Origin of the sequence: Sphingomonas sp. CFBP 13733 (genome assembly GCF_014841795.1) — a bacterium.
GTDB classification, from domain to species: domain Bacteria; phylum Pseudomonadota; class Alphaproteobacteria; order Sphingomonadales; family Sphingomonadaceae; genus Sphingomonas; species Sphingomonas aerolata.
The window spans coordinates 1-57,671 of sequence record NZ_JACYUP010000005.1 but is presented as its reverse complement, the minus strand read 5'-3'; the positions used below and the strand labels follow the sequence as shown (position 1 = coordinate 57,671).

Sequence of the window (57,671 nt, the reverse complement as noted above, 5' to 3'; positions counted from 1 at the left end):
CGAGGGCGCGGTCGCCGTCGATGCGGGCGTTACCGCGTCGGGCGCTCCGGTCGTGTCGCCGGTCTGCGGTGTCGTGGCGGCTGCGGGCAATGGCGGCGCGACCTCCTGCGCGCCCGCCGTCCCGGCCAGCGCCGCGCTCAGGCTTGCGCCCGCGAGCAGAAACCGCAGCGCGCGGCGGCGATGCGACGGAACGGCATATATTGTCTTGGTTGCGCTCATCAGACTTCCCCTTTTCGGCGTGCGGGACGTCCTTGCCCCCTCACGTCTCCCTGCCGATCGCGTGCCTGCCCCCGTATTCGGGTGGGACGTCCGGTTCATCGGATCATCACGGTACGTCGTCTTTGCTTGCCTATTTGCCAATTATAAAAGTAAATTGTCAAATGGATTATGCGGAGCAGATTTATGCCGTTTCGGTCTCAACATTCGCAACATTCGCCGCGGCTCGGAACTTGGCCGAACCGGCACCAAATCTGCTGACCGTTCGACCGACGGCGCGCCGTCTTGCCAAATCGCCCCGCAAACTGAATGCTGTCGTCTTCAACTCGGCCGGTATCAGCACCCGGCCTTGCCGCTCCGGCCCCAGACTCCGGAGCCCCTTCCCCTCCCAGACCGGGTGACCGCCATGCCAATGCTCAAGCGTCTCTGCCTCGCCGGATCGGCGCTCGCCCTGCTCGCCACCGGCCCCGCCCCCGCCCAGACCGCACAGCGACCGAGCGACTCGGTCGATCCGCTGATCGGCACCGGTGGTGAGGGGCATACCTTCCCCGGCGCCGTCGCCCCGTTCGGCATGGTCCAGCTCTCGCCGGACACCGACACCTCCTGCGTCCTCCGCGACTGCTATCCGCACGCCGCGGGCTATCGCTACGACGACCCGACGATCGTCGGCTTCAGCCACACCCATTTCTCCGGCGCCGGCCATTCGGATCTCGGCGACGTGCTGGTCATGCCGGTCGCCGGCGACGACGTGCCGATGGACCCGGGCACGCCCGCCGCCCCCGGCTATCGATCGCGCTTCTCGCACGCCACCGAAACCGCGAAGCCCGGCTATTACGCTGTCACGCTCGCCGATCGCGGAATCCGCGCCGAAATGACGGCCGGCTCGCGGGTCGGCGTGCACCGCTACAGCTTTCCCGCGGGCAAGGCCGCGCATCTCGTTCTCGACCTCCGCTCGTCGCTCTACAATTATCCCGGCAAGATCCTGTGGTCGGGGCTGCACCTGCGCGACGACGGTGTCCTGACCGGCTTTCGCGAAACCCGCGGATGGGCACCCGGGCGCAAGCTCTTCTTCGCGATGCGCTTCTCCTCCCCCCTGACCGGCCACGCGCTCGTCAACCGCGAGACCGCCATTCCCTACAAGGGGTTCCAGGGGCCGGGCCGCGACAGCGATGCGCTCGCCGAAAAGCTCGGTCAGGCGCTCGAGGCCCGTCTCGATTTCGGCGTCCTGACGAAACCGCTCGAGGTGAAGGTCGGGATCTCAGGCGTCGACGAAGCCGGCGCGCTCGCCAATCTCGACGGTGAAGCGGGCGGCTTCGACGATATCCATGCGCAGACCCAGGCTGCCTGGGACACCGCGCTCGGCGCCGTCACGTTCGAGGCCGAGGCACCGATGCGCCGCATCTTCGCCACCGCGCTTTACCACAGCCTGCTCGCGCCGAGCATCTGGAGCGACCGCGACGGCCGCTATCGCGGGCCCGACGACCAGATCCACCAGGCGACCGATTTCACGGTCCGGTCGACCTTCTCGCTCTGGGACACGTTCCGCGCGGAACACCCGCTGCTTACGCTGATCCAGCCGGAAAAGACCAACACCGACATCGTCCGCTCGCTGCTTGCCAGCCAGACGCACAGCCCCGACGGCATCCTCCCGGTCTGGCAGTTTGCCGGGCGCGAGACGTGGACGATGATCGGCTATCACGCCGTCCCCGTCATAGCCGACGCCTATATGAAGGGGATTGGCGGCTTCGATGCCAATGCGGCGCTGGACGCTATGGTCGCGAGTGCCGACCATGCCAGCTACGGGGGTCTCGGCGAGTATATCGCGCGGGGCTATGTGCCGATCGACAAGGAACCCGAAGCCGCCTCCAAGACCGTCGAATATGCCTATGACGACTGGACCATCGCGCGGATGGCGCGCAAACTCGGCCGGTCCGACATCGCCGCGCGCTTCGAAAAACGGGCAGGCAACTGGCGCAACAGCTTCGACGCGTCGTCGGGCTGGCTCCGCGCGCGCAAGACCGACGGCCAGTTCCGCACCCCCTTCGACCCGACCGCGATCAACTACGGCTCCGACTATACGGAGGGCAATGCGTGGCAATATAGCTGGTTCGTGCCGCAGGATCAGGCGGGGCTGTTCCGCCTGCTGGGCGGCGACGCCAGGACGATCCGGAAGCTCGATGCGATGTTCGATTTCGACCTGTCGAAGATCGACTATAGCCATGCCGAGGACATCGCCGGGCTGATCGGCCAGTATATCCACGGCAACGAGCCGAGCCATCACGTCGCCTATCTCTACAGCTATGCCGGGGCGCCCTGGCGGACACAGGAGCGGCTGGGGCAGATCGTCGCCAGCCAATATGCCGACACGCCGGCGGGTTTGAGCGGCAACGACGATCTCGGGCAGATGTCCGCCTGGCTCGTCTTCACCGCGCTAGGCTTCTACCCGGTCGCGCCGGGCGCGAACGAATATGTCATCGGCCGCCCCTTCCTGCCCAAGGCGACGCTGATGCTGCCCGGCGGCAAGCAGTTCGTGATCAGCACGGATAATCTCTCGACCGCCAATCGCTACGTCCAGTCCGTCACCCTGAACGGCCGGCCCCTCACCCGCGCTTATCTCCGCGATGATGAGATCAGGCAGGGCGGCGAATTGCGGTTCGTGATGAGCGCCCGGCCAAACCGGCAATGGGGGAAGAGCGCATCGTCGCGCCCGTTCTCGACCTCGACCGCGGTTTCAAGCCCCCCGACGCGGCGCTAGCGCGAGCGCCGTCGGGAGGTGCGTGCGGTGGCGGCGGTCTCGCCCGCTTCCAGCGCACGCCAGCGCGCAAAGCGTTCGGGCGTCAAAGTGCCCGCGTCGATCCCCGCGCGCACCGCACAGCCCGGCTCTCCGCCATGCGCGCAGTTCGAGAACCGGCAATCCTGCGCGGCAAGGGTAAAGTCGTCGAACACTTCCGCGATGCCCGCGGCCGCGTCGGACAATTGCAATTCGCGCATGCCCGGCAGGTCGAGCAGCCAGCCACCCTGGTCGAGGCGATGCATCTGGCGCACCGTCGTCGTATGCCGCCCCGTCCCGTCATGTTCGCGGATCGCCTGGGTGGCGATACTGGCGGATCCGCGCAACGTGTTGACGAGCGTCGACTTGCCGACGCCCGACGACCCCAGAAAGGCGACGGTCTTGCCGATACCGCACCAGGCGGCGAGCCGCGCCACAGCGTCAGGTTCGCGGCCGTCGACGGTCTCGACGATCAGCCCGGGCTCGATCGCGCGAACCGCGTCCACATAGGTCTCCGACGTGTCCGTCAGGTCGATCTTGGTGAGGATCACGACCGCATCGACCCCGACCTCGCGTGCCAGCACGAGATAGCGCTCCAGCCGTGCGACGCTGAAATCCTGGTTGCACGACGCGACGAGGAACACCGTGTCGACATTCGCGGCGATCATCTGCTCACCGCGCGGATCACCCGGCGCACGGCGCTTGAACAGGTTCTTGCGACCGAGCACACGAAGAGCTTGCGCCCTGTCCGCGCTGGTCAGCAGCCAGTCGCCGACGGTCGGGTGATCGTCCAACGGCGTGGCACCGGCGATATAGGGCGACAGATCGCCGGCCCAGCCCGACCCTGCCACGGCAATCTGGCCGCGGTGGACGGCCATGACCCTGGCGGGATGACAATAGGCGGCTTCGGCGGCCGAGATCTGGTTCTCGAAATGTGCGTCCCAGCCAAGCTGTTCCAGGGTCTGATCAGCAGAATCCATAAGGGTGCAGCAGCATCTTTCCTTGCGGGCCGGTCCCCGGCCCTCCCGTCTACGATCCGGTCGTATACGCCGATAGGAGGCGGTTACCAGTCGCACCCACGATCAAAACGCTGCTAATTGCGCCCTTTCGTCTAAGCCGCCGCGCTCGCATTCAGGCGAGCCGCGGAAATCCGTACCCGGATCGGGGCCAGGTATCAGACCGCGCGACCCACGAGATGCCCGATCGCGGCCGTTGCGGCCATCGCCGCCGCACCCCAGAACAGGACGCGAAGCGCCGGGCGCCACGGGCTTGCGCCACCCGTTCGCGCCCCGACCATGCCCAGCAGCGCAAGGAAGACCAAAGTCGCTGCCGTCACCGCTAGCAGCCGGTGTGGCGCAGGCGTCAGGATGGCCACCAGCAGCGGGGGTATCGCGCCGGCGACGAAGCTGACAGCGGACGCGAATGCCGCCTGGAGCGGGCGGGCCATGACGATTTCGGAGATGCCAAGTTCGTCACGGGCATGCGCGCCGAGCGCATCATGCGCCATCAATTGCCGCGCGACCTCGCTCGCGATCGTCGCATCGAGACCGCGCGCCACGTAGATCTGCGCGAGCTCGTCATGCTCATGCGCCCAGTCGCTGGCGAGTTCGCCGTGCTCGCGCGCCAGATCGGCAGCCTCGTTGTCGGCCTGCGAACTGACCGACACATATTCGCCCGCGGCCATCGACATCGCCCCCGCGACCATAGCCGCCGCGCCGGCCACGAACACGGCGCCGGTCGTTGCGCCCGACGCGGCGACGCCCGCGATCAGGCTCGCGGTCGACACCATCCCGTCATTTGCGCCGAGCACCGCGGCACGAAGCCAGCCGCTCCGCAATACAAGATGACGTTCGCGATGCGCACTCATGGCAGTATCCTGATGGTTTCGCCGAGCGTCGCCACCGTCATGCCGAGCTTGCGGACGATCAGCCGGTTCTGCGCGACCCGGGCATCGGGTGACAGCGTCAGCCACTGATCGACCATCATGCCGCCGCGCATACGAAAGGCCAGATGCAGGCGATTGCCGACCGCCTCCCCCGTCACCGGTCCGGACGCGTCAGTCAACGTGCCCGTGTAGCGCCGATGCCCGAGCGGAACGATCCGCCATTGCCGATCACGCGGCGGCTTGCCCTGTTGCTCGATATGCTGGTCCAGGATCAATGTTCCGTCGGGAGCGACGCGACCGACGCTCGCGACATGCGTCCGGACCGGCGCCCGAAATGCGATCTTGAGCACGCCCGTGCCGTCCAGCCGCCCGGCGAAGAACCGTTCAGCGACAAAGGCCGGTTGCACGGCGATCGACGCGGTGCTCGGCCCACCCGCGCAGGCGCACGGCAGCAGCGCAAGCGGCACTGCAACGAAAGTCGTCAGACGGGGAACCGGGATCATCCTCTGCTTCATCGCCATCCTCGTCGTCGCATGCGCCGCAGGCTCTCAGTCCGCGTTCTAGCTCTCGCGCCAGGACGTTGCGTTCGGCCGTTCTCCCGGAGCTGGCAATATGTATCTACCCACCCCGCCCGCGGTACGCGCTGCTGATCGTCGAACTGCCTGACGAACCCCATAACCAAAGCGGCATTTTAAACTGTGCACATCGCGCGCCTGCCCGTCTATCTAGCATGATGAAGCATAGGCCTCCGGCCGGCGCGATGCCGGCACGCGATCTGTCGGCGGTCATGGAACGCATGCGGCCGGCGCTCATGGCGTTCTTCGTCCGTCGTCTCAGTGATCCCGTGCAGGCGGAAGATCTGATCCAGGATCTTTTCATCCGCATGGCGACGATGAGGGGGCCGGCCACCGACAATCCTGAAGGCTATATTTTCCAAGCAGCCGCCAACCTGTTGCGCGATCAATATCGACGTGATGCGACCAGGTACCGATATCAGCAATCACGAGCGACCGATGCTGACCTCGGCGTCGATCCGATCGACGCCGAGCGGTTGCTGTCCGCGCGGCAGAGCGTCGGGTGCGTCGCGCGCACGCTGGGCGGCCTGCCTGACCGGACCCGCCAGATCTTCATACTCTACCGGTTGGAAGGCATGCAGCGTAAGGCGATCGCCGATGCGTTCGGCATTTCCGTGAGCGCGGTCGAGAAGCATATCGCCAATGCAATGCGTGCGCTGCTTGCCGCCATGGGAGACTCGTAATGACCGCGCCGCAATCCGATGCGGACACCGTCATCGACTGGTGCCTGCGGTTATCCGACGGGCCCTTGTCGCCGAAGGAGCGCACCGACCTGCACGCGTGGTTGGCCGATGACCCCCGCCGGGGCGAGCGCTTGGGCGCAGCGCTTGCCGCCTGGGACGCGGTTGAGGAAAATGCCGACGCTCCCGAGATGCTCGCGCTACGCCGCGAAGCGCTCGGTGCCGTACATCGCGCGGGGCAGCGTCGCTGGATCCGGACGCCGATGGTGTCCCGACCTGTGGCTTGGGCGATCGCGGCTGTGCTCCTGCTTGCGCTGTCGCTGGGCTCGCTGGCGTGGCGCCACGGCGGCCGCGACGAATATCGCACCGCGATCGGTGAGCGACGTGTCATCGCGCTGGCCGATGGCTCGCGTCTGTCACTCGACGCCGACAGCATGGTCACGGTCGCCTTTAGCCCGCAACGCCGCGACATCGTCCTTGAGAAGGGCCGTGCGCGCTTCAAGGTCGCAAAGGATCCGCTGCGCCCGTTCGCCGTACGCAGCGGGCGAAACGTGGTGATCGCAACCGGGACCGAGTTTTCGGTTGAAAGGCTCAGCCGCGAAACGCGGGTCGCGCTGTTCGAGGGTCGGGTCGCGGTGTTGCGTGATACCCCCCAGGGGCAGATGAACGAGGTCGTTCGGCTGGGTGGGCACCAGCTGACCGCAGAGCGCGCGCTGACCCCGGGGCATGAGATCGGCCTGCCGGTATCGGGGTCCGTCGGATCCGTGAACTCATCGATCGGAAACGACGGCTGGGGCGCGGAGCAGGTGAGTTTCACGTCGGAGACACTCGTCGCCGCCGCCGAACGCATGAACCGCTATGCCCAGCGCCGCCGGATCATTGTCGATCCGGGTGCCGCGGACATTCGCGTCAGCGGGGTCTTCAACAATGGCGATGTCGATGCCTTTGCCGACGCAATCGCCACAACCTTCCCGGTCGATGCTGCCGTTAAGGGCGAGGCGATCCGCTTGAGCCGTCGTCGCTAAAATCGAGATAAACCGAAATTATAAGATAATTTTCGTAATGAAGTGAGTATTCGGCACCCTCGCACGTCACAAAAGTATAACAGAGTAAGAGGGGCGATCGATGATGTTAAGGGACCGACGGATTCTTGGCGTAAGCTGCGTGGCAATCGCTACGGTGATGGCGGTCTCTCCGGCACAGGCGCAGCGGGTGGTTCGGGTCGACATCAAGGCGCAGCCACTCGGCCCGGCGCTGCGGTCGCTCGGCCGCCAGATGCACGTGCAGATGGTGTTCGACGAAACCCTCCTCGCCGACCGCGTATCCCCGTCGATCACCGGATCGATGACGCCGGACGTGGCGATCGACCGGCTCCTGCAGGGCAGTGGTCTCGTCACGTCGCGAACGGGACAGGGCGTCTATGTGATCGCACGCCCCGCCGCGCTGACGCGCGTGGCGATGACGGGGTCTCAATCACAGGTTTTGCCGCAACGCCCGGCGAACCAGCCCGACACGGAACAGGACGACACGACGGGCCCGACGCCGCCTGGTGGCGACATCGTCGTGACGGGATCGCGCATCCGGTCGAAAAACCTCGTCGAAACCGCGCCGGTGACCAGCGTCAGCCAGGCGGACATCAAGCTGCAGGCGGCCTTCAGCGTCCAGGAGGTGCTGAACCGCGTTCCGGCGATCAAGAACAATGACACCAATTTATCGAACGGCAACGGGCGCCAGCAGTTCGATTTTCACGGCCTCGGGACGAACCGGACGCTCACGCTGATCGATGGTCAGCGGATCGGTGTCACCGAAGGCATCGATGCGTCCGTCGTACCGGTCGGACTGATCGAGCGCGTCGACCTTCTGACCGGCGGCGCATCTGCCGTCTATGGCTCGGACGCTATCGGCGGCGTGGTGAACTTCATCCTCCGCAAGGATTTCGAGGGCGTTAACGCGAACGTCAATTACGGCTTCTATAACGCCGACAATCGCGACAACATCGCCGCGCAGGCTGCGCGTGCCGCAGGCTTCGCCGTGCCCAGCGGCATGGCCAATGATGGCGGCCGGTTCGACGCCAATATAAGCATGGGCAAGAATTTCGCCGGCGGCCGCGGCAACATCTCGCTCTTCGGGGCCTATAGCCAGGTCGAGCCTGTCCTGGCGTCGTCGCGATCGTTTTCCGTCTGCCCGATCACCTTGTCGGGGCAGTCGGTCGTCTGCGCCTCACCGTCCTCGGCAACGCCGGCGGGCTATTTCCAGGCGCTGTCCGGGCCGGCGCAGAACGGCTCCGGTTTCACGAACGCGGCGGGTGGGGGTCGCGAATTCGTCCCGTTCACGGGGGCCAACGGCTATAACTACAACGACAGCTTCTATTTCCAGCGCGAGAACAAGCGATACAACGGCGCCGTCTTCCTCAACTACGAGGTTTCCCCCGCGCTGCAGCTCTATGCAAACGGGCTCTATCTGAGGTCCGAGTCGCGGAGCCAGTCGGATCCCGCCACGATCCAGCCCGGCTCGATCCCCTATGACATCAACTGCGACAACCCGCTTCTATCGCAGCAGCAGGCAGGGGCTTTGTGCGGTAATGCCGCGGGGACGGCAACGAACGTCCGCACCGATGTCCGCTACCGCTTTACTGACGCGCAGTCGACGCTGTCATCCAACGAGATCTATCGCGCGGTGGCGGGGTTTCGCGGCGATCTGGGCAGCGCATGGCATTATGACGTAGGCGGCGTTTATTCGACCACACTCTACCGCCAGCAACAGCTCGGCCGCATCGACCCCGCCAAGGTCGCCACCGCACTGCAGGTGGTCGACGTCAACGGCACGCCGACCTGCGCCGCGGTGGTCAGCGGATCCGACCCGAGCTGCGTCCCGCTCGACATTTTCTCCACCAACGGGCCCAGCGCCGCGGCCGTCGACTATCTGTCGTTCGCGCAAGGCGGCGGCGTGTTCCGCGAGCGGTATGAGCAATGGGTGGGCAATGCCAACGTCACCGGCGACCTCGGCGAATATGGCATCAGAAGCCCGTTTTCGACCAAGGGGATCAACATCGCGGTTGGCGGGGAATATCGGTCGAGCGGCTATCGTTCGCGCCCCGACGCCGCCTATCAGGCTGCGTTCGGGTCGACGCCTTCGACATTGTCCAACAACGCGGTCGACCTCTACGGTGAGGTCAACGTGCCGCTGGTCAGCGATCGCCCCCTGATCCGCGACCTTAGCATCGGCGGCGCGATCCGTGGATCGAAATATTCCGGCGTCGAGCGGGTGCGGTCGACATACAAGATCGACGGCAGCTGGCGGCCGATCGAGGACCTGCTGTTCCGGGCGAGCTACAACAAGGCAACCCGCGCACCGAGCATCTACGAACTCTCGTCGAACGCCAACGCCAGTTACGGCGTGCTCGACACGAACACGCTGGGCGATCCATGCGCAGGGACGAGCCCCGTTGCGAGCCGCGAGGTCTGCGCGAGCACCGGCGTGACCGCCGCCCAATATGGCGCGATCCAGCAATGTCCGGATTTCCTGTGCACTGTCCGCAACGGTTCCGAAGGTCTGGTGACGCCCGAAGTCGCGCACACCTACACCTACGGCCTCGTCCTGACGCCCCGCATGTTGCGCGGTTTTTCCGCGACCGCCGATTATTACAGCATCGAGATCCAGAACGGCATCGGCTATTACCGCGCGATCGACTTCCTGCAGACCTGCGCGAACACCGGCTATGATTTCTTCTGCGGACAGCTCAAGCGCAACGCCGACGGGACGCTGTTCAGCAACGCCGGAGCAGCAACGGGCTATATCAACCAGGGATACAGCAACCTTGGCCGAACGAATGCCCGCGGGTTCAACTTCTCTGCCAATTACGACACGCGGATGGGCAACTGGGCGCGGTTCTCCACCAGCTATGTCGCGACGCTACAGACCGCCAAGGGCGGTGATCTCGGCCTCCCCGACACCGACTTCAACGTGGTCGGGCTGTTCGGGCCCTATGCCGGGCAGGGCTATCGCCGGTATCAGCACAATTTCCGGTTTACGCTCAGCTCGCCCGAAGCTGCGCAGACCCAGGGGCTGGTCTCGGTCAACTGGAGGCATAATTCGGGGCTGAAGAACTCGCGCCTCGATGGAAATCCGATCTTCGGCGAGGACGATCCGAGCGTGCCGGATGCATATAAGTATCTGCCCGCCTATGACGTGTTCGACTTGAGTGGGAGCGTCACCGTATCGCGGGCGCTGACGCTGAGACTGGTCGTCAACAACGTGCTCAACAGGGCGGCGCCGGTTCGTCCCAGCCCCCCGCTCGAGGCGGCGGAGCGCGTCAACACCTCGCCTTCGGTCTATGATGCGCTCGGCCGGTCTATCAACATCGGGGCGACCCTGGATTTCTAGGGCCGTAGCCAGGCATGGCGGCGCCACCGGACGCGCCGCCATGCGGGAAGGGAAAGCATGACGGGTCAACCACCGGGCGTCGCCGACGCATTCGCCAGCGTATCACGTCGCCGCGTGATGGCAGCAGGGACCGGTTCCATGTTCGCCGGTCTCTTCACGGGGCTGGGCGCCGCCGAAGCCAGCGTCCCCGTTGTGAACGAGCGCCACCGGATCACGGCGACCGAGCCCGCGAGCGAGTGGCTGCTCGGGCATCCCGTCGGTAACGGCCGGCTCGCCGCGATGATGGGCGGCGGGGTCGTACGCGACATGCTATCGCTCAATCACGATACACTGTGGAGCGGCCAGCCCGACGTCAGCCCCGGGCATGCGGTCAGCGATCGAGACAATGCCGATCCTCGGAATCGGGATGCGCTCGCTGCGGTGCGCCGCGCCGTGTTCGCCAATGATCCGGTCAGTGCCGATCAACTGAGCCATGCTCTCCAGGGGCCATTCAGCGCGAGCTATGCACCGATGGCGGATCTCCACCTCAAGATGGATCATCGCGAAGCCCCGCAGGACTATCGCCGGACGCTTGACCTCGATCGCGCGGTTGCATCCGTCACGTATCGCTCTGGCGGGACAGGCTTCGGCCGCGACCTGTTCGCCTCGCACCCCGATGGCGTGATCGTGCTGCGGCTTACCGCGGATCGACGCGGCATGATCAATTGCCGCCTGATGCTGACGAGCAAGCTGCGCGCGACGGCGACGGCTACCGCACAATCAGGCAGCAACCAGATCACCCTGCTCGGCAAGGCGCCCACGCAGAGCGAGCCCGATTACCGCGATGTCCCCGATCCCATTCGATATTCGGATAGCCCTGGTCGGGGCATGGCGTTCGCGACGATCATGTCGGTCGAAACTGATGGCGGCGCAATCACCGCGTCGGAGGGCGCGCTGCACATCCGCGGCGCCACAATCGCGATCGTCCGCATCGCCGCCGCCACAGGGTTTCGCCGCTTCGACCTCGCGCCCGACATACCCGTCGCCGCGGTCCGCGCTTCGGCCGAACGCGACCTCGCGGCTGCCAGACGTCATGACTATACGACACTAGTTAAGCGTCACGTCAGCGATCATCAGGCGCTCTACCGCCGCGCCTCGCTCGAACTCAACGGCACGATCGGGGACGGCGATACACCGCGTGCCGAACGCCTGTTCCAGCTCGGCCGCTATCTCCTCATCGCCAGTTCCCGTGCCGATACCATGCCGGCCAATCTCCAGGGTGTGTGGAACGCCACCGTGCGTCCGCCCTGGAGTTCGAACTACACCACCAACATCAATCTGCAGATGAACTATTGGCTCGCCGAGAGCTGCAATCTCGCAGACTGCCATCTTCCGCTGATCGATCACATCGAGCGGCTCGCCGTCACCGGCGCGCGCACCGCGCGGCAATTCTACGGAATGCCGGGCTGGTGTGTGCATCATAACAGCGATTTGTGGGCGATGAGCAACCCCGTCGGCGCGGGCGTCGGCGATCCGAATTGGGCGAACTGGCCAATGGCGGGCCCATGGCTGGTACAGCACGTCTGGGATCATTATCGCTTCAGCGGCGATCGCGACTTCCTCAAGACGCGTGGCTTTGCATTGATGCGAGGCTGCGCCGAATTCTGTGCAGCCTGGTTGGTTCGCGATCCACGAAGCGGCCATCTCACGACCGCCCCGTCGATCTCGCCTGAGAACCTGTTTCTGACCGCGACCGGCAAGTCCGCCGCGATCTCGGCAGGCTGTACGATGGACCTCGCGCTGATCCGCGAACTGTTCAAGAATTGCATCGCGGCCATGGCGGTCATTGGCGATGTCGACGGGCTCACGGCGCGGCTCGCCGGGTTGCTGAAGCAACTTGAGCCCTATCGCACCGGCCAATATGGCCAACTTCAGGAATGGGCGACCGACTTCGCCGAGCAGGACCCAGGCCACCGACACATCTCGCATCTCTATCCGCTCTATCCCGGCGATGCGATCGACCCCGTCCGGACGCCCGCGCTCGCCCGGGCTGCACGCGCGTCGATCGCGCGCCGCGAGGCGCATGGCGGTGCCAGCACGGGCTGGAGCCGTGCCTGGGCGACCGCGGTCTGGGCCCGGCTGGGTGACGGCGCGCAGGCCGGGCGATCGCTTTCCGCGTTCATCGCCAACAGCGTCGCAGCGAACCTGCTCGACACGCATCCGGCAAAGCCACGGCCCGTGTTTCAGATCGATGGCAATCTGGGCATCACTGCGGCGATCGCGGAGATGCTGCTACAGAGCCGCGAAACCGAGATCGCGCTGCTGCCTGCGGTCCCCCCGCAATGGACCAGCGGTCGCGTCGTCGGGCTCCGCGCGCGGGGCGGTCACGAGGTCGCGATCGCATGGAGCGATGGCCATGTCGACGCGACGGTAATTGCCGCCCACACGCGCCTTTCGGTCCGATTGCCGTCAGGGTTCGAACCGCTCAAGATTGTTCACCGGGGGACGATCGTCAGGTTCGAGCAGGATGCACAGTCTATCACGTTCGAGACTGTGAAGGGCCGACGCTACGACGTCGCGCTACGCAGAACCGCTCCGGGCGTCGCCAGCAGCACGCCACGCGAGAGCGATGCCACATGACCCGAAACGTTCCAGGAGTCCCCATGTCGATCATCACCCGCCGCGCTATGCTTGCCTCGGGGCTCGCCTCCGGCCTGGCATCGACAGCGTCGTCTAGCGGCTCGTCGCGCAAGCCATCGCCCGGAACTTCACCCGCGCCCTGGGGAGCAACCCCCTCCCCGCGCCAGCTGGCCTGGCACGCACGCGAGCAATACGCCTTCGTCCATTTTTCGATCAACACCTTCACCGATCGCGAATGGGGCTATGGCGACGAAGACCCCAAATTGTTCGCACCAACCGACTTCTCGGCGGATCAGATCGTCGGAGCGGCCAAGGCCGGCGGCCTGCGCGGGATCGTGCTTACCGCCAAGCATCATGACGGATTCTGTCTGTGGCCGACGATGCTGACCGAGCATTGCGTCAGGAACAGCCCGTTTCGTGATGGTAAAGGCGATGTGGTCCGCGAATTCGAGCAAGCGGCTAGGCGCGCCGGCCTAGACTTCGGCCTTTATCTGTCACCCTGGGACCGCAATCACGCCGAATATGGCCGCCCCGGCTATCTCGACTATTACCGCAAACAGATCGTCGAACTCTGTACGCGCTACGGCCAGCTGTTTGAATTCTGGTTCGACGGCGCCAACGGCGGCGACGGCTATTATGGCGGCGCCCGCGAGACACGGAAGATCGACTCCGAGACCTATTATGACTGGCCGTCAATCTTCGCCTTGGTGCATCAGCATCAGCCCATGGCCTGCACCTTCGAACCGCTGGGGTCCGACGTGCGGTGGGTCGGCAACGAAGATGGCGTCGCCGGCGATCCGTGCTGGCCGACCATGGCCAACCGCAAGCCAAGCCAGGCGGACGGCAACGCCGGTCTTCGCAACGGCCCCTTATGGTGGCCCGCCGAAACCAACACCTCGATCCGCCCGGGCTGGTTCTACCACGCCGACGAGGATGCGAAGGTCAAGGATCCTGAGCGGATGCTGCAATTGTTCGACGAATCGATTGCGCGTGGCACCAATCTGATCCTGAACCTGCCACCCGACCGGCGCGGGCGTTTGGCCGATCCCGACGTCGCCGTTCTGCAAGCATTCGGTACCGCGCAGCGCGCAACGTTCGCGGACAATCGTGCGACCGGCGCGATCGCGTCGGCCGATCACGTTCGCGGGCCGGGCTTTGCGGCGGCCAATGTGCTCGATCGTAACCCCGCAAATTATTGGTCGACCCCCGACACCGTCCACACGCCGAGCCTTGTCCTCGACCTTCCGCCCGGCCGCAGCTTCGATCTCGTCCGGATCCGGGAGTTCCTGCCGCTTGGCGTCCGCGTCGACCGCTTTGCGATCGACGTCGATCGCGGCAAGGGGTGGTCGGAGATCGCATCGGGCACGTGCATCGCCGCACAGCGCGTCGTCCGCCTGCCCGCGCCCGTCGTCGCACGACGGCTGCGCCTGCGGATCGTCGCCGCACAGGCGTGTCCGGCGATCAGCGAGATCGCGCTGTTCCGCCAGATCGCGCCGATCGCGGTGGCGCTGCCCGCCGCGCGTAGCCGCGATGTGCTGCAGCCCTCCGAGATATCGATCGTCTCGGCATCGGGACAGACTGCCGGCGCCGTGCTCGACAATGAATCGAACACAGTCTGGCAGGTTCCCGTTGCGTCGACTGCGGATCGGCCGACCGTCACATTCAAATTGACCACGCCTCAGCACTTGGCTGGCTTCATCCTGACGCCCTCGCGCGCGGTGATGACGGATACCGCGCCACCGAAGCGATTCCTTTTCGAGACAAGCCTCGACGGGAGGACATGGGTCAAGGCGGCTGCCGACGAGTTCTCGAACATCGCCAACGCGCTCTCGCCGCAACGCATCGTCTTCGACACGAAAATCGACGCCGTCTACGTCCGCATGACCTTCATCGGTCTTGCATCCCCCAGGACGCATATGGCCATCGCCGGCATCGACCTGTTTCGATAGAGGGTTGGCAGGCGCGATACGTATCCCGCCTGCGCCCGTCGCTCATCCGCGGATGAACGCCAGCATGTCAGCGTTGATGACGTCGGCGTGTCATGTGGATAGCCTGGATAGGTCTTGAGCCTGCCGCCCATCGGGTACCAGTTCCGGCAAGGGGTGCGACCCGATCATCTTCGCCACGATCACCAGCACAGGCTGGTCGGCGATGCGCACGACCAGGCGTTGCGAGACTATTGGAAGAGCGAATACGACTTTGTCGATGTCGATTCGACCGCCAGCAGCTTCGATCCGAGGACGGGCGAGCGACGCCTTTCGATGACGGGTAACGCGCGCATGGATTGGACCTCAGGCTGGTATCCAACCGACGGGATGGCGAGCGGCTGTCGTGCTGATTTCGCCCGCGACGCCGGGCGCGACCGTGATGCGCCGTACGCCGTCCCCTATCCACTGCATACACGCACGGTGGAAACGATCCTGTTGCCGCAAGAACGATATCGCCAGGACAGTCGCGGGCATCGAACATCGCCGCCGTGTCACGTTAAAGTTCGGCATGTTCACCGCGAAGCGCACCCGCCGACGAGTTCGCAGCCTATGGCGTATCGCCCTGAGATGGGCCGCATCGCCGGCGCTCATGATCACCCACCCACGCGTAGATCACAGTATCAGGACCGGTAGGACGCTCGACGCTGGAAGTGGCGGTCTTGTTCAGGACAGCAAATCTGTGTCCCCTGCCCTCAACAAGAGGCACAATTCCCGAGCTGGTCGGGGCAGTTTCAGTGCTCGTTGGAACGCCGGTCTTCGGCCGGCGTATAATAGCGCGCGATATCCGCTTCGGTGAGGGCATGACCGCTCGACTCTTCAACAAGCGCGGCGATTTCGCCATTGGTCTTCCCGGCGTTGCGCAGCTGCTCGATCTCGTCGCTTACCATGTTGATGAAGGCGGGGACCGGGAACCGTTCCTCACCCAGGCCCAGTGCATCACGCATGTGTTTTTGCGCACGCAAGGCTTCGGGAAGCGTGAACGCGATATCATCAGCCATCGAACGTGCCTTTCATGGACTAGATATGGTCGGGGGGCATTGGCCCCCCGACACCGAAACGCTTATGCGGTGACCGCTTCCGCTTTGACGTTCACGCTCGACGTTGCCATCGCGGTCAACTTGTCGTCGGTCGCATATTCCTCATCGAGCGTTTCTTTCAGGATCGCAGCGATATCGGCGCGGCCGAGCTGGTTCGCCCAAGCGATCAGCGTGCCATAGCGCGTGATCTCGTAATGCTCGACGGCCTGTGCCGACGCGATCAGCGCGGCATCCAGAACGGCTTTGTCCTCGATCTCGCCGGCGACTTCGTTGGCTTCCTTGATGATGCCGTCGATCGCTGGGCAGGTCACGGCCTTCGCCTTTTCGCCCAGCAGGTCGAAAATCCGCTCGAGGCGCGTGATCTGCCCTTCCGTCTCACGCAGATGGGTTTCGAAACCCTGCTTCAGGGCTGGCGCCGTTGCCTTGGCCACCATCTTCGGCAGCGCCTTGGTGATCTGGTTTTCCGCGTAATACACATCCTGCAACTGGTGCAGGAACAGGTCGTCGAACGTCACGATATCTTTGGAAAACAGGCCCATGATAGTATCCTCGCTAAGCAAATGGCTGCGAAGCAGACTGCTCCGGCACCGCCGCAACGCGCCGGCTCGGGGGTAAGTTTCGTTCGGGTCGGCGCAGCCTTCACGCCAGTCCGATCGGTGGCGGCGTGTTGATCCTCGACGCCGGTCCGGTTGTCGCTCGGCTGATCATGCCGGCAGTCAAGTCGGGCATAGGAACGATCGGAAGAGCCCCCATCTAGCGTCGCATGACCAATAGCATTCTTCATCTCGGGCTCATGGAAGACGGGGAGATCGAGCTCGATCTGGCCGCCCTGGAACTCGCAGCGCTCGATCATCCCGGTATAGATCTCGATGAATATATCGACGAGCTGGCTGGCATAGAATTGGCCCTGCGCGCTGCGGACGGCGACGCAGCAGGCAGCGTCGCTCAGGCCCAGACCCTGCGCAGCGTCATGGTCGAGGATTTCGGATTCTCCGGCGACCGCACGCATTACGACGATCCCCAGAACGCGGACCTGATCGCTGTCGTCGATCGACGGCTCGGTCTGCCGATCAGTCTGTCGATCCTCTATGTGGCAATGGCCCGACGCCTTGGATGGTCGGCGATGCCGCTCAACACCCCCGGTCACGTCCTGGTCCGCCTTGGCGACGCACCGGATGCGCTGATCATCGATCCCTTCAATGACGGTCGCATCGTCGCCCCCGAACAGGTGGAAGCCTTGTTGGAGCAGATGACGGGCCAGACACGGTTTTCCGACGGGATGCTGCCACTGTCGAACCGATCGGCGCTTGTTCGACTGCTGCTCAACCAGGCGACCCGCGCCGAGCAGGCCGGCAATCCCGCGCGCGCGCTAGTCCTGTACGACCGCATGACGATCGTGGCGCCCACGCACGCCCATGGTTGGTGGGAGCGAGCCAGACTTCAGCTTGTCGAAGGAGATGTTGCCGGCGCCCGCAACAGTCTTAGCGCGATGCTCGAGATTTCCCGGGACGACGATTTGCGCCTGCAGGTGTCGGCAGCGCTCGATGCCCTTCCCCGACCAACGCCCTCGTGAACGTCACGGTGGACTGGCTCTACCCCAAGCCCTCCTTGGGAAGGCCTCTGCCCGCAAGAAGATCGTCTAGCTTTAGTATACCTTTAGCTCGCCAGCTTCGTGATCCCTGGTAGCTTCGCCGCGCGGAGCTTGCTTAGCAGATCGCGTGCTTCCACGGGGGCCGACTGTTTGAACAGACTGAACAGCGCGCCATCGTCCAAACCGCTGATGTCAAACCCGATCGACAAGGCAATGGGCTGACGAAGACGAGCACCGGGCTGCGCCTCGAGGACGAGTACGAACCACCGCATTCCGACAGGCGGCTGTCCGATATTTTCGGCGAACTCCCCTGCAACGGCTTGGCGTATCCGGATGCGTCGATCAGGATTATTGTCGAACCAGGCCGCGTCCCCGTGCGTGGCCACCTCTGCGATGCGGTCGTCGATCGAGCGGGGTGTACTGATCATCATGAGGTCCTGACATGCGCCATTGCGGGGCGGCCTGTACCGGGCCTGGTCGCATTGGCAAATGGCGGATGCGCACACGGGTTCAGCTCAGGCACCGCGATGCGCGCCTTCGATGCTGTCCAATGCCGAGAAGGGGCGCGCCCTCAGGAACGCCCCGTCTCTTCGAGCCAGCAAATCAGAGAGGGTTACGCCGACGCGACCTTGGCACGCGTCGATGTGTGACCGCCGGACCGATACAGCACATCGGCTGCATCCTCGGGAGCGACCCCTGCCCCGGCGGTATCGACCGACACGAACACGCCACCTTCGTTGATGCGACCCTCATAATAGCTGGCATCGACCCGACTGACGCCATGATCCGTCATGACTTTCTCCAGCCCCCCGACGGCGCCACCGAGCGCCGCACCGACGACGGCAGCACCGGGGATCGCTGCCGACGCGATCGCGCCGGCTGCAACGAGGGGGCCGACGCCGGGTATTGCGAGCGCCGCGATACCGAGCAGGGTCCCGATACCAGCGCCGGCTGCGACCTTGCCGACAAACTCCTGCGTGTCGCCGTTGCCGTCTGTCGTCGTGTTCTTGCCATCATGCTGCGCCACGATCGAAATCGCGCTGTCGTTTACGCCCGCAGCGCGCAGCTCTGAAACGGCGCGCTCTGCATCGGCGTGATTGTCGAAAACGGCTGATACGAGGGTCGTGCTCATGATGATTCCTGTCGACAGTTCGGTTTGCTCACGGATCTAGAAGCGGTGTCGAAGGATGTTCGTTCCGGATATTGAGGGTTAGCGAAGCGGTAACCATGAAAAGCAGCGTCGCGACACAGGACGCTGTGGGTGGGATAGACCATGCCCGTAGGCAGCTGCGACTCAAGTGTCGCTTTTTCCCTTTCGCCATTGTCGCATCGCGGCGTCATATCGTTGACGCTCGGCTTCGACTGCAGCCTCTGCCGCGCCGACGTCTGCGCGGTGTTGTTCTTCAAGCTCACGTCGCTCGCGGGCCAGTTTGGCCTCCCGGTCCGCCAACCCCTTCATCCTGCCGCCGTAATCGGCCGCCACCGTCTCCAGCGCAGCCTCCGCCGCCTCGAGCTTCGCGCTGCTGGGCTTCGGTTTCGGTGCAGACTTCGGTTTTTGCGGCTGTTCGGACGTTTCGGGGCGCGCCGAAACATCTCCCCGCGCTGTCCGCAGTTCGGGGGCCGGCATGGCCTTGATCTGCTCCGCGGTCGTGCCCCGAGAATGCTTCACGACCACGCCTGGCGACGCCAAAGGCTCTGCGGTCAGCGCGGGGTCTGTGACGAGCTCAGCTATCCCTCGCGCGAACAGGTCTCGCTCGCTGCCCCAGGCCTCGAGGGCAGCCTTCTGAGTCGTTGCAGCGACATAGGCATCATTGAAGCCAGCGACCGTCCTGTAAACCTTCAGCTTTTGCGCACGAGCCATGCGAATTGATACCGCGCTCAGTGCTGAAATAGAAGTTGGCGCCGGTCGCCCTTCCGGTACCGGCGCCAATGTCCACCTCCGGGCTTACCGGACAGGGATCTCGCTCGGCTGTTTGTGGCATCGTCGGACCGGTCACGACCTGCCTAGACACTCCTAAGCGGTAAGCGAAGGCGGCACGTCGATGTGCCTCGTCTTAAGCGTGGTTCTGATGTCAAAGCTTGCATTGCGTTACATTGCTTCAGCGGCATGAGAATCTTATAGGAATTCAAGACAGGCCCCGCCACATCTAAGTATTTCATAGATGATGAAGTGGCGATTAACTGTATAGGCTTGCGTCTATAAGCGGCTGAACTGCGATAAGCACCAATTTTTTGCTAAAGTTCTAGGCGATTTTTGCGATTATCAAGCGTCTTATTGTTGAACCGCAAATCACACTTCCTGCGATGGACGCGAGATGTTCGCCGATCGGCGGAGGATGACATCGGGGCGACAAATCACGATGTCGATCACGCGAGACCGCTAGGAATTCTGAGGCCCCGCTGTACCCGCCCTTGACCTAACGGTGCCCGGCGACCGACAACCGGCGAATGATCAAGCCTCTCGTCGCCACCGTCGCGCTGTTCGCGCTCGCTACTGGAACCGCAGCGCAGACCGTGCCGACGCAGCAGGTCGGCAGCGCCACGCTCTCTGGCGTGCCCAGTATCCCCGTTGAGGTGCGCGAGGCGGTGCAGCGCTATCAGAATAGTCGGGCGGCACAATTCGAGGATTGGCTGCCGGACGGCTCGATGCTGATCGCCACGCGCTTTGGCGCGACGCAGCAATTGCATCACGTCGCTACCCCCGGTGGCGCACGCACACAGATCACGTTCGGTGCCGAGCCGATTGCCGCCGCGACGACGATCCCCCGCAGCGATCGTTTCGTGATGACGCGCGACACGGGCGGTGACGAGTGGTTTCAACTCTATACGCGCGGCCTCACCGGTGTAGCCACGCCGGTGACCGAAGCCGGCACCCGCAACCAGTCGCCGGTTTTCAGCAAGGACGGCGCGCTGATGGCATGGGCGCGGGCGACCAAGGGCAGCGCCGCTTATGCAATCCTGGGGGTCGACCCAAAGGCGGGCGGCAACCCGCGCTCGCTTTACCAGTCCGACGGCGCGGTGGCGCCCGCCGATATCGCGCCCGACGCCGCGCGGTTGATCTTTGTGCGCAGCCTCTCCAACCGTGAGGATCAGCTGTTCGAGCTGGATCTCAAGACCGGCAAGGCGGGCCGCATCGCGCCGAAGGCTGACGCTGCCGTCTATGCCGACCCACGCTATCTGCCGGGCGGACGGAAGCTGATCGCCATCTCCGATTCCGGCAGCGACACGCGCCGACTGGTCGAGATAGATATCGCCAGCGGCGCGCAGACGGTACTGACGCCGAACCTGAAATGGGACGTCGAGAGCTTCGATCTGACGGATGACGGGCGCGTGCTCGCCTATTCCGTGAACGAGGACGGCTTCTCGCGCGTGGTGGTGCAGGATCGGGTCACCCGCCGCGCGCTACCGCAACCGGTGCTGCCGCGCGGCGTCCTGACCGCGCTCAGATTTTCGCTCGACGGCAGAAATCTGGCGATTGGCCTGACCTCGGCCACTTCCGCCGGTGACGTGTGGAGCTGGGGCGTGACCGGAGGCGGCCTGACACGCTGGACCGAGTCGGAGCTGGGCGAACTCGATCCCGCCACGCTTGCCGAGCCCGAGCTCGTACGCTTCAAGTCCTTCGACGGCCTGTCTGTCCCGGCGTTCGTCTATCGGCCCAAGGGCTTGCCGGCAGGCACGCGGACGCCGGTGATCATCGACATCCATGGGGGCCCGGAGGCGCAGACGCGCCCGATCTGGAACTATGGCGCGCAATATTTTGCCGATGTGTTGAAGGCGACGGTGATCCTTCCCAACGTCCGCGGCAGCGACGGCTATGGCAAGCGCTACCTCAACCTCGACAATGGCGTGAAGCGCGAGGACTCGGTCAAGGATATCGGCGCCCTGCTCGACTGGATCGGCACGCAGCCGGGCCTCGATGCAGGCCGTGTCGCGGTTTATGGTCAGTCCTATGGCGGCTATATGAGCCTTGCCGTCATGACGCATTATTCGGACCGGCTGGTCGGCGGGGTCGAGCGCTACGGGATCAGCAACTGGAACACGTTCCTCCAGAACACCGAGGCCTATCGTCGCGACAATCGCCGCGCAGAATATGGCGACGAGCGCGATCCGGCGATGCGCGCGGTACTAACGCGGGTGTCGCCGTTCACGAATGTCGCGCGGATCACCAAGCCAATGTTGGTGATGCAGGGTGCCAACGACCCGCGTGTACCCCAATCGGAATCGGACCAGATCGTGGCGAGCCTGCGCGCAAACGGCAACGACACTTGGTATGTGGTGTTCGCCGACGAAGGGCACGGCTTTCTCAAAAAGCCGAACAACGATCTGCGGCGCGAGGTGGAAACCGTGTTCCTGCGGCGTCTGTTTGAGCGGTAGCGGGGGGGATAGGCTTGGGAGGAATGTGCCCGCGCGCCTTTGCGATGTTGACGCACAGGCAGACTTTGATGCCGCTGCTTCTGCTGCTTGCACTCAGACATCGGTCTAGGTTGGCACGCCGTGCTCCTTCGTCGCTTGCAGTACGAACACCGAGAACGCCAGCGTGACGCCTGCGATCATAAGGATGCCTTGGAACGTCAGGGGCTAGCCGTGCGCTTGCCCTGCCCGGCTCGTCACTGCGCTTGCCGCCGACCCCTGGTCCACGAGCATCTGCTAAATCTGTTGCAGCGCCCCAGCGTGTCCGCGGGCGAGGCTGGCATTGGGCACGGTGCCTAGCACCGCCGCCCCAAGCGTGCTGTCTAGATTTCGGGCAAACAAGCTGGAGGCCGTCGTGGCCCCGCTTTGCCAAACCCACGCTGGCCTGGATCAGCTTGAGGCGCTGAAGATCCGCGGCGGGCGGGTTCTGCGCCGCAATCTTCACATAACGCCGCGTAGGCATCCCCAAGGGCGGGTGCGCAGATCAGACGGCCTGCTCTGTTTCGCATGGCGCCGGCCGAACCTCGCTATCGGCGATGGAGCCAAATTTGGAGCAGGCTTCACAACCGATTGAAAATACACCAGTCCTTATGATCCGTTAACCGTCGCCTCCTACATTTTGCGCATGAACCGAATAGCCCACCGTGTAACCGAGCTCACACGTTTTGCAGCGCTACCGATCGCCACAGGCGTTGGTTACTATCTGGCGGCCTTCGCGTCCCTCTACCTCACCCGCGGTGCTGACGGGATCGCGATGCTGTGGCCGCCCAGCGGCATTCTGTTCGCAGCCTTACTAGTCGAACCTCGGAATCGCATCGTGTGGCACTTAGGCGCCGCAGCAATGGCCAGTCTCGCTGCCAACCTCGGCGGCGGGAATGGCGTCCTGCTTTCGATCGGTTTCACGCTCGCTAACGTGTCCGAGTCCGGATTTGCGGCATGGCTTTTACGAAACCGAACGCGGCGTCGTGATTCATTCACCGATCCAAAGGGCTTGGTCTTGTTCTGCATCGCCGCAGCGGCCGCGGCAGCGCTGAGCGCGACGATCGCCGCCTGCGCAACAACGGCTGTCGGGATCAGCTTCTGGCTTTCGTGGTTCACGACTGATCTGCTGGGGATCTTGATCGTTGCCCCGCTCATCCTGATTGCGGGCCGAGCCTTCTATCGCAAAAGGTTTCGCGATGGCCTGGCAGCAGCCCCGCAAGCCGTCGCGATATTTCTGCTCGTGGCCAGCGTGTCGATAATCGCTTTCTCTCAGGTCAACTACTCGCTGCTTTTCCTGCCGATGCTTGCAGTCCTTCTGGCAGCGTTGCGAATGGGTCCGTTTGGCGCCGCCGGAAGTGTGCTGATCGTTGCCACGGCCAGCTCATTGGCCCATATTTTCGGCTCTGATCCGCAGGCAATCGCTGATGGTCAGGCGTATGCACGTAGCATCTTTCTGCAATTCTATCTGCTGGCCCTGTTCGCGGCTGCCCTGCCGATTGCCGCCTTGCTTGCGACTAGACAACAGCTGATCGATAGCAACGCGAACAAGCTGCGGTTGCTCGAGCTTGCCGAAGGTGCGGCGCACGTGGGTCATTGGCACCTGGATTTGTTGACCCAGCTTATAACATGGTCGGACGAAGTCTTTCGCATTCACGGTGTGGAGAACCGCGTTCCGCCGTCACTCGACACCGCGATAGACGCCTATCACCCTGACGATAGGGATGCGGTTTCGGCACATATCGGGCGCTCCCTCGAACACTGCGTGGGTTTTGAATTCACCGCTCGCATCGTCCGCCCCGACGGGGAGGTACGCCATGTGTTTTCGAAGGGTGAGATTGACCGAAACGGCGTCAATGAGTCGATTGGCCTGTTCGGCATTATCCAGGACATAACGACCCAGGTTGCGCATGAAGCCGAGATCGAACGGGCCCGCACTCGTGCTGAGACCGCCGCCCGCAACGCGATAATTCTTGCCGAAACAGACCAGCTTACCGGAATTGCAAACCGGCGCCGTACCAGCTTTGTGCTTGAGCAGACGTTGCTGCTCGCCCGCGAAACCGGGCACCCAATGTCCGTCGCGATGTTCGATATTGATCACTTCAAGCGCATCAACGACACCTACGGGCACCGCACAGGCGACGAGGTGCTCAAGAGGGTGGCAGCAGGCGCTGCCGCGGAACTGCGCAGCGGCGATACGCTCGGTCGCTTCGGCGGTGAAGAATTCGTGATCGTGTTACCGGATGCCGCAGCGGATGCGGCAAGCAAGGTCGCCGAACGGGTGCGTCATGCGATCGGCACGGACAACTGTACGCCGGGCGTCACGGTGAGCATTGGCGTGGCTGAAATGGCGCCTGGGGAGACTTGCGACGCGCTGCTGAGGCGAGCCGATGATGCGCTGTATGGTGCAAAGAACGAGGGTCGCAACAGGATGCGGCTGGCCGCCTAGCGAAGTCGTCCGTAGACGCAGCCGTACTTCCAATGCCTGTCCCAATTGCGCATTCGCGAATGGCCTGTCGGCGACAAGAAGCGGGAGAGATGGCGCTTAACGAATGGCCGTTATGGGTTGCCCGTATAGCCACTCTGAACGTCCGGCATTGGGCGCTAGCTACCGGTCCGCTTTGCAGCTGGTAAGACCCAATAGATGACACTTAGATCAGCCTACCCGCTTCCCACAAGTCGCTGCTAATTCATGTTCTAAGTTTGATCGCTGCTCGGTTTTCATGGCGCATGCTGGTAGGTGACTGCTCACCCTCGTCGCGAGCAGCCGGACCAGTTCCGGCTGCATAAAACCAAAACTGTTTATTACGTCAAACAAATCGCGTGCTTGCCTGCCAGAGCCGCCCGGATATGAAGCTGGAGCTTGCTCCGCTGCGCCTTCGACCCGGCTGACCATTTCAGCCGTGAGCGAGTTCTCAGCGCCATGGTTAGGACGCGCGTCGGGTCCAAACGCGGTGGCGGTTCTCCCACCGATCGGTCCAGCGACTTCTAGAAACGGCTTAAGCTTGCGTCTCTCCCCGATCGGAACGCCCGACCCGTCCGTCGGAAGCGCAGCCAGGCACCCTCACGGTAAGTTTGCGCGGCGTCATCCAGCGCCTAGTCGATGAGTTCGGTCCTGTCCTGATCGAGGCAGAGATCGGCGGTCTGATCGGATCTCGCAATCATGCTGATGAAGGTAGCTAAGACCTCTATCTTGGTCGACCTCGCGACGACTACGACAGCGGTGCCCCAGACCCGGACATTCGCAGTCGTTCCGGCTTACCAGCACCGGTCGTTCGTTCATCTCGGACGCAAGCGCTCGGAGCCGTCGCCATTCGTCACGCGAGTGCGCGGATCAACTGGCCATCAATGCCCTTCGCGATGTCTGCCCGCGTGATCGGGATTGGTATGTCCGGCGTAACACCCCGGTCGGGTTGCGGTGTCGTCGGAAACCGGCCGATCAGCGGCAGGTCGGCTTCCAGCCCGGTCGCAGGCAGTCGCACGAAGTAGAAGCAGCCACCGTTGATCCCGCGCCGGTTGCCGCCGGTCGTCTCACCAATCAGCGTTGCCAGGCGATTGCGGCGGACGAAATCGGCGAACTGGAACGTCGCCGAACTGTTCTGCGGCCCGATCAGAACGCGCACGTCGCCCTCATAGCGCGTACCGCGCGGTCTGATCGGGTCGATCCGGTCGCCTCGCGTATCGAGCCGGAGGAACCGGTCGTTGATCCTGGTCGCATTCTCTCCCAGATGGTCGAAACTGCGGTCCCACGTGTCGAGCACGGGCCGCAGGTCCTCGGGCACGGTGCGGTAGCGGATGAGCCTGTCGACCTCCTCGAACGGCGTCTCGCGGTTCACCAGCCGTTCGGCGAGCGCGTTACCGCAGTCGAGCCCCCCCTCGTTCGCGCGCAGATCGACGACCAATCGCGGCACCCGCTCGGCGACCAGCCGGTCGACCGCCTGATCGAGCCAGCCGCGCCAATCCCACTTGCTATCGTAGAGCCCCCAGCTCGGCATCGACAGAAGCGCGGCGTCGCCACGCCGCTCGATCGTCCAGACCGGCGTGTCGCCGCTCGTATCGACGCCAGCATGCGCGGTGGTGCGGCGCTGCGCCAGCGAGACGCCGCCAACTGTCGCGCCACGTCGCCGTCCGGAGGGGGCCTCCACCATCAGCCGATAGCGGTCCTGCCCGAACAGCATCGAGAAGAAGATGTCGAAGGTCTCGTATCGGTCATCGCCCTGGACCGAGAGAAGCCGGCGACGCTTGGCATCGTTGTGCCCATCCGCACGCGCGAGCGGCATGAGCGCGGCGAGGATCGCGCTCGCGGATCGGCCATTGACCGCCAGGATGCGGCTTCCCGGCGAGATCCCCGTGGCGAATGGATCAGCCGTGACGACCATCGCGTCGCCGATCCAGAGGAAGTCGAACGGCAACCGATCCGGTGCTTCAAATAACGCGGCGGCGACCTCGCGTCGCTGATTGTAGAAATTCGCATAGCTATGGCCGCAGCGCACGGTCGCGAGAAAGCGCGACAGCGTGAGGTAGAACGCCCGTAGCGTCATGGGGATGGCCGCCGCCTGGTCCAGCGCTGCGAAGCGGGCATCGATCTCCCGGGGCGTATTGTAACGGTGGATGCCGGGGTGGAGCTCGGCATATGCCCTGCGCAGTAACGCGACGTCCTCGCGCATCGCCGAGGCGCGGAGAAACGTCGGACTGGATGAGGTCCGGGCAAGCAGCGGCGAGGTTGCAAAGGTGGCGCCGAGGCCGCCGAGTACGGTGCGGCGGGACGGTGGCGATGCGGTCATGTCAGCTCCGACGTTATGGATACCCCCTTCAAGCATGGCCGAGCGCGTACGCGTCGCCTCATTATCGCCCATGCCATGCGGTTTATCGTTTGTGAGACGCCCGATACGCACTCGGAGAGCGACCATAGCGCCGCTGGAAGGCGCGGTTGAAGCTCGCCTTCGACGCGAACCCGGCGTCGAGCGCGATCACCAAGACTGGCCGGGAGTCATCTGCCGCCAGTGCCGCTGCCACATCCTCGCAGCGAAGACCGTTGACGAAGTCCGAAAAGCCGACGCCCAGCCCCTCATTGAGTGCGCGCGACACATAGGTCTCGTTGGTCGCGAGCAGGCTCGCCAGCCGCCGCAGCGTCAGCGCGTCGTCGCGATACCACCCGTTATCGCGGATCCGCGTCGCCCATTCCTCCCCTTGCGCCTGCCAGTTTCGAACGGCGGGTGATCGCACCTCCGGATGCTCCAGTGTGTCGAGCGCCGGAAACGGCAACGCGAGATACCGCCATCCTGCGATCCCGAGATACAATGCGAACCCCGCGATCGCGGCGTAGAGCGGCATCAGCCCCCTATAGCCGAGCGGCTTCACCGCATCGACCAGCAGCCAGCCCGCCCAGACGATCGCCAGCAACGGATAGGCGACGGCGGTGCGGCTGAGCCACGCCGTCGCGAACCGCGCGTCGTCGCTGCGCTTTTGCGACAGAGCGTCGCGGTAGCCGTGCAACAGCCGGATCGTCCACGCGCCATAGACGACGAAGCTGATCGCGAGCAGCGATGCGACGATCGCATTGCCGGTCGTGAAAGCAAGATCCGCCCAGTAATGCTTCAGCGGCGTCGGCAGGAGGAAGGCGGCAGCCTGATAGGCGAACTGGATCGCGCCCGGCAGCAGGTGTCGCCATGCCGCGGGCGACCAGCGGCCGGTGACGAGAGCATAAGCGTGAAGATAGAGGAGCGGCGGGACCAGCAGCGCGTTCGAGAAAGGCGCGAAGGTCAGCCACCACCAGCGATCGTAAAAGCCGGCAAACCCGATCAGCCAGGGCACGAAGACGCCGGTCATGACGATCAGCAGCGCGGCGAGCGCGCGCGCCGCCAGCCGGTTGTGGAACGACGCCGACAAGCCGACCGCCAGCGGAAGCAGAATTGCCGCTGCCACCGTGAGGACAGCTGTGCGCCAGCCAAAGACCAGATCCATGACGGTCAGCGTAGCTTCGTCGACACCCAAAGCTAGAGATCCCATTTCGGAAGGAGGCCAGTCGCCTCACCTGCGCACATTCGAGCCCCCCTCAGCGCGTGCACAGCTGGAAACTTGCGGCTGACGGCCGCTCGAAAGACGGGATGGCAAAGACCCACAGCCTCTCATGCAGCAGCCTCTTTGAGCTGCCCGGAAGCGGACGTTTGTTTACCTATGCCGCGCGTGCGCGAACATCAGGGCGCAGTGCGCGTGGCGACGACTCCCGCGGGGCCTACTCCGGAGGAAAGGTAGCGCGGACAGCTTTACCGTATTCGGGTTGGTGTTGGCGCGCACGGACGTCGATGCCATGTCTCGCTTGGCGGCAGTGCGCTCCTACTCGTCGCCCGTTGCAAGACGGGGTGGGTCATGAGCACCCCCCGCCGCATCCCCCGCCGCACCCGCCATCGCCGCTATCGCATCCGTCCGACCCGCAAGCGCCACCGTCGATATTCAGATCGAAACGACGACCAGCTGTGCCGGCCTTTAGTCGCGCACCTTGGATCCAAGTGACGATCGTGACGGCAAGGAGGAAAAACGCAACCAGCGCCACCATATCTTGAACGATCAGGACAACCAGGCCGGCGCAAGTAAACCCGACCAACGTCGTCTCTTCCGCACTCAGAGGTATCGTTCTAGTCCGGTCGATCCGCTGGAAATTCCCCGAGAACCGTTCGGAGGGATCGGGCCAAACATCGTCGGGCGGCGCAGCACCGAAGGTGTCCCGGTATAAATTGAGCGTATGCGCGTAACGGTTACGATAGTGCTCGCATTGCTCGGGGCCACCCGATGTCGGCTCGTGATGAATATCGCGCGCGACGATATCGCGGCAGAGGCCGTGCCAATAATCGCGGGTATAGGCCAGATGCAGATGCCACGCCTGATCAACTGCGTCCGACGGCGTAAGCTGCTCATCGCTGATCGCGACCAGCGCGAGGAAGCGACGATATTCCGTCGCGACCCGGTCTGCAAACGACCCGGTCCATCCGTTCTCTGCGGCCAGCCTCCCTTCGAAGCTGAGGGCTGCACCGGGCTGGCCGATGCTCAGGGTTTCGATCCTCCCAATGAGGATCCTTCGCCCCATATGCGCGGGGCTGTTCGGTTCCATACCCCATTAGATTAGTATGATATTGTTGCAGGATTGTGACGCCGATGGCGACCAAGCGATCCGGAGTCCGCCGCCCGCACCTCGATCATTGCGTGATGCTCTGAGGTAGACAATGTCCGACCGCCACTCGGTCTTGACACTGCCGTCGAAGACTGACCGATCGCAAGCGCGGGGCCGATATCGTGCACCAACATGGTTCATTTCAGCCTGTGGTCGGCGATGCTCGGGTCGCTCGCCGGGGCCGCCCGCCTGTTTCGAGCGGGCGATCCATTGTTCCTGCACGGCCCCTTACACCGTGCAGGTCAGCCGACCGGGCCGCCAACGACTCGTTCGACGCTTCCCTGAAGACACGCAACCCGCTCTGGGGCTTACGCGACCTCGAGACGGTGATCGTGGCAGCTGGCGGGTCCACGCTGGCTCGTGTTGTCCAAATGCCGGCCAATAACCCTTGGGTCGTTCTGCAACGCAATTCGCTACAGACCTGGCCCATGGCAGTCCGAGGGACTGCCGCCACGCACGACCTTCTTTCACCTACGACCCACAAGCAGACGTTGCAGGGCCTTCCCCCGCCGAGCTGCGGACACTCATTCAATGAGGTTTCCGGCTAAGCCACTGCATGCCGCCGTTTAGGCGTTGTCGGCACTCGTGTACATGGAGTGGGGGCGACCTTGTCGGTGCGCGCTGTGCGCCGAGGCCTTCAAATTACGGAACGCGTGTCCGAGACTTCACGCCTCCGTGTGACGGACAATGGCCTCGCATATTTCATGCGTTGCGAGAATAGCGGCTGCATCGACCGGCCTTCGCTCACGCGCCGCAAGCAGGAAGGCGTCGCACATCGCCGCAAAGCCGCGCTGCTGTCCGACCGAGACCCAATCGCCTCGTCGATGTAAGCGCTGTGTACCGCTCGTCTCGACGCGATCAGCGAGGTTCAGCACGGTATGACGTGCCCCACCGCCAATGAGGTCGAGGCGTTCCTCGTCGAGCCCACTGTTACGATGCATTGTGCCGATGGCGGTAAACCCGTCGCCTGCCATCGTGAGGGTGATCGTGTGGAGCATGCCGTCTACTACATGGGTTTCGATGTTGCGTCGGCAGACCGGTCCTGGGGCCAGGAACAGCAGCGTATCGACGACATGGATGAAGTCATCGAAGACGACCTTCCGCGGCTCGTCGGGTTGCCGGTAGCGGTGCTTTTCGAGGATGATGAGGTTCGCGTCGATGCCTCGCAATGCGACATAGTCTGGCGCAAACCGCCGGTTAAAGCCGACCATGAGCGGAACGTCACGGTCCGTGGCCAAGGCGACGAGCGCTTCGACATCGCCGAGATTATCGGCGAGCGGCTTGTCGACGAAGGTCGGGACGCCTCTCTCAACAAGGTGCCTGACAAGTTCGCCGTGTGCCTGCGTCGACGCGTGAACGAAGGCGGCGTCGAACGACATGGTGGAAAGCGCATCTGCAGCGCTGGTGTGCCGATGCGCGATACGAAACGAGCGGCCGAGCTCGTCGAGGACGCTCGCATCGCGCGTCGCCAGGTGAATGTCGAGATCAGCTCGCGTCGACAGAACCGGAAGATATGCTTTGCGCGCGATGTCACCCAGCCCGATGAGAAGCACGCGCATATCTATTCCCCGGTCCGGCACGATCGCCGCGTCTGCCGGGCCGCAATAGCTTCACGATTGCGCTCCCCGCAACCAATCGTCGGGGATGACTGCGGCGCCAACTGGGGCAAAGATGTCGCGGTGCGCCGCAAAAATGCTTCGCCGCCGATCGTGTCTCTTGCCGCACGTTGCAGTGATGTTACCGGTCGGGGACGGATCCGGGTCACACGGATCGACGCAGGAGGATGTTCGAAGCCCAAGGGGGACCATCCATGATTCGCTTGCCCGTTCGTACGTCTGCCATCGCCCGGCTGCTGGCCGCCAGCGCGCCGCTATTCGTCTGTGCCACACCCGCCGTCGCGCAGGACCAGGCGCCGTCGGGGCAAGCCGTCGGCGATCCGGCCGGCGAACAGGGCGTCGGCGACATCGTCGTCACGGCGACCCGCCGTCGGGAATCGTCGAAGGACGTGCCGCTCGCGGTCACCGCGATCAGCGGTGAGAAACTCGACGTGCTCAACTCGAGCGGCCTCGATATCCGGTTCCTCGCCGGTCGCACGCCGAGCCTTCAGGTGGAATCCTCGTTCGGCCGCACCTTCCCGCGTTTCTACATCCGCGGGCTCGGCAATACCGATTTCGATCCGAACGCCGCACAGCCGGTGTCGGTGGTGTATGACGACGTCGCACTCGAAAATCCGATGCTGAAATCCTTCCCGGTGTTCGACCTGCAAAGCGTCGAAGTGCTGCGCGGGCCGCAGGGCACGCTGTTCGGGCGCAACACGCCAGCGGGCGTCGTGAAGATCAATTCCGCCAAGCCGGATCCGGACAAGGCCTCGGGCTATGCGACCGGATCCTGGGCGACCTACAACACGATCAACGGCGAGGCGGCGCTGAACCTGCCGATCGGCAACGGCTTCGCATTCCGTGCATCGGGCCTGATCCAGTCGCGCGACGATTGGGTCACCAACGATTCCACGACGGGCAATGCCGATCGCAAGCTCGAAGGGTACCGCGATGTCGCCGGCCGCTTCCAGCTCGGCTATACCAGCAGCGACTTCAACGCCTTGCTGAACGTCCACGTCCGCGACCTCACGGGCTCGCCGCGCATCTTCCGCGCCGGGCTGTTCAAACCCGGCACCAACGACTTCAACACCGGCTTCGACCCCAAGCATGTCACGCTCGACGGCTATACCAGCCAGAGCCTGACGCAATGGGGCACCAACCTGCGGCTCGACTATCACCTCGACGGCATCGGCACCTTCTATTCGGTCACCGGCTATGAACAGGCCAAGGTCGAGAGCACCGGCGACGTCGACGGCGGCAACAGCTACCCGTTCACGGGCGGCACGATCGGCGCGATCGGCGTCGGGCTGTTCCCGTCGAACACCGGTGGCCTAACCAAGCCCAAGGAGTTCAGCCAGGAACTGCGCTACGCCAGCGAGGACATGAACGGCATCCGCTTGCAGGGCGGGCTGTATTATTTCTACCAGACGCTGCGCTATCATCAATATGACTATGCGTTCGGCGGTACCGGATCGCGTGCGACCGACCTGACGCAGGACATCTTCCACGACAATCGCAACGAGAATTACGGTGCGTTTGCATCGATCGAGGCGAAGCCGACCGAGCTGCTGACCTTGCGCGCGGGCGTCCGCTATTCGCACGACTATCGCAACGACCTCGTGACCGCACCGATCCCCGGGACCGGGATCAGCGACACACTGCCCGCGCGTGCGGTCGTCCGTGGCTCGAACGTGACCTGGGACGCAAGCGCAACCTATGAGCTGACGTCCGCGATCAACGTGTATTCGCGGCTTGCGACCGGCTATCAGGGGCCGGCGATCCAGGACCGCGTGACGTTCGGCAGCGTCCAGAGCACCGCTCCGAAACAGACGACCTTTTCGGGCGAGAGCGGCTTCAAGGGGACGCTGCTCGACCGGAAAGTGAACTTCTCGCTCGACGCCTATTGGTACAGCACCAAGGACCTGCAGATCACTGCGGTCGGCGGCAGCAGCAACTCGGCCCGGCTGATCAGCGCGGACAAGGCGATCGGCTATGGCGTCGAGGGCGAGTTCGAGGCGCGGCCGGTACCCGAATTGTCGCTGACCGCGAGCGGCAGCTACAATTTCACCGAGATCCGCGATCGCTCGATCGGCGTGGGGGTCTGCGCGACCTGCACCGTGCTCGATCCGATCGTGAACGGGTTTGCGATGATCGACGGCAACGATCTCCCCCAGGCGCCACGCTGGATCGCAAACTGGACCGCGCGCTACGGGATCCCGCTCGCCAATGGCGGCGAGGTCTATGCCTATACCGACTGGGTCTATCGCAGCCGCATCAACTTCTTCCTGTACGAAGCGGTAGAGTTCACCGGCAAGTCGTCGCTCGAAGGCGGGCTCAAGGTCGGCTATAAATCGCCGCAGGGGTATGAGGTCGGCGCGTTCGTGCGCAACATCACGAACCAGTATCGCAGCATCAGCGCGATCGATTTCAACAATCTGACGGGCATGATCAACGAGCCGCGGATCATCGGCGGCCAGTTCAAGGTCGCGTTTTAAGATAAGACGCCGAACTGGGCACCTTGCGCGCAGTCCTGGTGTGAAAGTGAGCGTCGCGACCTCGAACTCCTCGAAAAGGGCTGTGGCAAGCGCGACGGCCTGATTTAGCGCTGCGGTCGAACCACGAGCAACGGCCGCCAGCCGGACGGAGATGGCTTCGAGCACGTCATCATTGCCAGCACGGTCGGTGCCGGCGTGGTCGAGGAGCGCCTATGCAAGCGCGGCTTCGTCAAAAAGGATATCATTCTCATCGACCAAGCCACCATGCATCAGATCATCATTCATTCCCGTTAGATCAGTGCATGACACTGACGATCAAAGGCTACGAATTGGGGCGGCGATGCCTCACCGTACTAGTCTCCAGTAGGCCCGGAACGTACGAAGATCCGTTGCGTTCGCAGGTTTATGTAGACGGGCCCTCGGCACGAAATGTTCCCTTTGAAGACCGCCATCAGGACACTCATAGGGCTCGCCCCCTTCCCGACGTCGGACACCCATTCATCGACACGCCATAACTACTTTTCGCGCCTCGGTTTTAGTTTGCGGCCGTGGGGACTTGGTGGCCGGCTGACCGCCCGCTTGCGGGTGCCCAACTGCCATCGAAAAGGTTGAGCACTGCTCTATCATTCGGATCGTTATTTCGACGATGCGTGACGCTCTTGGTCATGGCCGACCGAACGCTGCTCTTCGTCTGGATGACCCTGCTCAGGAGCTGGAACTGCGTTTTGCGGCGCACTCCCTTTGCGTCTGTAGTCTTGCGAAGGCGCGGTTGGGCGCTACCAATGCCGTCAGGACAGATTGGGGAGGACCAACATGACCACCAGCTTCGACCGCCGCGCCCTCTTGGTTGGCGGCCTTGCAGCCTCAGCTGCTACCGTGGTGCCGCTTGGCCAGGCGTTTGCCCAGCGCCGCGGCCGGGTGTCGGCGAACGACAAGGTCCAGGTGGGTCTGATAGGTTGCAAGGGCATGGGCTGGTCGGATCTTTCTGCCATGTGCAAGCGCGCCGACGTGGCGCCCGTAGCCCTTTGCGACGTCGACGCTACGGTCCTTGCGGCACGCGGTGCCGAATTGAAGAAGGTCTCAGGCCGCACGCCGAAGCTCTACGACGACTATCGTCGTATGCTGGACGACAAGTCGATAGACGCGGTGATCATCGCCACGCCCGACCATTGGCACGCGCTTCAGCTGGTCGATGCCATGTCCGCGGGCAAGGACGTTTATTGCGAAAAGCCGCTCGGAAACTCCATTGCCGAATGCCGTGCCATGGTCGCCGCCAAACAGCGTCACAATCGTGTGGTCCAGGTTGGTCAGTGGCAACGCAGCAACCAGCACTGGGCAGACGCGATCGCGCATGTTCAGTCCGGCGGCATCGGTCGGGTCCGAAAGGTCAAGGCTTGGGCGTACATGGGATGGATGAAGCGCGTCGTTCCCCAACCGGATCAGGCCCCACCCGCCGGCGTCGATTATGATCGCTGGCTGGGCCCCGCACCGCTGCGCCCCTTCAATCCCAATCGCTTCCACTTCAGCTGGCGCTGGTACTGGGACTATGCGGGTGGCCTGATGACCGACTGGGGCGTCCATCTGATGGACATCGCGCTGTTGGGCATGAAGGCCGAGGCACCTCGTTCGGTCAGTTCGCTTGGCGGCGCCTATGGCTACCCGGACTCGGCGATGGAAACCCCCGACACGCAGACCGCCATCTACGACTTTGGCGACTATTCCGTGGAATGGGAGCATGCGGTCGGCATCAGTCAGGGCCCCTATGGCGGCCGCGACCACGGCGTCGCCTTCGTCGGCGAGACCGGCACCCTTGTCGTCGATCGTGGCCAGTGGCGCGTCACTCCAGAGACAAGCGATGGCAAAGCCATGACTCGGGAGATCCCGGTCACGAAAGCCAAGGACGAGGGGCTCGACCGGCACACAGCCGACTTCATTGCCTGCGTTAAAGATCGCGCGCGCACGCCAGCGTGTACGATTGAGGCGGCGTCCAACACCGCGATCGTCTGCCAAATGGGAAACATCGCGTTGCGCACAGGCCGCAAGGTGAATTGGGATGCTGCATCAGGTCAGTTCAGGGATGACGCAGAAGCGAACGGACTAATCACGCCCCATTATCGTACACCCTATCGGCTGCCAGCTGCATAAGCCGGCTGGCCGCCTATGCCGACGGGGGGACCGCTGCGCCGCGCGCTCGACAGCGGCTCTTGCCAATCGCCGCCATGGACTGACCAAGTGTCGGCCGTTCGGTTGCCAGTCTCAGGTCCTCAACTCTGATCGCACTTACACATTAGCTGAACAGCTTCCTTCGGTGATTAGGCGCTGTCAGCATTTATCCAGATAACATAGCGCTGAATCAGTTAACGCCACCCAGCTGGCACATTTGACGCAGGAATGCCGCGAAGTCGGCGCAGGTCAATCATCAGCGGGCAGACATCGCGGATTGACGACGGTTGCGGCTTGCGCTCGACTGGCCCGGACGGCTTTGCGAGGGCATCATGGCATATCCAATTGATCGACGTTCGTTGCTCGCAGGTGCCGCTATGGGCGGCGTGGCGCTTGCAACTGGCGAGGCTGAGGCTCAGCCTCGCGACGCGGCAGCAACTCTGGAGATCTACGAGCTGCGGACCTATCGGCTGGTAAACGGCCCCATGAAGGACCGTCTGGACGCTTATCTGAGCAACGCCTTTATCCCGGCGGCACGACGCGCAGGTTGCGGGCCGGTGGGTATATTTACGGTGGCGATCGGGTCCGAAAGTCCAACCGTCCATGTTCTCGTCCCCTATCCCTCGATCGAGGATTTCGTGGCTTTGCCCGGCAGGCTCACCGCCGATCCGAGCTACACCACGGCTGCCGGCCCGTTTTTAAAGGTGACGCCAGACGCGCCGCCATACACGTCCCTCGAGGTGAAGCTGATGCGCGCCTTCCCTCACTTTCCTCGTCTCGAGTTGACCGACGCCTCGAGCAGCAACAAGACTCGCATATTCGAACTCAGGACGTATTTCAGCCACAGCGAAGCGGCCGGAATGACCAAGATCGGGATGTTCGACACGGGCGGTGAAATCGAGATATTCCGTCGGACTGGCCTAACGCCGGTCTTTTTCGCCCAGGACCTCACCGGAGCTCGCCTGCCGAGCCTGACCTACCTGCTGACCTTTCCCGACCTTGCGACCCGTGAACGAAACTGGCGTGCCTTCGGGTCGGATCCCGCTTGGCGCCGGCTCATCTCAACGCCGGGGCTTACCGACCGCGAAATCACCACCGGGATAGACAACCAGATCCTAAGTCCGGCGTCGTTCTCGCAGATTTGATCCACGAGCGGGCGTTCGCGCCCTATGTGCTCCCAGAACTTCGGTCGTCCGTTCGTTTAGATCCCCGGCCGCTTTTCGGGCGGCATTGCAGCAGAGCTGTTCATCTCGGCAATGCCACCCTGAACCGACCACCGCCTGTCTCGGCTGCGATGCAGCGCACCTCACCACCGTGTTGCCGTGCAATCTGACGGACAAGGCTGAGACCGAGGCCATATCCGCCATCACCCTCGTTCGCGCCGCGTGCTCTGTAGAACGGCGCGAAGATGGCCTCACACTCGCTCGGAAGGACGCCTGCGCCACCATCGTGGACCTCAAGCGCGATCTCATTTGCACAGGCTGTCAGCGTGACGAGGATCTGTGTCCCGCCGCCATGGCGTTGCGCGTTTTCGAGGAGATTGCGGATCATCCGCCGCAGAAGGACTGCGTCGCCGGACATCTTCACGCGCACGCCCGCGAACCGCGCGGTCGCGCGCGCACATTCTTCGGCAACGAGCGCGGTCAGATCCACGACCGTTCGCGAACTCGCATGCACTGACGTCCCGTCGAGGCGGCTCGCCAACAGCACTTCCTCGACCAGCTGGTCGAGCTCCATCACATTGCGCGCTAACTCCGCGCGTACTGCGGCGGACGGTGCCTCGGACAGCAACTCGGTCGCCATGCGGATACGCGCGAGCGGCGATCGCAGTTCGTGGGAGGCATTGGCTAGCAGGATCCGCTGCGCGCTCATCAACGCTTCGATACGCCCGGCCGATTGGTTGAAGCTCATTGCCAGCCGCGCAATTTCGTCGCGCCCCTCGACGGCAACCCGGCTCGACAGATTGCCCGTCCCCCAGGCATCGACGCTGGCCTGGAGCCGCTCGAGCCGGCGGGTAAGCCGGCGAACGACGGGGAATGCAGCGACCGCCACGACCACCGCAATCGCCAACAGCAGCGCCAGCATGGCGAGATGGCCACGGAAGCCCTGCATGGCCGCTGGAGCCGCGCCGTAGCGCAGATGCGCCAGTCCAAAGAGAGTTGCCGCCGCGGTTAGGCTCGCCAGCAATGCGAGATAGATCCGCCAATACAGGCGCTGCATCAGGCGGGGTCGGCCGCTGTCACCGTCCAGCACGTCAGGCTCAGCCATCCTGCACCCGTGCGAACACGTAGCCCGATCCGCGTACTGTGATGATGCGCCGAGGCTGCCTGGGATCGTCTTCGATTGCGGCACGCAGGCGTCCGATATGAACGTCAATCGATCGGTCGAATGGCACGTGGCTTCCGCCATTCAACGCGTCGATCAGCTGGTCGCGCGACAGCACGCGACCGGCGCGTTCGGCGAGCACCACGAGCAGATCGAACTGATAGGCGGTCAGCGGGCAACCCTGCCCGTCCAGCTGTGCCACGCGCGCATCGCGGTCGATCTCCAGCCGCCCGAACCGCAACCGCGGCAGGCTGTCCGCTGCGGCTAACGCCGGTCGACGCAGCACGGCACGCAACCTGGCCAGCAGCTCGCGGGGCTCGAACGGTTTGGGAAGATAGTCGTCAGCGCCCAACTCCAGGCCGATTACGCGGTCGAACGGGTCACCCTTTGCCGTGAGCATCACGATCGGCACCGCACCTGCGGGCGACGGCAGTGCGCGGATGCGCCGGCAGATGCCGAGCCCGTCGCTGTCGGGAAGCATCAGGTCGAGCAGCACGGCCGCGAACCCCGCATGCTCGTGGTCGCGCAACGCGGCCAGGCCCTCCTCGCCGGTCGTGACGTGCGCGATGAGATAGCCGTGCTGGGCCAGATAGGTCTTCACCATCGCCGCCAGGCGGCAATCGTCTTCGATCATCAGGATATGCTGAATGATGGCGTTAGCCTTCGGAAGATGATGCAGGGATGTCCAGCAGACCATACAGGCTTCGCGCACTGCGCAAAGCCTGTAGGTCAGGTCCGACGATCGCGTGCCGTCAGCGACCTGTGTCGACCGCGAGTGCTGCGATCTCGACCGCCTCTGCCGCATGGACGGCAGCAATCTGGTCAAGTTGAGCCGAAGCACGGGCTATGGCAGTTCGAGTACAGCGCATCTCGCTCAGGTTCATCGCCAATGGCAAAACACCCTGGGTGGCGCATACCCGACGCGCTGCTCCATGGATGCGCCTCTGAAGGGTCGCCCGGCCGGCTTCGCCGCGTAGATCGAGATCGGCAACGCTGACGCGTTCTATCAGGGTCTGGCTTGACGGCGACGTCAGCGGCACGGCGTCGCCTGAGACGGTCAGTATGCATATGCCAACCAAAAAGGGGCTCACAGCCCTGCTCCCTTGTGATGAACCGCTTTGAGATGAGCAGCCAATCGGACGCGCTGTGATGGTGTCAGCACCTCGGCCGCGTCGGCCAGCCCTTGGACGATCCGCCGCGAGGCACGGTCCGCCTGCTGCACCTGCCCGACACGCAATGCCTCCAACCCGGCGCGATCGATCGACGGCTGCAACAGCAGGACGTATGTACGTTGGTGCGCGGTCCGGAACCGTGCGTGAAAGGCATTCAGATCGGTATGGGCCGAATTGGCGATTAGCTTCAGCTCGGCCCTTTGCTTGGGTGTTCCGTCAGGCAGAAGTTGCGTTAGCATTTTGTTGAAGTCCGGGTCGTTGATCGCAGGATCCGCTGGCGCCGAATGGCCAGGCAGCCCGTGCAGGGGCGGTACCGCCGAGGCTAGGCCAGCACCGGCGATCGCTGCGGTCCCGGCCACGACGGCCAGCAGCCCGGCAACCGTCCAGCGTCGTTGAAAATATCGGTTCATTGCACAGCGCTCCATCCAATTCAGCCGACGAACTATTCGTTGGCCGGTCTGCAATGGCAGCGCGCTTTGGCTTCAAGATGTGCGCCGGGTAAAGTTTTGCAAACGTCAGCCAATTGGTGGCGATACACCTGTATTTGAGTCACCGACCGCCATGTAGCTCTTCTGTGGGCTCGACCCATATGCGACGATATCGTCGCGGCATTCCTTGCAGGGGATGAGGTGGAGACGCAGCCCGTGGAGACCGAGCCGGTCAGCATCCGCCCGGATCGTGAAGTCGGACTCGCGAATCTCGACCGGCAGATCGGCCTTGCGAAGATGGAGAAGATGGTCCGCTTCACGGTCGTGCTCCGCCCTCACGCGGCCCAGCTCGTTGCCTGGTATTCGGAACGGAAGGATCCCGACGTGCCGATCGATCCGACAATCGATCTGTCGAGCATCGCTACGGCGTCGCATCGACCACGGTGAACGAATGCCAAATGTGGGCAGGCACGTTCCAGCGCTCCGGCTTTGACCAGACCTGATTCCACCATCTTAGCTATGGGGCGAGTTGGTCTTAATATTCGCACTACGCGCTGGCATAATAACGACGACAACCCCAAAGCTTTGGCTTCGGGGTTGTCGTAGGATTTGGTTGCGGGTACGTGCAGCCACTTTGATTTGTTAACCTACGGTCGTTGCTGACGCCATTTTCGGCTCAATTTATACTGTACGCCATCATTACTTTAGGCCGACTCATAATACTGGCATAGTTAGCAGCTTCGCCGGTGACGTAGCATAACGTGGGACTTTGAGTCAGCGCGTGGATCATCCGCTGGTACTGAATCGATTGGACTAGGTGCTGCGCATCTTCCGCAAGCCTGCTCCCGCAGCAGCATTTAGAAGCGCGTTCACCGCGACAGGCATCACCAGCGTACCGCCGCTGGTGCATCGACTACGTATCTCGTGATTGCCCTCCAAATGTATAGGCTGAGCAAGCGATTCACGCGGGTACGGCAGACACATCCCTAATGTGTTCAATCTCGCGGTTGCCGACCCTACTTGAACGGGATTTGTGTTCCAAACCACGTGCTCAATCAGGGTACATCCGGATTGACGATAGGCGTGACTTCCCGCCCTTTTGGTAGGTGACGGAAAACCTCAAGATTTTGGTTTCCGCACAGTCGAACGAAGCGACAGGGTTTGTCGCATGTGCCACGCGTAGGCATGGGCAATCCTGGGCGCCTGACCTACCGCCTGACGACAATCATATGTTTTACGACAGGGCGTGGGGTAAAAGCTGCCCGGCCGCTCACGCCCACTTGCAGTCATTCAATCGTTACGAGACAGTGGTGCATGCGATGGACCGACCTGCCTACTGCCCTAGTAATTTCGTTATGGGGCTACCTATTGTATGCGGGCATCGGCGGCTTGTGCGATATTAAAGCGCAGCATGTTCCCGGCTATCCAGCTTCCGGTCAAATGATCTTATATGCTGGCGTGCCGGTGCTGGCGCTCCTTTTGTTAATGGGAGCAGTCGTCCTTTCCCGTAAGGCACGCTGGTTTTATGATCTCTATCCATTTACAGTGGGTTTAGTCGCGTTCCTGATTTTTCCTGTTTTAATGTTTTGGGGTGGTGGCGTCTAAGCGGCAGAGGGTGTGGACGGCAGCTTTCCACCAATCGCGGACATCGGTTTGATCGTCCACCTTTATGCAGATGCTGCTACGAAGCGATCAGACATAAGCTACCAGACCGACCGTCGAAGCCGAACACGAGCCATCGCCGTATACGGGATCGGTTTTGGCTAAGGGCGAAATGACACCCTAAGCGGTGGTGCTCTTGGGCCAGAGGTATTCGCCGGTGAACAGAATGTGCGTCCAACCCGCTGTTGGACTGCGTGTCGGTAGTCGCGATGTGCGGCATGACCTTCGAGGTCGATACGCCGCACGGCCGGATGATGGCAACGATGCTGGCTGGCATCGCGCAGTTCGAGCGCGACATGCTGAGCGAGCGAGTTCGCTCCGGACTCGCCGCGGCACGGGCGCGGGGCCGGAAGCTTGGGCGGCAGGTTGGCTACCGCCCTAAGTCCGACCGCTTGGCACCCAAAGTGCTCGCGCTCATTCCCGAGAGCCGCGGTTATCGCTGGATCGCCCGCGATCTCAGTCTCAGCAAGAACGCCGTCGCTGCGATCGTCGGGCGGGCGCGGATGGAGACGGCTCCCGATATCGAAACGGCGGAATAAGCGGTACCCTCCGGATATCATTGAGAGCGGCATTAAGACACTTCTTGCCCTTTGAACTGACCCGAAGCTTGGCCAAAGGAGTCCTTTGATTGACCTATCAGCAGGGGCTTCGAGCAGGGGCCGGTCGAGACAAACTGATGCCGACTAGACGTGCGTTGGAAGACGATCCATCTTCGGCATCGGGATTATGAGGAGCAGCCGAATGAGAGTGGCTATAGGGCTGGCAATCGTCTTTGCTACGCCGCTTTGGGCGCAAGTGCCCCAGCCCGGTGGCCCGGTGGTTACTGCAATGGCTGCGTACGACAATGGTCGCTATTTAGAAGCAACCGACAAACTCGCCGCTGCCGCGTTCGATACGCACGGTAAAGCCACTGACGAATACGCGTTCCAGATGTGGGAGCAGGTCAGCTCGGCGGTCACCAACGAGCTTGATCTGGTAACGCTCGACAAGTCTCGGCCGCCTAGACCCGCTGACACCGATTGGGACAAGGCAATCGCGGGTTCAGTCGGGCGTGACGCGATCGCGGAGATTGTTCGCCGCGCGCGAGACACGGGCATCGTGATCCTCAATGAAGCGCATAGCCACCCGCGCGATCGTGCCTTTGCCTGGCGGGTCGCGCAGGCGCTGCGCCCGTTGGGCTATTCGGTGCTTGCGGCGGAGACGTTCGACAACGAACCCCCTTATGCTGGTCAGCCGACCCTTGTGGAACGGCTCGCCCGCGATCGCTTCGTCCGGATCAGCACCGGCTTCTATACCCGTGACCCGGTATATGCCGCGTTTCTGCGCAACGCACTCGCTATCGGTTACGAGCCGGTGTCATATGAACAGAACAGCCTACAGCGGCCCAAGGGACGTCTCCCACGACGCCAAAGCATCGAAGCGCGAGAACAGGCCGAGGCGGATAATCTAACCGCAATCCATCGGCGCCTGCCTACAGCCAAGCTTCTGATCTATGTAGGCCACAGCCACGTTGCCGAGGCAGCGCTTGATGAAGATAACGGTGGCAAGATCGAGTGGATGGCCGCACGGCTAAAGCGAATGACCGGCATTAACCCGCTGACAATCGACCAGACCACCGTGACCGAGGTGCCCGCCTCTACTCGCCAGTCTTATTATATGGCGGCCGCGCGCGTGAAAAATAGCTACGGTATCCTGTTCGAGGGCGACCGGCCGTTGGTGCTCGGGCAATATGCCGGGGCGGTTGACCTGCAAGTCGTCCACCCTCGACGCACCTATCGCTATGGCCGTCCTGCGTGGTTAGGCGATCTTGGTGGCGAACCGTTGTCCATTCCCAAGACGCTTATTCCAACCGATGGACACCGGCTCGTCCAAGTTTTTGCTGCAACCGCACCTACCGATGCGGTTCCGCTAGATCAGTTTGTCGTCCGCGCCGGATCGCCCCCCGCCATGCTAATTGCCCCCCGGGGGCCGGTCCGTTTCGTCACCCAACCATGACAGTGACGGATCCATTCACGTGTCTAGACGGGCTCGACCGGCCTACCATTCGGCTTAGGGTGTCATTTCGCCCTTAGCCGGGACCGACCCCTATACGTGGCCCTTCTTTGCGTTGGCGCGGCGCTAGGCTTCCCTGTCAGGCTCGACGTGATTACTGACCATATCCTCTGGTAGCAGCGGCCGACGGCCGTTCGAAGGTCCGCAATCCACCAAGTCGTGCCGTTCTGAGGCTCCTGGGCCGACCCACTCACTCCGAAGTCGACCGACTGCGATCCGACGTCTGACAAGCATGCTCGGCAGCCTCAGCCGCTAGCACGAACAACGCGTCGCCAAGACGTCCTCAAGCGTGAGCCCCTGCCAAGGTTATCGGTTTCAGAGCGCCTTAACTTGATAGAACAATGCTTGACGCAAATCCCCATGCATCCGATGGTGATTGAAATTGCAGGGAGAGCGCACCGATGAAGCTGCTTGTTACGGGCATTGCCCTGATCGTGCTCGCCGGATGCAGCCGCGCCCCGGAGGGCAGCGCAGGTGAGCCCGACGTCGCCGGCAACGCGATCGCTGGCGTGGCATTCGACTACAGCTATTCCTTGGTCTTGCCCTCGACGCGCATAGGGGATCTGCAGGAGGACCATGCCCGCGCGTGCGAAAGCCTCGGTACCGCGCGCTGTCGCATAACAGGGTTACGTTATAGCGTTGACCGCCAAGGCGACGTGAACGCCAGCTTGGCGGTCAAGGTCGCGGCGTCGATCGCCCGGACCTTTGGCCGCGACGGCGTCAAGCGTGCCGAGAGCATGGGCGCGACACTAACCGGCGCCGACATCAGCGGTACCGACGTTGCCTCCGAGGCGGCCGTCACGACCCTTCAACAGGCCGATCTGGACAGCGACCGTGCGCGCATCATGCGGGAACTCGCCCGCCTTGACCTCTCGCCACGCGAGCGCACCGAACTTCTCCGTCAGCAGGCGGCGCTTGCAGAACCCGTTCGTGCCGCCGCGGCCCAAGCGGCGACGCAGCGCGAGAGCCTGGCCAACACGCCGATGACCTTCGCGTATCGGACCGGCCGGGGAACGGGATTGATCGACCGGTTCCGCGATGCCGGCGATACCGCGCTGGGCTCGATCGGCCTGACGCTCGCCGCTCTGCTCTGGGTCGTAGCCGGACTTGGGCCGCCATTCCTCGTGCTAGCGCTTGTATTCCTGTTGTGGCGTCGATGGGGCCGTCGTAGGTGGGGTGCGCTAGTCGAGCGCGCCGACCCTTCATAACGGTCTTGACCGTCAGGTTGCTCCCCTAACGTCTCGGTCCTTCTGCAAGGGGCCGGGCCGCTTCCCGCCGATTCCGGGCATTCGACTTTCGCCCAAACCCGGACGTTCAGGCTGGCGATCCGGGCGCCCAATAATAACGGCCATTCGTTCAGCGCGATCTTTCCCGTTTCTCCGTCTCCGATTGGCTATTTCGGGAAAGAGAAATTGGGAACAGATTTTGGGAAAGCGAAACCCGCAGGCGTTCGTCAGCGCGATCGAGGCGGCGAGACTCCCCGATCTACGTTCGCTTTCGGGAAAGCCGGCTCGACCGCTATCGCTAAAACCGGCCGATCAATAGATCGTCGATCGTCAGAATCGCTGGCACAGAAGCTTCAAACCAATCAGGATACACCCAACCACAACAAAAAGGCTGGTGGATGCTCCTTCCTATTCTTGCGATGATGTTAGCTTCTACGAGCCCTTCGGAGCCATCTTCGTCGTTGCCAATCTGCAACGGAGTTGAACCGACTGCTGGAACTCAACCTCCCTCAATTGTTTCCGCGCTACGGATGTCTGAAGCTTGGTTCCAAGCTTCTAAAACGGCGAATGACGCCGATTACATCGCCTTAATCAATGATCGAGGACCAAAGATTCCTGGCGGCCCGGCCGAGTGGTTGGAAATGAGGAGTTTTCTCGGCAACCTTCAACTCTGCGGTGTAAAGTCCGTTGATAGCAACAACCTATACATTTGGGTCTTTGATAAGAACGCAGATTCATTCGCAGTTACACAGTTCAGAATAAATGCAACTATCTCGGAAAACCCTGAATTCGTCGGCGTATTTCTAACTGACGAAGCACCACTTGGCTACGTGAGACCAGAACCGCTCACGTCTCGTATGCTTGTCAAAGCTGTGGAAGAGCGTGTGGGCGGCAAAGCGGCTAAAGACCATTTTTCGGGCGCAGTGCTGATTTCGCATTTGGGACGCATACTTTTTCAAATGGCGTATGGTTTAGCGGATAAAACGAACCACAAACCAAACACTCTCGATACGCAGTTCCGCTTCGGTTCGATGGGTAAGATGTTCACGGCCGTAGCCATAATGCAACTGGTTCAAGACAATAAGATTGACTTGGATGCTCCCATTGGCCGCTACTTGACCGGTTATCAATCCGGAACGTTGCCACGAAGGTCACTGTTGCTCACCTCCTTACACACACGGGCGGAACCGGTGACATCTTTGGGCCGGAATTTGATAGACGAAAAGGTTCACTGCGCAATCTGAAGGATTACGTCGCGCTGTATGGTTCGCGTGCGTTAGAGTTCGATCCCGGCAGCCGCTCCTCGTATAGCAACTATGGCTTCATCCTGCTGGGCCGAATCGTTGAGACCGTTTCTGGGCTGAGCTACGATGACTACACCCGACGATATGTATTCGCGCCAGCCGGAATGACGTCGACGGGTAATGATCCTGAGCGTTCAATCTTACCTCGTCGGGCCATGAGTTATATGGGGTCTGGTACTAAAATCTCGCGAGCGGATGATACCCTTCCGTTCAGTGGTACGTCCGCTGGAGGAGGCTATTCGACAGTAGGTGATTTCAATAGGTTTGTTAACGGTCTGACTTCCTACCAGCTACTGCGACGTGAAACGTTTCAGAGTTTAAAAGACGGTGGATTGAAAACTAGCGGCGGGCATTTTACCCATTTTGATTTCGGTGGATCAATGGCAGGGATCGGCCCGTATATTGGTCACGGTGGCGGAGCACCCGGCATGAGCGGTTCGTTATTCCACTTCTTGCAGAACGGCTACACGATCGTCGTACTGGCCAACCGCGATCCCGGCACTGCCGAAAGCATCTCTAATTTTACGGCGCACCGCTTGCCCGCTAATTAAGCCGCCGAACCGCAAGGAGCGTCTGATTCCAGTCAACCCGGACATTCCCGAAATCCGCCCCTTTTTGGGAAGGGCGGCAGCTGCCTAAGGTCGGCTATCGCTACCCGCCCTCCCGAAAGCAGCCGGTCCGTTGACCACCATTTATCGTCATTCATCGTTTGGGTGTGCGGAAAACCCGGTCGTAATCACGACTATGCGACAAACAGGTGATTTCGGACAGCGTACCAAGCACTCCGACCATTCCGGAGTGCCGCAAACTTACCGTTTTCCGACACCCTGCAGATCACCAGAGTTCTTGCTTTACCCCGAGGTCCCTGCCGCTGCTCAGTAGCTTTGTCGGAAAGGTTGTGTTTTTCGACAGGGTGCAGGCCAAAAGCTGTCCGGCCGCTCACGCCTATTCCTTGCCATTCCCGGCCGCCAGCGCGCTTACTTATTGCGGACGTTCGTTCAGCAAGACACGATGATATTGCCGACCCTTCTAGCCGAAGGCGTCATCGGTCATCTCACGGCAGCGCTACGGATCGCGATACGAAGGCAACGGAGCGATGCGGACGGTAGTTCGATCACGCCCAGCACAGCCGGCTGGTCGACCAACAAACGCGCACGCGATTTTAAGCCCCAGGGCACAATGCCCACCCGATCTCGCCGTAGCTCGGGCTGCTACCCGAACGCTGTATTCGTTCAATAATGTAGGTCAGTGGCTTGATACGCTGGAGTGTAGATGGTGACAGGCCAACATGTCCCCTCATCGATAAGGTAGACCCGCGGCTCCCTCGGGAATGTAGGGGAATATGACAATAATTCTAGTCTATACTGAACGAGGCGAGTACATTCGCTAGAGTCTGCTCCCCGCTAATTAGAAAGTTTTGGTAGCTAAACTTTTCAGCCACAAAATGATGCGCAGCGCTTCCTATCCGTGCGGCCTTTTCCGGATTGTTAAATATTTCGAATATGCGCTCAGCAAGCGAGCTATGATTATTTTGCTCGGCTATCCAACCCGTCTTATCGGGGATAACACTATTTTTTAGTTCACCGACGGGCGTAGTAAGGACCGGCAGTCCAGCGTGCATCGCTTCGTGGGCAGCTATGCAAAGTCCCTCGTTTCGCGAGGGCTGAATGTAGCCGTGCAACTGTGCAAGGAATTCATATGGGTCGCTACGATACCCGGAGAATTTTATGTTGGCGACGCCACGGTCCTTCGCCAGCTTTTCTAGCGAAGCTCGCTGTTTTCCATTGCCGGCAATTTCGAATGAGACTCGCGATGCCACCTCGGGATAGCGCTCAGACAATATCGCCAACGCTTCGATTAATACGTCGTACCTCTTATTCTTATGGAGCCGTCCCAGGCTCCCAAAACGGAATATACCGTTCCCGTCCCACATTCTAGCGCGAGGTTGCTCAGGATCAGCGTAGAACAGTGGCCATATGTCAACGTCTCTTGGCTCCAGGCTCAGCGACGATACCGCAAAGTCAGCCGCTGCCGTTGAGTCCGCGACCCACCGCTTCGTAAACCGTTTTGTAACATGTAGAATACGTCGATTAGACGGTTTCAAAAAATCGTTGTGCTGCCATGCGACAACTGGTGTTCCCGCGATTACGCCAGCAATTTGCCCGTAAACAGTAGCTTGGATCATAGAAGTCCAGATCACGTCAGGCTTTTCCTGCCGGCACAGACTGAGCAGTCCACGCATTGGCTTAGCATGCTGATGTAACCGGTCACCGATGAAACGGTAACGGATGCCAGCTTCGCTAAGCCGATTGCAAGCCGCACTGCCTTTACCAATGACCGCTACCACCTCGACAATATTACCTAGGTCTTTCATTGCCTTTACAACCTCCGCAATTGGCAGAGCAGCTCCAAATCCATCAAGCATTGTAACTAAGTATATAATTTTCATAAGCGAGAGCCCTGACGAATTCTGATCTGAACTGCGTTTCCAAGCACAGTCCAAGGCGAGGGGCTCGCATCACTCAGTGTAGGGACCTGCGGCTATGGCATCGACCCAGGAGGGCGCAGCATAGCCCGGCACGTACCGCTCGCCGAAATCGCGGATAAAGGTGTCGTAAGTGGTTTCCGGTTTGGTTTCTGCCAGATGCAGCGCGCAAGCGGCAAAGGCGCGTTTCATGTCGAGCCGTGGGACCGCCAAGACGACCGCGGCGATCTCGGTCGGGCCAAGTATCGCGTAATCGGCGGTGCCGAAATCGACGCCGATCCCGCGCGACGACAGCGCAACCTCGGTCTCCTTGAACAGGCTGATCGAGTGGGTGGCGTGCAGCGCGATGCCGTCCCACACCAATTGCGCACGGCGATCGTCGAACCCCAGGTCGCGGACGAAGGCGCGAGCGAGGTTGGCGCCATTGACCTCGAAGCGATGCGGGCCCTCGCCGTGCGGCGTGAAACCCATGTCGTGCAGCAGGGTCGTGACCGCCACGATCTCCGCATCGAAGGGTTCGGCGCGCCGCGCACCGATCTTGGCCGCGAAGATCCAGGAACGTGTGACGTGGTTGAACAGGACCGGGGACATGCGCGCGCGGGCAAAGTCGAACGCCTTGAGGATGGCCGGGGTCTCGGCAAGCTCGGCGAAGCGCTCGCGCAATTGCCCGTGCGACAGGGTGATGACGGTGGACATGACGGGTCTCCCGCGCGCGCAAGAGGCGGCGCCGTGGTGGAAAGGACGGTCGTCGGAAAGCGGGCGGGATACGACTCCCGCCCGCCGCCAAAGCTCACTGCCGGATGAACGCCAGAATATCGGCGTTGATGACGTCGGCGTGCGTCGTCGCCATGCCATGCGGATAGCCCGGATAGGTCTTAAGCGTGCCACGGCGCAGCAGTTTGACCGCGCCTGCCGCAGTGCCGGCGATCGGCGCGATCTGGTCGTCCTCGCCGTGCAGCACCAGCACAGGCTGCTCGATCGCTTTCAGGTCGGCGGTGAAGTCGGTTTCCGAGAAAGCGGTGATGCAGTCATACTGCGCCTTGATGTCGCCTGTCATTCCCTGGCGGAACCAGTTGTCGATCACCGCCTGCGACGGCACCGCGCCAGGCCGGTTGTAGCCATAGAAAGGGCCGCTCGGAAAATCGCGGTAGAATTGCGCGCGATTGCCCGCGACCGCGGCACGGATGCCGTCGATCACCGCGGCCGGGACGCCGTCGGGATTGGCCGCGGTCTTCATCAGCACCGGCGGGATCGCGCCGATCAGCACCGCCTTCGCCACGCGACCGTTGCCGCCGTACCGCGCAACATAGCGCGCCACTTCGCCGCCACCGGTCGAATGGCCGACATGGACCGCGTTCTGCAGGCCTAGCTGCGCGGCGACCGCGGCGACATCGGCAGCATAGCTGTCCATGTCGTTGCCGGTCGCGCTGGGGCTCGACCGACCGTGGCCACGACGGTCGTGCGCGACGACGCGGAAGCCCTCAGCCGCGAAGAACATCATCTGCGTGTCCCAATCGTCGCCGCTCAGCGGCCAGCCGTGGTGGAACATAATCGGCTGCCCCTCGCCCCAGCTCTTGTAGAAGATCTGCGTGCCGTCCTTGACCGTGATCGTGCCCATCGTCTTTTCTCCGTCAGTGTTTAGGGTTGCGCGGCGAACGGCGCCGTCACTCGAAGCGGCGAGCGCCACGCCGGCGGCAACCGCGCCACCGACGAGAAGCGCGCGCCGCGTCGGCACCGTAAAGGTCAGGCCGTTCGTGTTGGCTTCAGAGATTGTCATGGGTGTCCCCCCCCCCCCCTTGGTCGAGCGCGCGCTAGCGCGGTTTGGTCACGGCTATTCGACCTGACCGGTCTTGTTGACGACTTCGATGTCGTGGCCGTCCGGATCGAGGATCCAGGTGGCGAAATAGCCGGGGAAATATTGGAGCTGCGGGCCCGGCGCCGTCCTCACCCCAGCACCCGCCGCGACGGCGGCAGCATGGAATGCGCGGACTTTGTCCTGACTGGAGGCGACCAGGCCGACGTGCACCGCGTCCGGCTGTGCCGCGCCTTCCTTCAGCCACAGGAACCACGATCCGTTGGTGCCGAAACCCTTCAGCTGCGGGTGGCCTTCCTGGGCTGGGAAGTCGGTCACATCGGTGAGGCCGAGCGGCTTCAGTGCTGCCTCGTAGAACGGCACGGACCGTTCGAAACTGGAAACGGTCAGGATCACATGGTCAATCATCGCGGGTCACTCCGGAAGCGGTATCGGGTGACGTCCAGATAGTCGCACCCCCTGACAGATTGTGTCAGGAGCGACGTGCGCGGGGCGCTGCTTACCAAGAATTCAGCTATCAGTGACTATCATCGCCACCGTCGGCGAATTGGCGTGCAGCATCGTCATCGATCTGGCTTCGCCACCTGCGCAGCAGGGCATTGCGGCGTTCCGGATAGCGTTCCTGCAACGGCTCGGCCGCGGAGATGCGATCGGTGCGGAAGGTGCGAAAGGCTTGGCGTGTTTCGCACCAGGCCACGACGACGCGCGCTTCCTGCATGAACCCCAGCGCGATCGGCCAGACGATCCGATTGCTCTCCGCACCCTGTGCGTCGCGATAGGCGATGCGCAGTTTCAGCCGCTTGTCGATGCTCGACCGGAGCACGGCATAATCCACGAGATTCTCGGGAAATGCCGGACCAACCGGCCCTGGCAGCGAAATGGGCTCTTGCAGCGTCTCCCGCGCAGCGACCGAGAGCACGGACGCGATCTTGGCCGCTGCATCGCGCGCCGCCGCCTTCAGCACTTCGTCGCCGAATTGATTCACATATTTCAGGCCGAGCACCACCGCCTCGGTCTCTTCGTTGCTGAACATGAGCGGCGGTAGAAACATCCCTTCTCGCAGGACATATCCGACGCCCGCCTCGCCAAATATTGGGGCCCCTTGAGCGGTAAGCTCTGCAAGATCACGGTAGAGAGTACGTTCCGATACCCCCATTTCCTGCGAAAGAGACAGCGCGGTGACGGGCTGTTTCTTGCTACGAAGAATTTGCAACAGTTCGAAGAGTCGGCCGGTTCTCGCCAAGATCGCAGCCCCCTTCATTGTGCTCGAGAATGCCGAGACAATCATGATGGATAAAGACGGCTCGTGACAGAATGCGGCAGGAGCGTCGAGCCGCGGATACTGCCTTTACATTCTAGGTGCTCAATGTGGTTCGAAGCTAAGGTTGACCGGCGCCACCTAACGGCGCTCGAAAGTGTCGACTCTGGTCACTGCATGGCTTTGAACAGTTGACCGCTTTCGGGGTCGCTCCTGGTTAGCATGAACGTCATGAAGCGAGCACGTCGCCGATGGCCTCCTGCGTGCAACCTGATTGGCAGTCTTCGGCACGGACGGACGTCAGCCCATACTAACGTGTACGACCGGTTCTGTTCGCTAGCCACCACCCCGTCTCCGTTGATGAACGGCAGTTATCGCTTCTGCCTAACCGAAGGAGGTCAGGCAGAAGTCCACCAATGTCCGACATTCAGCGAGCCGGATCAACGAATGACCGCTAACGACCAAAGTCGGTCATTCGAGGCTTGTCCCGCCGATCCCGAAAGCCGCCGTTCGTGATGCGAAAATCAAAAGTTTTGCATCAGCCGGCTTGGGTAAAGATCAATCATTTTCAATCTCAGCTGCACCAGCGAGCGGCATAGGTTGAGGGCCGGGTGGAGGTGAGACGAGCAATAACCCGTCATCATCGGGACGACGTGGGCGTCGACGCAGCAAATTCCGTAGACGTTGAGCGATCTCTTTCCCGAGCGCCCTTTGAGTCGTCGCACGTGTAGCGGGCCCATTAAGATCTTTGAACGGCATCACTGTCCTCGTTCAGGTTCGTGTTCTATAAATTAAGTCCCACCAATCCCTACTTGGCCAAGCAGCGCGAGCGAGTGGGTGGGGGCAACGCAGCATTTGTATTAGCGACCTCAAAGCCCATACCGGTCCCGTAGCGTCGCAATAGGTCTGCATGGCCCGCCCCGAACACCGCAACTGTGCGATCGCCCGGTTCACCTGCGATGCGCCGTAGGTTACCAGCGATCCGGAGATTACGCGCATGCCACGCACCGACCCACGCTGCGCCGGGATTGTTCACAGCGTCGCCAAAATTCGCAATACGAAAGTAAAGGCTGTCGTCCCATGCGACATATGCCGGCGAATTTAGGTCGCGCAGCCAGTCTGCGATCGGTCGGCAGCGGTTCAGCGCGTCCCGCGCATCTGTGCGTTGCTGTCCGTCGGCGGTGAGCTTGGCTAACTCGTCGGACCGGCCGTGCGCGGTAAGCCATTTGCCGAAATCATAGTCGTCGTCCGTGCCTGGTGCCTCTTCCAGCCAGTTGACTGCATCAACCCGAGGTAGGTTCAACATCGCGGCAAGTCGCAATCCTATCTGGTCTACCTCGTCGGAACTGAGGACGTATCGGCCAGCGCGATAGGCGGCGTAGCGCTCGTCGAGGGAAGCTTGTTTGGTGGTGGACCACTCAACCGCGACATGGTTCGGTCGTGTTGCCGCCAGTGCGGTAACCAGTCGCTCTATCTCGCGCTGCCGCGCGGGCGTGAGCACGTCCTCTACATTGGCGTTCACAATATCGCGGTGATGGTTCGCGAAATGCGGGACTCCTAACACTAGTAGGTACGGCTGGGCCGATGTCGCAGTTGCCGAAGATAGCATGGTGGTAAGAAGCCAGCGGACCAACATGGCAAGTCTCCTCGTGCATCGCTGTGCTATATCAGCAATACACAAGGTGCAACGGGGATTGATGCAAAACTCATGGATTGCGCATCAGCCGAAGAACTGCAGCAAACCGCGGGATCCGGCGATGCAAAACACTGATGCATCCGGGATACCCGTTCGGCCGGTTTCCTGGGGTCCGGCTTCCAAAACGGAAGGTCCGCTTTCTACCAGAAACGGCCATTCCGCTTGCGCCCAATCTTTGACATACGGCTTGATTTCCCGACTTCCTGGAAGCCGCCATTCGTGTTGCCTAAGCGCTCATCATATTATGTTGAGTACATGAAGTTCATCACTCTCAATCGCGCGTGCGCCTTCCCGCTCATTTAAGCGGGCCGGTTTCGGCTCACTTGGCGGCTTTCGCTGCCCGATGACCCACGCCTTTTTGTGAGAAGTTATGTGAAAACATTCAGATCCTGTGCTTAGCGCAGATGATATCACCTCTTTCATGCGCGACGGCTTGGTCCGTATCGATGAGGCCTTTAGCGAGCATATCGCAGAGCAGGCCCGCGCGATCCTGTGGGAAGCCACCGGTTGCGACCCAGATGATCGTTCATCATGGACCCGACCGGTCGTGCGCCTAAACCAGTTCAGTCAAGCTCCGTTCCAGGAGGCAGCGAATACGCCAAAGCTGCGCACGGCGTTCGATCAGCTTGTCGGCACTGGCCGCTGGTTTCCTCGTGACCGCCTTGGAACCTTTCCGGTCCGCTTCCCCTCCGAGGGCTCACCCGGCGACGATGGCTGGCACATTGACGTCAGTTTCGGGGACGAACACCCCGACTTTATGGAGTGGCGCGCCAATATAAGCAGCAAGGGACGAACTCTGCTGAGGCTGTTCCTATTTTCGGACGTTGGTGTCGATGATGCCCCAACCCGTATTCGTCTCGGCTCGCATGCCGACGTTGCAAGGCAACTCGCGCCGGCAGGCGAGGCTGGCCTGACCCTTCGCGAGCTTGCCGCCGATGGGTTTGCCGGGTCGGCGAATCGGCGGGAAGCATTAGCTGTGGGCAAGGCTGGCACGGTATATCTGGGCCACCCGTTTCTCGTGCACGCCGCGCAACAGCATCGTGGAACAGAACCGCGATTCATGGCTCAACCGCCCCTGATGCCGCGTGAGCCCATCTCCCTATGTCGGCTCGACGGAAACTATTCTCCAGTGGAACAGGCAATCCTGAACGCGATCTCGCCCCGATAGGAGATTTGAGCGGCCCGTCTGCTTCAAGCTCGCGAGGGGGAGAAGCGGACAGTCTGCTAACCACCACCTATTGCCGTTCAGACCCTTCGTGGGCGTCCATCGTGCCTAAAAGCCGACCGGCAGCTATCGGGCGGGAAAGCTGCCAGTCCGCAAGCGCCCAATAGCGGTCATCGAACGGCTCGTATCAAGTCTTCAGAACTTTGGCTGCGTCTGGGCTGCGGTCTTGTGCGGCTGAGGGCATCAGAGACATGGCTTGGGCGATGAAATTTCGCTCGTGCTCGCGAGTAGCGAAGAAGCGACGCGGCAGCACCATCGCGCTGCTCTGAACTAGGAACACCCAATATTTCCGCGTCAGATAGAGGTCCGTGACGCAGGACCAGCGCGCAATCGTTGTAAGGTCTGCCAAATCATAGACTATGGCTTCGGGCGTGAGCCGGAGGGTGAGTTGCTGTTCGTAGGTCTGACCCCGCTCGGTGAGCGCTCTGCGCATTAAAGGCGCCGACGCGAGGCGGACTATGAGCCCTCCTACCATGAGACCGACGATGGCGAATTCCACCGGCAACACGGCGACCAGCCATGAACCGGACGTCCATGCCCCCACCGAGACGCCTAAGGCGCACATGCAGATTACGAGGATTAACATGGTCTGTCGTGGCGACAAGCCTCGCCGAGCCTTGATATAGGCCATTGCGGCGGAGCTTTCCCCGGCAGCCAAAACGCCCGTAGTTTCCACCCTGCTCTCCCCAACGCGGCTCTGCAGCGAACGCGATAAGCCGTTTGCCACGTCGACCTAAATTTGCATCAAAGTCGCTTCATGACAACGTCCGCTTGCCACCAGGTCGCGACAATCGCGATCAGCAAGGCGGACCCTGAAAGCGGCTGGTCCGCAGTCGCCCAATAGCGGACGTTCCAGCCAGGTCCTGACCCGCACGCTAGCGCCCATCCGGATCGGCGCGTAAACTGCGGCCATGGAAACCGCTTATGTCTTGCACCACGTCCGCTCTGACGATGAGCACGGCGACGACGCCAAGCTGATCGGCGTTTATAGTTCGCCGTCCCGAGCGGAGGCGGCGGCGAAAAGGCTGCGGCAAGCGCCGGGGTATTGTGACCACCCCGCTGGCTTCACAATCGATCCCTATCCGATAGACGAGGATCACTGGCGCGACGGCTTTGTCTGCTGACGCCCAATTTAGGACGTTCGCGATGATCCCCGTAACCGGCACGGAAGCTGCTTATTGTGCTGCCCGAGCGTAGATGATGGCACCGCTGTCGCTATCCTCGACCGTGCCAATTTCGGTTGAAAAGAAGGAGTATTTTCCGGCGTCAGCGCTCAAGCCAACGCCTCCGACTGTCGCGTAGTGATCCCACTCAACCGCAGAGGGAAGATCGGCGATCTCAACCCGCCGCACCCTCATGGGCTCGCCATCAACGGTAGTGATACACGTTCTGCTGCCGTTGCGAGAAAGCAGCATGCGAACGAGATCTGCCTCGGCCGTGGAATGATCAATAAGCCTCATAAGGCATCATAAGCCTGTCCGCTTGCGGCTGTATGTCCGTTTTCCACCAATATGAGCAGCGACAGACCGGCCAATACCAGCTTTAGCGATGCGGCCTGGCAACCATGTGGGAAGGTCGGAGTCGGAGTGACGCCGCGCGCCCCAGATGGCGTGGATGCCGTCGCAGCCGCCCTCCCCGCTCCACGATCTCGCGCTGGACCTCGCGCGTCTGCTGGCGCGGCAGCAGACGTCACCGAAAAAACAGGTCGCCCTGAAATCGGGTAAGCGACCATCATGACGACCTTCCTTGCGAATGCAGGAAGCACGAATGGAGGAAAGATGAAGCGGTGTGCGATATATGCGCGGTATTCGACGGACAAACAGGACGTGCAGTCGATCGAGACGCAGCTGATGATGTGTCGGCGTGAGGTCGCGCGTGCGGGCTGGCATGAGGTGTTGTGCTTCACAGACGCAGCGGAGTCGGCGGCTACGATGCACCGCCCCGGTATGAAGGCGCTGCTGGCGGCCGTTGCCGCAGGCGGCGTCGACATCGTCTACGCCGACGCCATGGACCGGCTGTCGCGCAGTCAGGCCGATATCGCGACGCTGTTCGACCTTCTCAACTTTCGCGGCATAGTCCTGGCGACGCGCAAGGAAGGCATAGTCACGCCGCTGCACATCGGCATGATCGGTACGATCAACGCCGAGCAGCTGAGCGCCACCAGCGACAAGACCCGCGATGCGCTGGTGCGTCGTCACGCGATGGGAAAGAACCCCGGTGGTTCTGCGTACGGCTATGAGAAGCGCATCGAGCACGACGGCAATGGCGAACGCATCCGCGGCCTGCAGCAGATCGTGCCCGCCGAGGCCGCGGTGGTGGTCCGGATCTTCGAGGACTATGCGGCCGGCCTGTCGCCCATCGCCATCACGCGGCGCCTCAATGCCGACGGCGTACCTCCCCCGCGTAGCGGCAAAGCCAGCAGACATCCGCTCGGCAAGGCCGCGGCCTGGACGCCGAACACGCTGACCGGCAATGCCGCACGCGGCACCGGCATCCTCAACAACCCGCTGTATGTCGGCCGACGGCCGTACGGCAAACAGACGTATCGCAAGAACCCGGAAACGGGCAAACGCCATGCCTTTGTCAACACGGAGGACAAACGATCCGATGACGTCGAGTCCCCGGCCCTCGGCATCGTGCCCATCGAGCTATGGGATCGGGTCAAATTCCGCCAGGCTACGCTATCGCGCGGGCCGAAACAGCGTACCGAGATGGCTGGCCTGCCCTTCTTCGCGCAACAGCGCCCGCGATATCTGCTGACCGGCAAGATGACCTGCGGCAGCTGCGGCGCGAGCTATGCTAAATCGGGCAAGACCCGGTTCGGCTGTCAGGGCGCCGCCAAAAAGGGCCCCACCTGGTGCAACAACCGGCTGACGATCCGCCAGGACGAACTCGACGCACGCGTGCTGGCGGGCTTGTCGAGCGAGATGCTACGTGACGACGTGGTTGCAGCGTTCCTCTTGGAATATGAGGCAGAGACCCGTCGACTGACGGCGGAAACGGTCAGCGCCCGCCCCGAGCGGGAAGCCGAACTGGCCAATCTCGATCACCAGCTCGGGTACGCCAAGGCGGCTATCCTCAAAGGCGTGGCCGCGACGGTGTTCGTCGACGAGATGAAGATCTGGACCGAGCGACGCAAGGCCCTGCTCGCCGAACTGGAACTTACCGAACAGATGGTTTCCCCGGAGCCCGAGCTGCTTAACCCGGACCTGGGCCGCGTGTACCGCGAGAAGGTCGAACAGCTCACCGCTGCCTTCGAGGACGACGCGCTGAAGGCGCAGGCGTTCGAACGGTTGCGCGCGCTCATCGAGGCTGAGGTGCTGACTCCGAAAGACGGAGATCTCGCCATCGACTTACGCGGCGAGCTGGCGTCAATGCTCGAGCTGTGCGCTGAGCCAGAAACGCAAAAAGCCTCCGCGGGGATTCCCTCGGAGGCGTTGCGAATGAATTTGGTTGCGGGGACAGGAT

At 62.4% G+C, this 57,671-nt stretch carries 46 protein-coding genes and 2 pseudogenes (1 of these 48 running past the window's edge); 23 read left to right on the top strand and 25 right to left on the bottom strand.

The genetic code is table 11. The features are described from left to right. Nucleotides 1-219, bottom strand: partial view of a TonB-dependent receptor gene (locus IFT71_RS16355; protein ID WP_192142207.1) — the 5' portion only. Its footprint begins 2,865 nt before the window's first position; only the first 219 of its 3,084 coding nucleotides appear in the window; the start codon lies at nucleotides 217-219; the stop codon falls past the left edge of the window. Nucleotides 220-622: 403 nt separating this feature from the next. On the opposite strand from IFT71_RS16355, the gene IFT71_RS16350 reads away from it, so the two are divergent. After that, nucleotides 623-2,971 (top strand): GH92 family glycosyl hydrolase, encoded by a 2,349-nt coding sequence (locus IFT71_RS16350; protein ID WP_244655001.1) that lies wholly within the window; start codon nucleotides 623-625, stop codon nucleotides 2,969-2,971. On the opposite strand, the gene rsgA is transcribed toward IFT71_RS16350, so the two are convergent. The 3 genes from rsgA to IFT71_RS16335 all read right to left on the bottom strand — a co-directional run bounded on the left by rsgA (nucleotide 2,968) and on the right by IFT71_RS16335 (nucleotide 5,386). Continuing rightward, the gene (gene rsgA / locus IFT71_RS16345) at nucleotides 2,968-3,966 is read right to left on the bottom strand and encodes a ribosome small subunit-dependent GTPase A (RefSeq protein ID WP_192142205.1); all 999 of its coding nucleotides are present in this window, start codon (nucleotides 3,964-3,966) and stop codon (nucleotides 2,968-2,970) included. The genes IFT71_RS16350 and rsgA overlap by 4 nt on opposite strands. A gap of 194 nt (nucleotides 3,967-4,160) precedes the next feature. After that, a complete protein-coding gene (locus IFT71_RS16340) occupies nucleotides 4,161-4,853 on the bottom strand; it encodes a VIT1/CCC1 transporter family protein (RefSeq protein WP_192142196.1) in 693 nt (230 codons plus the stop codon). Further along, the gene (locus IFT71_RS16335) at nucleotides 4,850-5,386 is read right to left on the bottom strand and encodes a DUF3833 family protein (RefSeq protein WP_192142194.1); all 537 of its coding nucleotides are present in this window, start codon (nucleotides 5,384-5,386) and stop codon (nucleotides 4,850-4,852) included. The genes IFT71_RS16340 and IFT71_RS16335 overlap by 4 nt, the downstream gene beginning before the upstream one ends. Before the next feature lie 245 nt (nucleotides 5,387-5,631). Here IFT71_RS16335 and IFT71_RS16330 point away from each other — a divergent pair, with 245 nt between their 5' ends. The 6 genes from IFT71_RS16330 (at nucleotide 5,632) to IFT71_RS16305 (ending at nucleotide 15,749) form a co-directional block, all read left to right on the top strand. Next, complete coding sequence (locus IFT71_RS16330) at nucleotides 5,632-6,129, top strand: RNA polymerase sigma factor (RefSeq protein ID WP_107934410.1); 498 nt, start codon at nucleotides 5,632-5,634, stop codon at nucleotides 6,127-6,129. Continuing rightward, the gene (locus tag IFT71_RS16325) at nucleotides 6,129-7,151 is read left to right on the top strand and encodes a FecR family protein (protein ID WP_192142192.1); all 1,023 of its coding nucleotides are present in this window, start codon (nucleotides 6,129-6,131) and stop codon (nucleotides 7,149-7,151) included. The genes IFT71_RS16330 and IFT71_RS16325 overlap by 1 nt, the downstream gene beginning before the upstream one ends. Before the next feature lie 139 nt (nucleotides 7,152-7,290). Further along, entirely contained in the window at nucleotides 7,291-10,509 is a 3,219-nt protein-coding gene (locus IFT71_RS16320; RefSeq protein WP_192142190.1) for a TonB-dependent receptor domain-containing protein, read from the top strand. A gap of 138 nt (nucleotides 10,510-10,647) precedes the next feature. Beyond that, on the top strand, nucleotides 10,648-13,128 hold the full coding sequence (locus IFT71_RS16315; RefSeq protein ID WP_244655000.1) for a glycoside hydrolase family 95 protein: 2,481 nt from the start codon (nucleotides 10,648-10,650) through the stop codon (nucleotides 13,126-13,128). Between the two features lie 23 nt (nucleotides 13,129-13,151). Next, on the top strand, nucleotides 13,152-15,077 hold the full coding sequence (locus IFT71_RS16310) for an alpha-L-fucosidase (protein WP_197976199.1): 1,926 nt from the start codon (nucleotides 13,152-13,154) through the stop codon (nucleotides 15,075-15,077). Between the two features lie 114 nt (nucleotides 15,078-15,191). After that, nucleotides 15,192-15,749: a hypothetical protein gene (locus IFT71_RS16305; protein ID WP_192142186.1), complete on the top strand. Its 558-nt coding sequence runs from the start codon at nucleotides 15,192-15,194 to the stop codon at nucleotides 15,747-15,749. Nucleotides 15,750-15,847: 98 nt separating this feature from the next. Here IFT71_RS16305 and IFT71_RS16300 read toward each other — a convergent pair whose 3' ends face one another. Next, entirely contained in the window at nucleotides 15,848-16,114 is a 267-nt protein-coding gene (locus IFT71_RS16300; protein ID WP_031439200.1) for a hypothetical protein, read from the bottom strand. A gap of 62 nt (nucleotides 16,115-16,176) precedes the next feature. After that, complete coding sequence (locus IFT71_RS16295) at nucleotides 16,177-16,692, bottom strand: YciE/YciF ferroxidase family protein (RefSeq protein WP_031393879.1); 516 nt, start codon at nucleotides 16,690-16,692, stop codon at nucleotides 16,177-16,179. Nucleotides 16,693-16,916: 224 nt separating this feature from the next. Here IFT71_RS16295 and IFT71_RS16290 point away from each other — a divergent pair, with 224 nt between their 5' ends. After that, nucleotides 16,917-17,726 carry a SirB1 family protein gene (locus IFT71_RS16290; protein WP_192142184.1) on the top strand — a complete coding sequence of 270 codons (810 nt, stop codon included), beginning with the start codon at nucleotides 16,917-16,919 and terminating at the stop codon, nucleotides 17,724-17,726. 83 nt (nucleotides 17,727-17,809) lie between these two features. Here the strand turns inward: IFT71_RS16290 and IFT71_RS16285 are convergent, their stop codons facing one another. The 3 genes from IFT71_RS16285 to IFT71_RS16275 all read right to left on the bottom strand — a co-directional run bounded on the left by IFT71_RS16285 (nucleotide 17,810) and on the right by IFT71_RS16275 (nucleotide 19,605). Beyond that, nucleotides 17,810-18,172: a hypothetical protein gene (locus IFT71_RS16285; RefSeq protein ID WP_192142182.1), complete on the bottom strand. Its 363-nt coding sequence runs from the start codon at nucleotides 18,170-18,172 to the stop codon at nucleotides 17,810-17,812. Nucleotides 18,173-18,357: 185 nt separating this feature from the next. Next, the gene (locus IFT71_RS16280) at nucleotides 18,358-18,876 is read right to left on the bottom strand and encodes a general stress protein (RefSeq protein ID WP_051916334.1); all 519 of its coding nucleotides are present in this window, start codon (nucleotides 18,874-18,876) and stop codon (nucleotides 18,358-18,360) included. A 162-nt stretch (nucleotides 18,877-19,038) separates the two neighbouring features. Next, entirely contained in the window at nucleotides 19,039-19,605 is a 567-nt protein-coding gene (locus IFT71_RS16275) for a hypothetical protein (RefSeq protein ID WP_192142180.1), read from the bottom strand. Nucleotides 19,606-20,192: 587 nt separating this feature from the next. Here IFT71_RS16275 and IFT71_RS16270 point away from each other — a divergent pair. After that, nucleotides 20,193-22,118: a S9 family peptidase gene (locus IFT71_RS16270; protein WP_192142178.1), complete on the top strand. Its 1,926-nt coding sequence runs from the start codon at nucleotides 20,193-20,195 to the stop codon at nucleotides 22,116-22,118. Between the two features lie 661 nt (nucleotides 22,119-22,779). After that, nucleotides 22,780-24,582 carry a GGDEF domain-containing protein gene (locus IFT71_RS16265; protein ID WP_192142176.1) on the top strand — a complete coding sequence of 601 codons (1,803 nt, stop codon included), beginning with the start codon at nucleotides 22,780-22,782 and terminating at the stop codon, nucleotides 24,580-24,582. A gap of 868 nt (nucleotides 24,583-25,450) precedes the next feature. On the opposite strand, the gene IFT71_RS16260 is transcribed toward IFT71_RS16265, so the two are convergent. The 3 genes from IFT71_RS16260 to IFT71_RS16250 form a co-directional block, all read right to left on the bottom strand. Continuing rightward, on the bottom strand, nucleotides 25,451-26,917 hold the full coding sequence (locus tag IFT71_RS16260; RefSeq protein WP_192142169.1) for a S41 family peptidase: 1,467 nt from the start codon (nucleotides 26,915-26,917) through the stop codon (nucleotides 25,451-25,453). A gap of 82 nt (nucleotides 26,918-26,999) precedes the next feature. After that, nucleotides 27,000-28,127: a helix-turn-helix domain-containing protein gene (locus IFT71_RS16255; protein WP_244654999.1), complete on the bottom strand. Its 1,128-nt coding sequence runs from the start codon at nucleotides 28,125-28,127 to the stop codon at nucleotides 27,000-27,002. Between the two features lie 373 nt (nucleotides 28,128-28,500). Beyond that, the gene (locus IFT71_RS16250; protein WP_192142167.1) at nucleotides 28,501-29,241 is read right to left on the bottom strand and encodes a glycine-rich domain-containing protein; all 741 of its coding nucleotides are present in this window, start codon (nucleotides 29,239-29,241) and stop codon (nucleotides 28,501-28,503) included. A gap of 159 nt (nucleotides 29,242-29,400) precedes the next feature. On the opposite strand from IFT71_RS16250, the pseudogene IFT71_RS22010 reads away from it, so the two are divergent. After that, a pseudogene (locus IFT71_RS22010) lies at nucleotides 29,401-29,849 on the top strand (DUF938 domain-containing protein). A 117-nt stretch (nucleotides 29,850-29,966) separates the two neighbouring features. Here IFT71_RS22010 and IFT71_RS16240 read toward each other — a convergent pair. Continuing rightward, nucleotides 29,967-30,860: a Gfo/Idh/MocA family protein gene (locus tag IFT71_RS16240; RefSeq protein WP_192142163.1), complete on the bottom strand. Its 894-nt coding sequence runs from the start codon at nucleotides 30,858-30,860 to the stop codon at nucleotides 29,967-29,969. A 251-nt stretch (nucleotides 30,861-31,111) separates the two neighbouring features. Between IFT71_RS16240 and IFT71_RS16235 the strand changes: the two genes are divergently transcribed. The 3 genes from IFT71_RS16235 (at nucleotide 31,112) to IFT71_RS16225 (ending at nucleotide 36,702) form a co-directional block, all read left to right on the top strand. After that, entirely contained in the window at nucleotides 31,112-33,394 is a 2,283-nt protein-coding gene (locus IFT71_RS16235) for a TonB-dependent receptor (protein WP_197976197.1), read from the top strand. 813 nt (nucleotides 33,395-34,207) lie between these two features. Continuing rightward, nucleotides 34,208-35,539, top strand: coding sequence for a Gfo/Idh/MocA family protein (locus IFT71_RS16230; RefSeq protein ID WP_192142161.1), 1,332 nt, complete (start codon nucleotides 34,208-34,210; stop codon nucleotides 35,537-35,539). A gap of 350 nt (nucleotides 35,540-35,889) precedes the next feature. Further along, nucleotides 35,890-36,702, top strand: coding sequence for an NIPSNAP family protein (locus IFT71_RS16225; protein ID WP_192142159.1), 813 nt, complete (start codon nucleotides 35,890-35,892; stop codon nucleotides 36,700-36,702). A 100-nt stretch (nucleotides 36,703-36,802) separates the two neighbouring features. Here IFT71_RS16225 and IFT71_RS16220 read toward each other — a convergent pair whose 3' ends face one another. The 4 genes from IFT71_RS16220 to IFT71_RS16205 are packed head-to-tail and all read right to left on the bottom strand — an operon-like array spanning nucleotide 36,803 to nucleotide 39,479. After that, nucleotides 36,803-37,825, bottom strand: a complete 1,023-nt coding sequence (locus IFT71_RS16220; protein ID WP_192142157.1) for a sensor histidine kinase — start codon at nucleotides 37,823-37,825, stop codon at nucleotides 36,803-36,805. Continuing rightward, nucleotides 37,818-38,708: a winged helix-turn-helix domain-containing protein gene (locus IFT71_RS16215; protein ID WP_244654998.1), complete on the bottom strand. Its 891-nt coding sequence runs from the start codon at nucleotides 38,706-38,708 to the stop codon at nucleotides 37,818-37,820. The genes IFT71_RS16220 and IFT71_RS16215 overlap by 8 nt, the downstream gene beginning before the upstream one ends. Beyond that, nucleotides 38,635-38,922, bottom strand: coding sequence for a UrcA family protein (locus IFT71_RS22005; protein WP_192142153.1), 288 nt, complete (start codon nucleotides 38,920-38,922; stop codon nucleotides 38,635-38,637). Before IFT71_RS22005 ends, IFT71_RS16215 begins: the two co-directional genes overlap by 74 nt. A gap of 47 nt (nucleotides 38,923-38,969) precedes the next feature. Further along, nucleotides 38,970-39,479, bottom strand: coding sequence for a periplasmic heavy metal sensor (locus tag IFT71_RS16205; RefSeq protein WP_192142151.1), 510 nt, complete (start codon nucleotides 39,477-39,479; stop codon nucleotides 38,970-38,972). Between the two features lie 204 nt (nucleotides 39,480-39,683). On the opposite strand from IFT71_RS16205, the gene IFT71_RS16200 reads away from it, so the two are divergent. From IFT71_RS16200 to IFT71_RS22000, 6 genes and pseudogenes are all read left to right on the top strand, one after another. Further along, nucleotides 39,684-39,929, top strand: a complete 246-nt coding sequence (locus IFT71_RS16200) for a hypothetical protein (RefSeq protein ID WP_192142149.1) — start codon at nucleotides 39,684-39,686, stop codon at nucleotides 39,927-39,929. Nucleotides 39,930-40,796: 867 nt separating this feature from the next. Next, nucleotides 40,797-41,087 carry a hypothetical protein gene (locus IFT71_RS16195; protein WP_192142147.1) on the top strand — a complete coding sequence of 97 codons (291 nt, stop codon included), beginning with the start codon at nucleotides 40,797-40,799 and terminating at the stop codon, nucleotides 41,085-41,087. 266 nt (nucleotides 41,088-41,353) lie between these two features. Further along, nucleotides 41,354-41,683, top strand: coding sequence for a recombinase family protein (locus IFT71_RS16190; protein WP_446740769.1), 330 nt, complete (start codon nucleotides 41,354-41,356; stop codon nucleotides 41,681-41,683). A gap of 289 nt (nucleotides 41,684-41,972) precedes the next feature. Then, nucleotides 41,973-43,139 carry a hypothetical protein gene (locus IFT71_RS16185; RefSeq protein WP_192142145.1) on the top strand — a complete coding sequence of 389 codons (1,167 nt, stop codon included), beginning with the start codon at nucleotides 41,973-41,975 and terminating at the stop codon, nucleotides 43,137-43,139. Nucleotides 43,140-43,597: 458 nt separating this feature from the next. Next, nucleotides 43,598-44,404: a hypothetical protein gene (locus IFT71_RS16180; RefSeq protein ID WP_192142143.1), complete on the top strand. Its 807-nt coding sequence runs from the start codon at nucleotides 43,598-43,600 to the stop codon at nucleotides 44,402-44,404. Nucleotides 44,405-44,820: 416 nt separating this feature from the next. Further along, nucleotides 44,821-46,277: pseudogene (locus IFT71_RS22000) on the top strand (serine hydrolase domain-containing protein). 803 nt (nucleotides 46,278-47,080) lie between these two features. Here IFT71_RS22000 and IFT71_RS16165 read toward each other — a convergent pair. From IFT71_RS16165 to IFT71_RS16140, 6 genes are all read right to left on the bottom strand, one after another. After that, a complete protein-coding gene (locus IFT71_RS16165; RefSeq protein ID WP_192142139.1) occupies nucleotides 47,081-48,175 on the bottom strand; it encodes a glycosyltransferase family 4 protein in 1,095 nt (364 codons plus the stop codon). 69 nt (nucleotides 48,176-48,244) lie between these two features. After that, the gene (locus IFT71_RS16160) at nucleotides 48,245-48,907 is read right to left on the bottom strand and encodes an HD domain-containing protein (protein ID WP_192142137.1); all 663 of its coding nucleotides are present in this window, start codon (nucleotides 48,905-48,907) and stop codon (nucleotides 48,245-48,247) included. Nucleotides 48,908-49,001: 94 nt separating this feature from the next. Further along, a complete protein-coding gene (locus tag IFT71_RS16155; protein ID WP_197976204.1) occupies nucleotides 49,002-49,829 on the bottom strand; it encodes an alpha/beta fold hydrolase in 828 nt (275 codons plus the stop codon). A gap of 213 nt (nucleotides 49,830-50,042) precedes the next feature. Continuing rightward, on the bottom strand, nucleotides 50,043-50,432 hold the full coding sequence (locus IFT71_RS16150; protein WP_166748246.1) for a VOC family protein: 390 nt from the start codon (nucleotides 50,430-50,432) through the stop codon (nucleotides 50,043-50,045). A 109-nt stretch (nucleotides 50,433-50,541) separates the two neighbouring features. Beyond that, nucleotides 50,542-51,267 (bottom strand): helix-turn-helix transcriptional regulator, encoded by a 726-nt coding sequence (locus tag IFT71_RS16145; RefSeq protein WP_192142133.1) that lies wholly within the window; start codon nucleotides 51,265-51,267, stop codon nucleotides 50,542-50,544. Between the two features lie 823 nt (nucleotides 51,268-52,090). Beyond that, nucleotides 52,091-52,918: a DUF5694 domain-containing protein gene (locus IFT71_RS16140; protein WP_192142132.1), complete on the bottom strand. Its 828-nt coding sequence runs from the start codon at nucleotides 52,916-52,918 to the stop codon at nucleotides 52,091-52,093. Nucleotides 52,919-53,399: 481 nt separating this feature from the next. Here IFT71_RS16140 and IFT71_RS16135 point away from each other — a divergent pair, with 481 nt between their 5' ends. Continuing rightward, nucleotides 53,400-54,146, top strand: coding sequence for a phytanoyl-CoA dioxygenase (locus tag IFT71_RS16135; RefSeq protein WP_192142130.1), 747 nt, complete (start codon nucleotides 53,400-53,402; stop codon nucleotides 54,144-54,146). 184 nt (nucleotides 54,147-54,330) lie between these two features. Here the strand turns inward: IFT71_RS16135 and IFT71_RS16130 are convergent, their stop codons facing one another. Beyond that, the gene (locus tag IFT71_RS16130; protein ID WP_192142128.1) at nucleotides 54,331-54,834 is read right to left on the bottom strand and encodes a YcxB family protein; all 504 of its coding nucleotides are present in this window, start codon (nucleotides 54,832-54,834) and stop codon (nucleotides 54,331-54,333) included. Nucleotides 54,835-55,114: 280 nt separating this feature from the next. On the opposite strand from IFT71_RS16130, the gene IFT71_RS16125 reads away from it, so the two are divergent. Beyond that, nucleotides 55,115-55,327 carry a DUF7336 domain-containing protein gene (locus tag IFT71_RS16125; protein ID WP_192142126.1) on the top strand — a complete coding sequence of 71 codons (213 nt, stop codon included), beginning with the start codon at nucleotides 55,115-55,117 and terminating at the stop codon, nucleotides 55,325-55,327. 51 nt (nucleotides 55,328-55,378) lie between these two features. On the opposite strand, the gene IFT71_RS16120 is transcribed toward IFT71_RS16125, so the two are convergent. Continuing rightward, nucleotides 55,379-55,663, bottom strand: a complete 285-nt coding sequence (locus tag IFT71_RS16120; RefSeq protein ID WP_192142124.1) for a hypothetical protein — start codon at nucleotides 55,661-55,663, stop codon at nucleotides 55,379-55,381. Nucleotides 55,664-55,936: 273 nt separating this feature from the next. Here IFT71_RS16120 and IFT71_RS16115 point away from each other — a divergent pair. Continuing rightward, nucleotides 55,937-57,671: recombinase family protein (locus tag IFT71_RS16115; protein WP_192142122.1), on the top strand; the 1,735-nt coding region annotated here is incomplete at its 3' end.

Bases quoted from the DNA above. Each gene is read 5' to 3' on its own strand.
- IFT71_RS16340 (WP_192142196.1), bottom strand. From the start codon at position 4,853: ATGAGTGCGCATCGCGAACGTCATCTTGTATTGCGGAGCGGCTGGCTT.
- IFT71_RS16150 (WP_166748246.1), bottom strand. From the start codon at position 50,432: ATGATTGACCATGTGATCCTGACCGTTTCCAGTTTCGAACGGTCCGTG.
- IFT71_RS16310 (WP_197976199.1), top strand. From the start codon at position 13,152: ATGTCGATCATCACCCGCCGCGCTATGCTTGCCTCGGGGCTCGCCTCC.
- IFT71_RS16185 (WP_192142145.1), top strand. From the start codon at position 41,973: ATGGCTGCGTACGACAATGGTCGCTATTTAGAAGCAACCGACAAACTC.
- IFT71_RS16295 (WP_031393879.1), bottom strand. From the start codon at position 16,692: ATGGGCCTGTTTTCCAAAGATATCGTGACGTTCGACGACCTGTTCCTG.
- IFT71_RS16130 (WP_192142128.1), bottom strand. From the start codon at position 54,834: ATGGCCTATATCAAGGCTCGGCGAGGCTTGTCGCCACGACAGACCATG.
- IFT71_RS16270 (WP_192142178.1), top strand. From the start codon at position 20,193: ATGATCAAGCCTCTCGTCGCCACCGTCGCGCTGTTCGCGCTCGCTACT.
- IFT71_RS16160 (WP_192142137.1), bottom strand. From the start codon at position 48,907: ATGTCCACCGTCATCACCCTGTCGCACGGGCAATTGCGCGAGCGCTTC.
- IFT71_RS16225 (WP_192142159.1), top strand. From the start codon at position 35,890: ATGGCATATCCAATTGATCGACGTTCGTTGCTCGCAGGTGCCGCTATG.
- IFT71_RS16190 (WP_446740769.1), top strand. From the start codon at position 41,354: ATGTGCGGCATGACCTTCGAGGTCGATACGCCGCACGGCCGGATGATG.
- IFT71_RS16155 (WP_197976204.1), bottom strand. From the start codon at position 49,829: ATGGGCACGATCACGGTCAAGGACGGCACGCAGATCTTCTACAAGAGC.
- IFT71_RS16280 (WP_051916334.1), bottom strand. From the start codon at position 18,876: ATGAGCACGACCCTCGTATCAGCCGTTTTCGACAATCACGCCGATGCA.
- rsgA (WP_192142205.1), bottom strand. From the start codon at position 3,966: ATGGATTCTGCTGATCAGACCCTGGAACAGCTTGGCTGGGACGCACAT.
- IFT71_RS16205 (WP_192142151.1), bottom strand. From the start codon at position 39,479: ATGGAGCGCTGTGCAATGAACCGATATTTTCAACGACGCTGGACGGTT.
- IFT71_RS16120 (WP_192142124.1), bottom strand. From the start codon at position 55,663: ATGAGGCTTATTGATCATTCCACGGCCGAGGCAGATCTCGTTCGCATG.
- IFT71_RS16330 (WP_107934410.1), top strand. From the start codon at position 5,632: ATGCCGGCACGCGATCTGTCGGCGGTCATGGAACGCATGCGGCCGGCG.
- IFT71_RS16240 (WP_192142163.1), bottom strand. From the start codon at position 30,860: ATGCGCGTGCTTCTCATCGGGCTGGGTGACATCGCGCGCAAAGCATAT.
- IFT71_RS16140 (WP_192142132.1), bottom strand. From the start codon at position 52,918: ATGTTGGTCCGCTGGCTTCTTACCACCATGCTATCTTCGGCAACTGCG.
- IFT71_RS16180 (WP_192142143.1), top strand. From the start codon at position 43,598: ATGAAGCTGCTTGTTACGGGCATTGCCCTGATCGTGCTCGCCGGATGC.
- IFT71_RS16290 (WP_192142184.1), top strand. From the start codon at position 16,917: ATGACCAATAGCATTCTTCATCTCGGGCTCATGGAAGACGGGGAGATC.
- IFT71_RS16135 (WP_192142130.1), top strand. From the start codon at position 53,400: ATGCGCGACGGCTTGGTCCGTATCGATGAGGCCTTTAGCGAGCATATC.
- IFT71_RS16285 (WP_192142182.1), bottom strand. From the start codon at position 18,172: ATGATCAGTACACCCCGCTCGATCGACGACCGCATCGCAGAGGTGGCC.
- IFT71_RS16300 (WP_031439200.1), bottom strand. From the start codon at position 16,114: ATGGCTGATGATATCGCGTTCACGCTTCCCGAAGCCTTGCGTGCGCAA.
- IFT71_RS16260 (WP_192142169.1), bottom strand. From the start codon at position 26,917: ATGACCGCATCGCCACCGTCCCGCCGCACCGTACTCGGCGGCCTCGGC.
- IFT71_RS16125 (WP_192142126.1), top strand. From the start codon at position 55,115: ATGGAAACCGCTTATGTCTTGCACCACGTCCGCTCTGACGATGAGCAC.
- IFT71_RS16195 (WP_192142147.1), top strand. From the start codon at position 40,797: ATGCGATGGACCGACCTGCCTACTGCCCTAGTAATTTCGTTATGGGGC.
- IFT71_RS16230 (WP_192142161.1), top strand. From the start codon at position 34,208: ATGACCACCAGCTTCGACCGCCGCGCCCTCTTGGTTGGCGGCCTTGCA.
- IFT71_RS16350 (WP_244655001.1), top strand. From the start codon at position 623: ATGCCAATGCTCAAGCGTCTCTGCCTCGCCGGATCGGCGCTCGCCCTG.
- IFT71_RS16265 (WP_192142176.1), top strand. From the start codon at position 22,780: ATGAACCGAATAGCCCACCGTGTAACCGAGCTCACACGTTTTGCAGCG.
- IFT71_RS16325 (WP_192142192.1), top strand. From the start codon at position 6,129: ATGACCGCGCCGCAATCCGATGCGGACACCGTCATCGACTGGTGCCTG.
- IFT71_RS16315 (WP_244655000.1), top strand. From the start codon at position 10,648: ATGTTCGCCGGTCTCTTCACGGGGCTGGGCGCCGCCGAAGCCAGCGTC.
- IFT71_RS16220 (WP_192142157.1), bottom strand. From the start codon at position 37,825: ATGGCTGAGCCTGACGTGCTGGACGGTGACAGCGGCCGACCCCGCCTG.
- IFT71_RS16165 (WP_192142139.1), bottom strand. From the start codon at position 48,175: ATGAAAATTATATACTTAGTTACAATGCTTGATGGATTTGGAGCTGCT.
- IFT71_RS16275 (WP_192142180.1), bottom strand. From the start codon at position 19,605: ATGGCTCGTGCGCAAAAGCTGAAGGTTTACAGGACGGTCGCTGGCTTC.
- IFT71_RS16235 (WP_197976197.1), top strand. From the start codon at position 31,112: ATGATTCGCTTGCCCGTTCGTACGTCTGCCATCGCCCGGCTGCTGGCC.
- IFT71_RS16250 (WP_192142167.1), bottom strand. From the start codon at position 29,241: ATGGAACCGAACAGCCCCGCGCATATGGGGCGAAGGATCCTCATTGGG.
- IFT71_RS16335 (WP_192142194.1), bottom strand. From the start codon at position 5,386: ATGAAGCAGAGGATGATCCCGGTTCCCCGTCTGACGACTTTCGTTGCA.